At 45.0% G+C, this 54436-nt stretch carries 41 protein-coding genes; 17 read left to right on the top strand and 24 right to left on the bottom strand.

Features of this window, described 5'->3' with window-relative positions:
• Positions 1–164: 164 nt before the first annotated feature.
• Positions 165–398 (bottom strand): hypothetical protein, encoded by a 234-nt coding sequence (locus QT984_RS23940; RefSeq protein ID WP_333053920.1) that lies wholly within the window; start codon positions 396–398, stop codon positions 165–167.
• 221 nt (positions 399–619) lie between these two features.
• Between QT984_RS23940 and QT984_RS23935 the strand changes: the two genes are divergently transcribed.
• Positions 620–841, top strand: coding sequence for a helix-turn-helix transcriptional regulator (locus QT984_RS23935; protein WP_333262932.1), 222 nt, complete (start codon positions 620–622; stop codon positions 839–841).
• 63 nt (positions 842–904) lie between these two features.
• Here QT984_RS23935 and lipB read toward each other — a convergent pair whose 3' ends face one another.
• On the bottom strand, positions 905–1588 hold the full coding sequence (gene lipB, locus QT984_RS23930) for a lipoyl(octanoyl) transferase LipB (protein WP_333262935.1): 684 nt from the start codon (positions 1586–1588) through the stop codon (positions 905–907).
• Positions 1589–1740: 152 nt separating this feature from the next.
• Here lipB and hpf point away from each other — a divergent pair, with 152 nt between their 5' ends.
• Both hpf and QT984_RS23920 read left to right on the top strand, forming a co-directional pair.
• Complete coding sequence (hpf, locus tag QT984_RS23925) at positions 1741–2394, top strand: ribosome hibernation-promoting factor, HPF/YfiA family (protein WP_333053915.1); 654 nt, start codon at positions 1741–1743, stop codon at positions 2392–2394.
• A gap of 445 nt (positions 2395–2839) precedes the next feature.
• On the top strand, positions 2840–3280 hold the full coding sequence (locus QT984_RS23920; RefSeq protein ID WP_333210898.1) for a hypothetical protein: 441 nt from the start codon (positions 2840–2842) through the stop codon (positions 3278–3280).
• A gap of 322 nt (positions 3281–3602) precedes the next feature.
• Here QT984_RS23920 and QT984_RS23915 read toward each other — a convergent pair whose 3' ends face one another.
• A complete protein-coding gene (locus QT984_RS23915; protein WP_333053911.1) occupies positions 3603–4061 on the bottom strand; it encodes a peroxiredoxin in 459 nt (152 codons plus the stop codon).
• 361 nt (positions 4062–4422) lie between these two features.
• Positions 4423–5319 (bottom strand): metal ABC transporter permease, encoded by an 897-nt coding sequence (locus QT984_RS23910; protein ID WP_333275202.1) that lies wholly within the window; start codon positions 5317–5319, stop codon positions 4423–4425.
• 133 nt (positions 5320–5452) lie between these two features.
• Between QT984_RS23910 and QT984_RS23905 the strand changes: the two genes are divergently transcribed.
• Entirely contained in the window at positions 5453–5698 is a 246-nt protein-coding gene (locus QT984_RS23905) for a hypothetical protein (protein WP_333210891.1), read from the top strand.
• A gap of 28 nt (positions 5699–5726) precedes the next feature.
• Here QT984_RS23905 and QT984_RS23900 read toward each other — a convergent pair whose 3' ends face one another.
• The gene (locus tag QT984_RS23900) at positions 5727–6536 is read right to left on the bottom strand and encodes a metal ABC transporter ATP-binding protein (RefSeq protein ID WP_333210889.1); all 810 of its coding nucleotides are present in this window, start codon (positions 6534–6536) and stop codon (positions 5727–5729) included.
• Between the two features lie 102 nt (positions 6537–6638).
• Here QT984_RS23900 and QT984_RS23895 point away from each other — a divergent pair, with 102 nt between their 5' ends.
• Positions 6639–8006, top strand: a complete 1368-nt coding sequence (locus QT984_RS23895) for a metal ABC transporter substrate-binding protein (RefSeq protein ID WP_445243064.1) — start codon at positions 6639–6641, stop codon at positions 8004–8006.
• A gap of 220 nt (positions 8007–8226) precedes the next feature.
• On the opposite strand, the gene QT984_RS23890 is transcribed toward QT984_RS23895, so the two are convergent.
• Genes QT984_RS23890 through QT984_RS23880 form a run of 3 tightly spaced genes read right to left on the bottom strand, consistent with a single transcriptional unit; the run spans position 8227 to position 15197 of the window.
• Positions 8227–11889: a helicase-related protein gene (locus tag QT984_RS23890; RefSeq protein ID WP_333375119.1), complete on the bottom strand. Its 3663-nt coding sequence runs from the start codon at positions 11887–11889 to the stop codon at positions 8227–8229.
• On the bottom strand, positions 11879–14914 hold the full coding sequence (locus tag QT984_RS23885) for a hypothetical protein (protein WP_333262945.1): 3036 nt from the start codon (positions 14912–14914) through the stop codon (positions 11879–11881). The genes QT984_RS23890 and QT984_RS23885 overlap by 11 nt, the downstream gene beginning before the upstream one ends.
• Positions 14915–14927: 13 nt before the next feature.
• Positions 14928–15197, bottom strand: a complete 270-nt coding sequence (locus QT984_RS23880; protein ID WP_333210883.1) for a YciI family protein — start codon at positions 15195–15197, stop codon at positions 14928–14930.
• Between the two features lie 164 nt (positions 15198–15361).
• Between QT984_RS23880 and QT984_RS23875 the strand changes: the two genes are divergently transcribed.
• A complete protein-coding gene (locus QT984_RS23875; protein ID WP_333053900.1) occupies positions 15362–15931 on the top strand; it encodes a Uma2 family endonuclease in 570 nt (189 codons plus the stop codon).
• A 156-nt stretch (positions 15932–16087) separates the two neighbouring features.
• Here the strand turns inward: QT984_RS23875 and pheT are convergent, their stop codons facing one another.
• Positions 16088–18532: a phenylalanine--tRNA ligase subunit beta gene (pheT, locus tag QT984_RS23870; RefSeq protein WP_333375117.1), complete on the bottom strand. Its 2445-nt coding sequence runs from the start codon at positions 18530–18532 to the stop codon at positions 16088–16090.
• A 533-nt stretch (positions 18533–19065) separates the two neighbouring features.
• Here pheT and QT984_RS23865 point away from each other — a divergent pair.
• The 4 genes from QT984_RS23865 (at position 19066) to QT984_RS23850 (ending at position 26707) form a co-directional block, all read left to right on the top strand.
• Entirely contained in the window at positions 19066–20697 is a 1632-nt protein-coding gene (locus QT984_RS23865) for a serine/threonine-protein kinase (RefSeq protein ID WP_333053896.1), read from the top strand.
• A gap of 187 nt (positions 20698–20884) precedes the next feature.
• Positions 20885–24058 carry an MASE1 domain-containing protein gene (locus QT984_RS23860; RefSeq protein WP_333053895.1) on the top strand — a complete coding sequence of 1058 codons (3174 nt, stop codon included), beginning with the start codon at positions 20885–20887 and terminating at the stop codon, positions 24056–24058.
• Positions 24059–24085: 27 nt separating this feature from the next.
• Positions 24086–25894: a PAS domain-containing sensor histidine kinase gene (locus QT984_RS23855; RefSeq protein WP_333053894.1), complete on the top strand. Its 1809-nt coding sequence runs from the start codon at positions 24086–24088 to the stop codon at positions 25892–25894.
• Between the two features lie 315 nt (positions 25895–26209).
• On the top strand, positions 26210–26707 hold the full coding sequence (locus tag QT984_RS23850) for a hypothetical protein (RefSeq protein WP_333232756.1): 498 nt from the start codon (positions 26210–26212) through the stop codon (positions 26705–26707).
• Between the two features lie 176 nt (positions 26708–26883).
• Here the strand turns inward: QT984_RS23850 and QT984_RS23845 are convergent, their stop codons facing one another.
• Positions 26884–27030: a hypothetical protein gene (locus QT984_RS23845; protein WP_333053892.1), complete on the bottom strand. Its 147-nt coding sequence runs from the start codon at positions 27028–27030 to the stop codon at positions 26884–26886.
• Positions 27031–27482: 452 nt separating this feature from the next.
• Between QT984_RS23845 and QT984_RS23840 the strand changes: the two genes are divergently transcribed.
• The gene (locus QT984_RS23840) at positions 27483–28706 is read left to right on the top strand and encodes a tetratricopeptide repeat protein (RefSeq protein WP_333053891.1); all 1224 of its coding nucleotides are present in this window, start codon (positions 27483–27485) and stop codon (positions 28704–28706) included.
• A 242-nt stretch (positions 28707–28948) separates the two neighbouring features.
• On the opposite strand, the gene QT984_RS23835 is transcribed toward QT984_RS23840, so the two are convergent.
• Positions 28949–34537, bottom strand: a complete 5589-nt coding sequence (locus QT984_RS23835) for a protein kinase domain-containing protein (protein ID WP_333375114.1) — start codon at positions 34535–34537, stop codon at positions 28949–28951.
• Between the two features lie 531 nt (positions 34538–35068).
• On the opposite strand from QT984_RS23835, the gene QT984_RS23830 reads away from it, so the two are divergent.
• Positions 35069–35401, top strand: a complete 333-nt coding sequence (locus tag QT984_RS23830) for a hypothetical protein (protein ID WP_333053888.1) — start codon at positions 35069–35071, stop codon at positions 35399–35401.
• Between the two features lie 345 nt (positions 35402–35746).
• Here QT984_RS23830 and QT984_RS23825 read toward each other — a convergent pair whose 3' ends face one another.
• Complete coding sequence (locus QT984_RS23825; protein ID WP_333375112.1) at positions 35747–35941, bottom strand: hypothetical protein; 195 nt, start codon at positions 35939–35941, stop codon at positions 35747–35749.
• Positions 35942–36367: 426 nt separating this feature from the next.
• On the opposite strand from QT984_RS23825, the gene QT984_RS23820 reads away from it, so the two are divergent.
• Positions 36368–38611, top strand: coding sequence for a TOMM precursor leader peptide-binding protein (locus QT984_RS23820; RefSeq protein WP_333262959.1), 2244 nt, complete (start codon positions 36368–36370; stop codon positions 38609–38611).
• Positions 38612–38619: 8 nt separating this feature from the next.
• Entirely contained in the window at positions 38620–40026 is a 1407-nt protein-coding gene (locus QT984_RS23815) for a SagB family peptide dehydrogenase (RefSeq protein WP_333053886.1), read from the top strand.
• Positions 40027–40301: 275 nt separating this feature from the next.
• On the opposite strand, the gene QT984_RS23810 is transcribed toward QT984_RS23815, so the two are convergent.
• From QT984_RS23810 to QT984_RS23795, 4 genes are all read right to left on the bottom strand, one after another.
• Positions 40302–40760: an FAD-dependent oxidoreductase gene (locus QT984_RS23810; RefSeq protein ID WP_333053885.1), complete on the bottom strand. Its 459-nt coding sequence runs from the start codon at positions 40758–40760 to the stop codon at positions 40302–40304.
• A gap of 111 nt (positions 40761–40871) precedes the next feature.
• Positions 40872–41099 carry a hypothetical protein gene (locus tag QT984_RS23805; RefSeq protein ID WP_333232772.1) on the bottom strand — a complete coding sequence of 76 codons (228 nt, stop codon included), beginning with the start codon at positions 41097–41099 and terminating at the stop codon, positions 40872–40874.
• Between the two features lie 109 nt (positions 41100–41208).
• Positions 41209–42291 (bottom strand): HNH endonuclease, encoded by a 1083-nt coding sequence (locus tag QT984_RS23800; protein ID WP_333262964.1) that lies wholly within the window; start codon positions 42289–42291, stop codon positions 41209–41211.
• Between the two features lie 436 nt (positions 42292–42727).
• Positions 42728–43600 carry an S-methyl-5'-thioadenosine phosphorylase gene (locus QT984_RS23795; RefSeq protein WP_333053880.1) on the bottom strand — a complete coding sequence of 291 codons (873 nt, stop codon included), beginning with the start codon at positions 43598–43600 and terminating at the stop codon, positions 42728–42730.
• Positions 43601–43809: 209 nt separating this feature from the next.
• On the opposite strand from QT984_RS23795, the gene QT984_RS23790 reads away from it, so the two are divergent.
• Positions 43810–44016 (top strand): hypothetical protein, encoded by a 207-nt coding sequence (locus QT984_RS23790; protein ID WP_333053879.1) that lies wholly within the window; start codon positions 43810–43812, stop codon positions 44014–44016.
• A 144-nt stretch (positions 44017–44160) separates the two neighbouring features.
• Here the strand turns inward: QT984_RS23790 and QT984_RS23785 are convergent, their stop codons facing one another.
• The 4 genes from QT984_RS23785 to QT984_RS23770 all read right to left on the bottom strand — a co-directional run bounded on the left by QT984_RS23785 (position 44161) and on the right by QT984_RS23770 (position 47504).
• Positions 44161–45000: a Tab2/Atab2 family RNA-binding protein gene (locus QT984_RS23785; protein WP_333053877.1), complete on the bottom strand. Its 840-nt coding sequence runs from the start codon at positions 44998–45000 to the stop codon at positions 44161–44163.
• A 411-nt stretch (positions 45001–45411) separates the two neighbouring features.
• Positions 45412–46617 (bottom strand): adenylate/guanylate cyclase domain-containing protein, encoded by a 1206-nt coding sequence (locus tag QT984_RS23780; protein WP_333375109.1) that lies wholly within the window; start codon positions 46615–46617, stop codon positions 45412–45414.
• 21 nt (positions 46618–46638) lie between these two features.
• Complete coding sequence (locus QT984_RS23775) at positions 46639–47181, bottom strand: peroxidase-related enzyme (protein ID WP_333263997.1); 543 nt, start codon at positions 47179–47181, stop codon at positions 46639–46641.
• Positions 47182–47258: 77 nt separating this feature from the next.
• Positions 47259–47504 (bottom strand): hypothetical protein, encoded by a 246-nt coding sequence (locus QT984_RS23770; protein WP_333264001.1) that lies wholly within the window; start codon positions 47502–47504, stop codon positions 47259–47261.
• A 170-nt stretch (positions 47505–47674) separates the two neighbouring features.
• Here QT984_RS23770 and QT984_RS23765 point away from each other — a divergent pair, with 170 nt between their 5' ends.
• Positions 47675–47863 (top strand): hypothetical protein, encoded by a 189-nt coding sequence (locus QT984_RS23765; protein WP_333272771.1) that lies wholly within the window; start codon positions 47675–47677, stop codon positions 47861–47863.
• Positions 47864–47890: 27 nt separating this feature from the next.
• Positions 47891–49195: a valine--pyruvate transaminase gene (locus QT984_RS23760; RefSeq protein ID WP_333264007.1), complete on the top strand. Its 1305-nt coding sequence runs from the start codon at positions 47891–47893 to the stop codon at positions 49193–49195.
• Between the two features lie 243 nt (positions 49196–49438).
• Here QT984_RS23760 and QT984_RS23755 read toward each other — a convergent pair whose 3' ends face one another.
• The 4 genes from QT984_RS23755 to QT984_RS29870 form a co-directional block, all read right to left on the bottom strand.
• Positions 49439–51613: a caspase family protein gene (locus tag QT984_RS23755; RefSeq protein WP_333233032.1), complete on the bottom strand. Its 2175-nt coding sequence runs from the start codon at positions 51611–51613 to the stop codon at positions 49439–49441.
• A 207-nt stretch (positions 51614–51820) separates the two neighbouring features.
• Positions 51821–53002 (bottom strand): sulfate adenylyltransferase, encoded by a 1182-nt coding sequence (sat, locus tag QT984_RS23750; protein ID WP_333375107.1) that lies wholly within the window; start codon positions 53000–53002, stop codon positions 51821–51823.
• Between the two features lie 163 nt (positions 53003–53165).
• The gene (locus QT984_RS23745; RefSeq protein WP_333210284.1) at positions 53166–53936 is read right to left on the bottom strand and encodes a DUF6745 domain-containing protein; all 771 of its coding nucleotides are present in this window, start codon (positions 53934–53936) and stop codon (positions 53166–53168) included.
• A gap of 40 nt (positions 53937–53976) precedes the next feature.
• A complete protein-coding gene (locus tag QT984_RS29870; RefSeq protein ID WP_445305861.1) occupies positions 53977–54177 on the bottom strand; it encodes a hypothetical protein in 201 nt (66 codons plus the stop codon).
• Positions 54178–54436: the final 259 nt, after the last annotated feature.

Genomic DNA, 54436 nt, shown 5'->3' with positions numbered 1-54436 from the left:
CGTCCCGCCCGTCCTTTTTGGACGGGCGGGACGCCCATCCCACAAACTTGTGGAAGTTATTTAATTATCATTCCTAAGTGATTGGGTCGAGAATTAAGCCTGATGTTTTTGATAATTTAAGAGCGATCGCACTTGGCTCAATAAAGGGCGATCGCCCTGAAAAATTATTCTTTCCAGTAACGGGTTAAAATCCGCATTACTTCGCCTGCGATCGGGGACGGTAAAGGCGGGCTCCATTCACCAACTTCTGCAAAACCCAAAACGTGCAGCAGATTGATGAGGCTTTCGACTCCTTTGGGAATCCCGCAAATCAACAATCGGATCGGTTGCTTGCCGGTGGGTGCGTCGGGAATTTCTTCGCGCAGGAGTTCGGGAACTGACTTTGGCTGTGATATCATGAGTTTTAACTACACAATAGTCGGATAGCTATCGCCCTTGAGTTTTCGAGGCCAAGGGGCGATAGCTTTTCCGTTTGGACATCCTCAGCATAGTTCATTCGCTGCTGCAAGTCAAGCGATACGACTAAAAATATTGCCGATACGGCAACACACGTGTTAGTGAAGGTTGCAGGATGCTAACATCACCTTGCAAAGTCCTGGCTAGTAGTTGAGCACCCGCAGTGATCCGTTGGAAATTGGCAGTTGTAATGGCCGATCGCAATATCAGCAATAAAGAATTGGCGGCTAGAGTTGGGATGCACCCAACATCTGTTTCTAAAATCAAAACCCGCCGCCGGCTGACAAGAATTGATGAAACAACTCTTGATGCTCTGTGCAAAGCACTAAACTGCCAACCGGGCGATTTAATGGTGTATGAGGAAGACCAGCCCGATCGCACTTAAAAAACCGACTGCGATAGTTAGTAGTGTTGACAGCGACGCACCCTACACATTCGTGAAGCGAAGCTATCCCGTAGGGAATCGCACAATTTCCACTGCAAAAACGCGAGCAAACTCAGCGACAAGGATCGATCGCACTCGATCGACCTCAATTCCGGGGATAAACTGCTCTAAACTGCCAACAGGTCGATCGGGAATCCCGCAAGGTACAATTTGCCCAAAGCCTGCGAGATCGGGACAAACATTTAAAGCAAAACCGTGCATCGTAATCCAGCGGCTGACTTTAATGCCGATCGCACCTACCTTGCACCCATCCACCCAAACCCCAGTCATACCGGGAACCCGCGAACCCTTCAACCCCAAAACTTCCAGCACCCCCAGCAGCACTTCCTCCAACTGCCGCAAATACCAGTGCAAATCAGGCTGGTGACGGCGCAAATTTAAAATCGGATAGCCCACCAATTGGCCCGGACAGTGGTAAGTCACCTCGCCGCCCCGCTCAACTCGGTGCAGTTCCGCCCCAGTTTGGCTTGGGTCAAATTTCAGAAATTCCAGCTTTGCTCCCATTCCCAAAGTGTAAACCGGCGGATGTTCCAGCAAAATCAGGACATCTGGCAAATCTGGCTTGTCGCGGCGTTCTTGCACCAGTTTTTGCTGGATTTCCCAAGCTTGGGAGTAGGGAACTTGTCCCCAATCGAGGAGTAAGCAGGGTTGTGCATTTAACTGTTGAGGGATGAGAGGAGAAATCATGCAAAAAAGTCAATAGTGTTATTACGGAATATTGGCGCAGTTTAAATCAAGAATTGTCAACATATAATAAAAGATTTGGAAGATAAGTGTTTTCGAGAATACATAGTGCTACTGTATAAAATATACCGAAGTTACAGAAGGGAGGGAGCTCTATGAAGCTTGTTATCCAGGGTAAAAATATAGAAATCACCGATGCGATTCGCGAGTACGTCAATCAAAAGGTGGAAAAGGCAGTTAGCCATTTTCAAAATTTGACTACAGAAGTGGACATACATCTATCGGTGGCTCGTAATCCCAGGATCAATCCTAAGCAGACTGCTGAGGTGACAATTTATGCTAACGGCAGCGTTATTCGGGCTGAAGAAAGCACGGAAAGCCTGTATGCCAGCATAGATTTGGTTGCCGACAAGATAGCTCGTCAACTGCGGAAATTTAAGGAAAAACGCCACGACAACAAAATCCAGAGTAGTGTTAAAACGGTTACGGCAGTTGAAGAACATCCTGTAGTAGCGGATCTAATTGGCGATCGAACTCCCGAACTTCCTGCTGAGGTGGTACGGACTAAGTATTTTGCTATGCCTCCAATGACTGTGCAACAAGCTTTGGAACAATTGCAGATTATCGATCACGATTTCTATATGTTCCGTAATGCGGAAACAGACGAAATTAACGTACTCTACGAACGCAAGACTCACGGTGGCTATGGAGTTATCCAACCCCGGCACAGCAACGGTAACGGTAATAGCAAAAATGGCAAAACTGCCGAAAGCGCTACATCTGAAAAATCGAGTGTTGCAAAAAGCTAGATAATTGCTGAGTGCTAATTGTTAATGGCTGCAAGTCGTTAGCAAAAAAGGACTAAAGTCCTTACTACGAACCACGAGTTTTTAGTAAGGACTTTAGTCCTTTCTTGGTTTTTTAGAGAATCATGACTGAGGTGCTGACTACGAACAAGTGGTAAAATCTGTCTTTACCAGCTAGCTGTATCTCGCGACTAAATCTTTCGCTGCTTGTCGGTGTTTTTCTACCAAACTCGGCGGGGAAAGCACTTGGGGGCTATCCATATATCTTTGCACCCACAGACTGAATTCGTTCTCTGAGCGATCGGGCAAATCTATCTGATAATTAACATACAGCAGCTTGCCAAAACTGTCCCTGGGCCGTTCCTTAATTTTTTGTCGCGGGTGTCGCAGATATCCCTCTAGACTCCTTGCGCTGTCTGGGGTGTAGAATGGAGGTGAAACTAATTGAATGGAATGTATGCGGAAGTTAGTTTTCTCAGATACAGAAATGTTTTATCGTGAGCTAAAGACAGCCTTGGAGCAAAGTGAGCAAGTTGAAGTTATTACAGACTACGAGCGATATTCAGACCTTCCAGAGAAGTTAAAAACCATTTTTGAGTTACACAAGAACAAATCGGGAGAGTGGGTAAATATAGCTACAGGCGCATTCATCCCTTCTTCTGCTGGAGTTACTACAATTAACTACTCTGCCCTCTATATTTTTGCTGGTGCTGGTGCAGGTGCTATTCTTGGATTTATAGTTGGTGGCCCTGTTGGAGCAGCAGTTGGCGCTGGTATCGGAGCCTTAGCTGGAACTGTTGCTGTTGCGACATCAAGCGGAAGGCATCATGTAGATATAGAAATTGAGGCGAATGGTAAACTCCGGCTTAAGATTAGCCCAATCGATTGAACAACGTGACACTCCCCACTCGCTGGGGAAACTAATTGAATGGAAAGTTTGTTAACTCTGGGGTCAAGTTTGATAATCTGTGTTGGTGCTCCCCACTGGCTGGGGAAACTAATTGAATGGAAACTGACCTGCATCGGCGCAATGGTCGCACCAAATTTGTTGGCCCAACTCCCCACTCGCTGGCGAAACTAATTGAATGGAAACGCGCGGCCTGCACTGCGATTTTCGCGCCAATATCGAAGAAACCGGGTTTTTTAGCTAATCTGCTAGATAGCAAATCATTTTCGTAAAAAAACCCGGTTTCTGGCCACCCGCGCGCCACCTAACTTTTAATAGCTTCCAAAGTTTTGAGTGCTTCTGCAACGTGTGCTTTGAAGTCTAACATCGAGTCAAAAATATGCTTGACAATGCCTTCTTTGTCAATGACATAAGTTACTCTACCGGGCATAATCCACAGGGTAGCTGGAACTCCATATAATTGCCGAACTTTGTTGCCAGTATCGCTCAGCAGTGTAAAGGGTAGCTGATATTTGGTGGCAAATTGCTGGTGCGATTGTTGGGTATCTTCGCTAATTCCTATGACTTCTGCGCCTGCGTCTTTGAAGACTTCGTAGCTATCTCGAAAAGCGCAAGCTTGAGTCGTGCATCCGGGTGTGTCGTCTTTGGGGTAAAAGTAGACTATGACGTTTTTTTTACCTTTAAAATCTTTGAGGCTGACTGATGTGCCAGTTTGAGATGGTAAGGTAAAATCGGGTGCGGTGTCTCCTACTTTGACGCTCATGTTTTTTTAACTTAGTAGATCTGTTTGCGTGAAATTTTAACTTTTGTTATTGTACTGTTTTTTTGAGCAATAGTTCGCAGTTGCGATCGCCCGATTCGGGAGTATCTGAGATGTTGCACCATTCTCAATAAGCTTTTTATGAACAGGCTTTTCGGCCTGTTCCACAAGAAAATTCACTCTTTGTGGAACAGGCCGGAAAGCCTGTTAAGGGCCTGTTCCACAAGAAAATTCACTCTTTGTGGAACAGGCCGGAAAGCCTGTTAAGGGCCTGTTATACAAGAAAATTCACTCTTTGTGGAACAGGCCGGAAAGCCTGTTAAGCGAGAATTGTGCAAGATGTGAGTTACTACAAAGTTATTTGTTATCTGCCTTTGGTTAAATTTTTTAATTCCCGCCATATTGGAGGAATTTGGCCGGAGTGTGTGCGGGGCTGGGTGAGGATTCCTTGAGTCGGACTGAACAGTAATGATAGCACAAATAATCCCGATGCAACTAAAACTATTGCGGGGCCGGATGGCAAGTTATAAAAGTAGCTGAGATACATTCCGCTAATGCTGGAAATAACTCCGATTATTGCGCCTAAAATCATTACTTGGTGCAGACGAGTGACTAGGAGATAGGCGGTACTTGCAGGTGTAATTAATAGGGACAAGACTAGCACGACGCCAACGGCTTTGAGGCTGGCAACTATTGTGAGGGCGATGAGTACCATCAGTCCGAAGTTGAGCAGGTTTACTGGTAAACCTGTTGCTTGCGCTCCTAATGGATCGAATGTGTAAAATAGCAGTTCTTTGTAAAAGAATACTACAACTAATAAGACTACGGCGACTATGACGGCTGTGTCGATCGCATCTTGGGCGGTAACGCCCAGGATGTTGCCGAAAAGAAAGTGGTTGAGGTCGATTTTGTTGTCTTTTTGGACGATCGTAATTAGGGTGATGCCGAGGGCGAAGAATGCCGAAAATACGATGCCCATTGCGGCGTCTTCTTTTATTGTCGATCGAGCTTTGATCCAAGCTATGATTACTGTACTCAAAACTCCGGCAATGAAAGCGCCGACAAAGATATTTGCTCCGAGGATAAATGCGATCGCCAATCCGGGCAAAACCGAGTGGCTGATGGCGTCTCCGAGCAAGGCCAGCCGCTGTACCATTAGGTAGCTGCCGACGATCGCGCAGACGATGCCGACTAGAATGGCAATTACGAGCGATCGCTGCATGAATCCGTACTGTAACGGCTCAATTAAGGTTTGTATCATAAAATTATAAAATCACAGTTAATTAATGACTAAAAACCAAACTAACCCGGTTTGATCTGAGATGTTGCACCATTCTCAATAAGCTTTTTAGGAACAGGCTTTTCGGCCTGTTCCACAAAGAGTGAATTTTCTTGTGGAACAGGCCGAAAAGCCTGTTCTTGAGAATGATGCAAGATGTGAGTTTGATCCGAGATTTATCGTTGCCCAATTCAAGATTATCAAAAAAACCTGGTTCAAGAGTGTAAATCCTAGATTAATGACCAATAATTTCAAAGGTGGTACCCGCCACGTGATTTATCCGTGGAATCCCAAATCGAAAATCGAAAATCCTCAAGCCCCCGCATTTATCCGCGGGGTCAATCTAAAATCTAAAATCTAAAATCTAAAATCGATTGAGGGCTGGCTAATTAAGCTGCTTGTCCGGCAAAGAACATTACTTGTCCGCCGTAGGCGCGGTAAAGGTTTTCTTTTGTTAGGACTTCTTGGCGGGAACCAGCGGCAATCAATTCTGTATTGAGCAAAATTAAATCGTCAAAATTGGTGATTGATTCGCCTAAGTCGTGGTTGACTACTAAGACTATTTTTCCGGCATTTGCTAGCTCGTGGAAGATGTCAAAAATAATATTTTGAGTTTTTTGGTCAACGCCGACAAACGGCTCATCAAAGCAGAAAATAGCGGCTTCTTGGGCTAATGCTCTCGCTAGAAATACTCGCTGTTGCTGTCCGCCAGAAAGTTGTCCGATCGGTCTGTCTTTGTAAGCACTCATGCCTACTCTTTCTAAGGCATCGGCAGCGGTGCGGCGGCTAGCTGCCGAGAAGCGGCGAAACCATCCGGCTTTTCTGACTCTTCCCATCATCACGACATCCCAAACGGTGGCGGGATAGTTCCAGTCAATTTGCGATCGCTGGGGCACGTAGGCTACTGTTTCGAGTCGATCGGCGATCGCTTCTTCGCCCCAGGTAACAGTGCCGCGATCGGCGGGAATTAAGCCCAACATTGCTTTGATTAGGGTGCTTTTGCCGGCACCGTTGGGGCCAATAATACCCGTCAGCCTTCCCGGTTTGACGGAAAGATTGATATCTCTGAGTGCCTCTACCGTGCGGTAGTTTACTGCTAAGTGCTTAACAGCGATAATTTCAGTGTCCGTAGCGCTGTCTTTGAGGTGGCAAACCATTTTAGACCAAGGATTCTCGTTGGGCAAGGCGGCGGTATTCATGGCGGTGAGTCTATCTCCTTTTTATTAAGTTTACTGTAAAAATGAAAAGAATATGAAATCATCGGTAAATAGGAATAATCTGGAACGCACGAGAGGTAGATAATGGGACAGTGCAAGCTCGAAACCCCTCAAACCATAGGTTTGGCGGCGAAAATCTCAAGTCGGTTAAAACTGATATCTTCCACCCTTCTCAAGAACGGGCAAGATGCCCGTTCCACAAAGAGTGAGTTTTCTGGTGGGGTGGGCATCCTGCCCGTCAAGAACGGGCAAGATGCCCGTTCCACAAAGAGTGAGTTTTCTTGTGGGGTGGGCATCCTGCCCGCCCAGAACGGGCAAGATGCCCGTTCCACAAAGAGTGAGTTTTCCTGTGGAACAGGCATCTTGCCTGTTCCTAAACAAGTTATTGAGAATGGTGCAAGATGTGAGTTAAAACCGACGGCGATTGTGAAGCAATCCGATAAAGGGGAGTTTAGCCGTGAGTCGGGGATTGAAACCGCCGCCCCTGGATGGGACAAGTCCAAGGCATTTTGGATTAGAACTATTGCTTGCGGCATTTTGACTGTGGGTTTATTTAGTTGCGCTCAAACCCAGGGCGATCGCCTCTCTCCACAGGCAGATGCTAAACCCAAGGTAGTTGCTACCAGCACAATTATTGAGGATTTGACCGATCGAGTAGCGGGCGACGAAATTCAGCTAACAGGAATTTTGCAGCCGGGAACCGATCCTCACGTTTACGAACCGGTGCCAAAAGATTCTCAAGCTTTAGAACAAGCTAACTTAATTTTGTATAACGGTTACAATTTGGAACCGGGATTAATTAGGATGATGAATGCCGCCGGAATTAAGGCGAGGAAATTAGCAGTGGGGGAAGTTGTCAAGCCTTTGCTACTGAATAAAGAAGGTAATACCGTACCCGATCCGCACGTTTGGGGAAATGTGGAAAATGCCGTTCAAATGGTGGAAGCGATTCGGGATGCGCTAATCGAACTGTCGCCGGAAGATCGGGAGAAGTTTACGCAGAATGCTGTGAAACTTACTGAAGAGTTAAAACGCTTGGATAGTTGGATAGAACAACAGATTAAAACTATTCCCGAAAATCAGCGCAAATTAGTCACAAGTCACGATGCTTTTCAATATTACAGCCGCGCCTACGGATTGGGAGAGGCTAACAGTTTGATCGGGATTAGTACCGAGGAACAGCCGAGCGCTCAAACGGTGCAAAAGTTAGTAGAATCGGTGAAAGCTGCGGGAGTTCCTGCTATTTTTGCCGAAACTACAATTAACCCGCAACTGATTAGAACAGTGGCGGAGGAAGCGGGGGTGAAATTGGCGGCGCAGCAACTTTATTCGGATTCGATTGGAACCCCCGGAAGCGAGGGTGATTCTTATGTGAAAATGATGTCGGCTAATACTCGCGCCATCGTCGAAGCTTTGGGGGGGAAATACACGCCGTTTGAAGTTAGCAAGTAGCAAGTAGGGTGCGTCAATCGATTTTAGATTTTAGATTTTAGATTTTAGATTGAAGCCTTGACCCCACGGATAAATTGGGGGGCGTGTTTATCGGATACAGGTTTTCTATTTCTGGACGGATGAATCCGGGGGCTTGTATCCTGATGCTTTCGGTCATCCTTGATTCCCAATCTAAAATCTAAAATCTAAAATCTAAAATAGTCTGACGCACCTACAAGTTTCAGTTTACCTGCTTCGACAAAATTAAATTGAGCACGTTCAATTCGTTGGAACTTAAAAGATATTTATCTGTAAAAATCTTTTCTCGACTTTGCTCTAAACTGTAGCTTCTAAACACGATAAATGGGAAATCTCGATACTTGTGTCCGATCGGCATTACACTGTCTATAGGGTAGATCGATCGCACATAAGCCGACAAAATATCCCGAAACCGCCTGTCTTCCGGTTCTTCCAGTTGGCTGTCAGCAAAATACTCCTGCATTTCCTCCCCGCTGACAAAAGCAAACAGCGGTATGGCATAATAGCGATCGAACTGCTGACTCTGCTCTTCAAAATACTGAGTTTTCTCGACTTCGCTGTTGAGAAATTGCAAAAGCTCGATCGCACCTCCTCTAATGGCCGATCGTACATTCTCCGGGGACGAATCGCTATCCCTAATTCGATACATTTTGTCCAGCAACTTCTTCTCTAGACATTCCTTAATTTCTCGATGAAGCCGAATCTGGTACGTTTCTACCAAATTTTGCTTAGCTAGAGGTACGAGCAACAAACTACCGCAAACATGACCGAGTTCTAAATTATCATAGCTCAACAAACCATCAAGAGGATTGCACTTTTCCAAAAACTTACGATTAAAATCGTCCCGCATTTCCAGATAAAAATCGCTCTTTTGACGAGAATTATCAGAATTTTTCAAAACATAATCCCCGCGACTCAAAAGCTGTTCCAGGCTCGTATAAACCTCCTTAAACAACATATTGCCTCGCTGGCTCTCGCTCTTTAATGTCTTAATTAGAGAAGCCATTTTGCTGCTAAAAGTATCCCCAACTGCGGAAACCGACTTACCGCCGATGGGAATCATCAAAAACTTTTCCCTACCTAAATAACCGTATCCCGAAATTCGCGTCATCACCGCCGTCTTCAGAATTAGCAATAAATTCAACAAACTCAATTTGCTTTCTTGCAGGGAAAGTTCCGCATCATCAGCGTAATAAACTGCGGTATCAGATAGGTAAAAAACTAATTCTTTGTCTTCACCATCAAGGGTTTTACCGTTGTCATATTCTCCGCGTCCCCGATAAATCACCTGTATGATTTCCATCAGATTTTTCTCAATTTGGAAGCGGGGAATATCCACTAAAATATGCTTAGTTTTTGGGAAAGAAAGTCCGCGACTTCCCGATGCAGTCATAAAGATTACTTTAGCTGTATTTTTGTATTTATGTATTTTTTCTTTCTCCTCTTCCGAGATATTCGCGTGAATTTCCAGATAATCGGTAAACTGCTCAAACTTTTCGCGACTAGCTTTAATTTTTTCAATTAATTCGGCTAATCTTTGCTTGTTTTGAATATATACTATAATTTGTTCCACACCGGGGATTGCTAATCGCTGATTGATATCCTCAATTATTTCAGATTGTACCCGCTTTACTAAATTACTATTTTGTTTTAGAGGCGCATCTTCACTGTATTTAACAGTTTCGACAAATACCTTATAAGTTATCTCTAAACTGCGCGCAGGGTAGGAATTCGCATTAATCACCTTTGCAGCTAGATTGTTAAATTTAAAAGGAATAACTTGTAAAGGTTGAATTTCTTCCGAATCTTTCGCTAACTTTTTAAAATAGATTTTGTCCGGTTCCGGTGACGTGTTATCAAGGTGCTGTTTAATCACATCGCAGTCCACAATCGAAGCATCTGCGACAATAATTTTAGTATTAAAACCATGTTCCAGCTTGTGTAACTCATGTTTTTTGACAATCTTAGCAATTCCGGCTAAAAACTCAACCCCACCATCATCTCCCGTAATTTCATCTATCATAATGAAAATATGTTTGATGCGGCTGGAGATTTCTTGCATTTTCCCCGCTATAACTTTTTTGGCGACTTTATTGTAAGTATCTTGAAAAATTTTATCTAAATGCTCTAGGGTATTTTGTCGGTTTTCTTTCATCTTCACCGATTGAATAGAAACGGTAGCTACGATATTATTAGATACCTGGCAATTTATCAGCGCGTATATACCTTCGCAAATGCTCTTAAGCACTCCATTTCCTTTGGGATTAATGGGTTTAATTACTGTTTCTCCCTTTTTTTCAAGTTCTGATTGATGATATTCCTTCCTCTGAATTTCTGAATTATCCTTGAGGTAGCGAACAGTTTTTTTGGTGAAATCTTTGCGATAGCTATTCGATGCGTACTTGACGGTACAGTGTCCTGAATTACTTTTGATGATATCGGCGTTAGTGTTGATACAAAATAATCGATCGTCGCACAGCAAACCAGTATTTTTATCTTTGAATTTTTCGATAATATCCAAGTTTACTTGCTTGCGGGGACTGACGTACAGAAATAAGAAACCGTCGTCGATATGGCTGCTTAGGAAATTGGCGATCGCAGTTGTTTTCCCAATTCCCGGATTCCCCGTCAAAAAGATATAACTTTCATCAGATTGAAGCGCTTTCACAATCAATTGAGCATGAGCATTTCTCAGATGTAATCCGCGATCGATTTGCAAATCATTTGCCAGTTTATCTGATATAATATCTATGGAATTAGCAAAATTATCAATCCGCTCTGTATGAGGTACAGGTTCAGTGACATTTTTACCAATTCCTAACAGAGCATCAACAAAATTTTTGCCTTCTTTAAAACTGCGAGCCGCGTTTAGTTGAACAACATCCAAAACTTCGCTGCGAGCATCGCTAATCTCTTTACCTTTCGCTTCATTCTGGTAAATTTGGGCACAAGTTGCTAATAACTTAATTTTGTCCTTGCGTAGGGAAATAGCGCTAATATTGCGATCGCTATAACCGACAACATTCAACAAAACCTCAGCATCATGAGGAATAATACCAGTTGTTTGCAGAAAACCGTAGAAGCTGTGAGCGTAGCTACCCGCCTGAATCAACTTAGCGCTTTCCTTATCCTTATACTTAAAAGCCGTAAAATAGCGTTTTAAATCCTCGGAGAAATCAACACCTAAAGTGCTAGTATCGATTCGCAGATTAGAAAAAACACTTTTCGATCGCAAATAGCTAATTTCTCTGAGCAAAGACTTCCGCATCACCTCTATTTCGTTCAGATTCTCGACTTTTTCCGAAGTCAACGGGGGAGTAAACACAGATAAATCAACGCACAGAATTCTAAAATCCTTACCATTCTGTAACAAAATCAGGGTATCAGCTTGCAAAAACTCGCCTTTTTCCTTGTAGCGACGGATGTAGGAGTTAATCTCATCGCCTGATAAATTGGGTTTCGCAGTTTTTAACTGAGATAATACCTCTTTAAATCCTGCTTTTGCATCCTTATTATAAGTTCTGATACTGTTAGCATCGCTAAAACTGCACTGACAGTACAAAATATTCACCAACTTTAAATTCCAGCCAGTAGATTTGATGTACTCCCGGAAAAAATTTAACCCACCCAAAAAGCCTTTTTGAACAAAAAATAAGCTCCATTTTTCAACAATTTTACCATCCAAACTACCGAGCAAATTAGCTTCTCTGGTAATTTCCGCCATCATCTTTGGCAATTTGAGTTTATGCAAATCTAGACGATAGGAATCACCAAAATTATGAGCTATATTTTCCCGCTGAATATATGCCAGAATCCCGATATTAAATCCCACCTCAAACAGCCGCCCAAAATCTTCACCAATCATGATTAATACCTCCCTCACCGACATTCAATACTTCTCTTACCTTATTCAAAAATGCCAGGGAATTAAAATCTGTGCTACCGCCAGCATGACTAAATATAGACAAAGCACCAACCGATTCATCGCCAATAATTCGCTCGTAGGGGTCAAGTTTTAAACTAATATTGTGACGAGCTTCATACCGAGAAAAGTGGAATATTGTTAGATAATGTAGCAAAGTATTTTTGATTGCACCATCATAAATCAAACCTTCACGAATATCTTGATCGTCTAGGATACCTTGATAGATATTCAACAGAGTCGAGTAAGAAATCACACCGTTATAAAAGTTTTTTTCCTCCCTGACTCTAATTCCGTTAAACAAGTTGAAAAACATCACAGCTTGCTGACTGGTATCTGCAAACAAGCTTTCAAGCTCCATTGCATCCTGAATATAAAAGGATTTTCCCTTATCGCCGAGGAAACTGCGGACATAGTATTTGTCAAAGAATATCGGATAAATTTTGATATCTCGGCGCTCTCCTTTCAAAGTTCGGAGCAATTTTTTTGACATGAAAGACAATTCCTCATCTTCCTCAGTCTTGGTAATATGCAACCTACTCATGTAAGGTGCTTGGGAAATATATGCGAAATTTCGATATCCTTGCTGATAAAGCTGGCTCATGACATCTTCAAGGATTAACGGCTCAGAATAAAGACGACTGACACTGTAATTTTCGGAAAGTGTTTTCAGCATTTCAACTTGAATTGTGCTATCGTCTAGGCGATTGATACCGACAACTTCTCCGATTAAACTAGCTTGTCTTTGGAAGCGGTTTTGATTACCTTTTTTCGCATCACTATCTCGACTGGAAACAACAATAATTGCTAACTTGTCTAACTCGGAAGCTAGCTGAACATTGTCGTCGAAGCGAAACTTTTTAGGAAGGATTGAATACAGGGAACTCAAGCCGTTACGAATTGTGAAACCATTGGGCGTTTTTCTAATCCGAAATCCTTGAGAAGTTGAGCGTTGTTTTTGACTCAAAACATGAGACAACGTTTTGGAAAGATTGGCCATAAATTTTTCTGACGGCGAAGGGTTTTTGTCGTCGCCTTCGTGAAGTCTCACCATCGGAATAAATAAGTTGCCCGCAGTATTTTCAAGCAATATCCTCAGACAGATATAGGACAGCAGCAGCATGGTAAACTTATATACAAAAATCGCGGCAGGTTGTAAACCTTTATCACCGCTGTCTAGTCGTCTGTTGTTATACCGGAATAACAGCAACTTATACTGCTTGAAAAAATTGTTATATGCACTCATCCGACTTTCGGGAACTGAAGCTACAGGCAAAACATCGACATCTTGGATATTGTATTCCATGCTGAAATTTTGGCGTTCATCAGTAGGAAAATAGCGGACATCTTCTATGGTGATATTGACTGGTAGCTGACAAATAGATCTTTCATCGACACTAGGATCTTTGACGGTAATATAATGGAGCGTTTGCTTGTAATTTCGCTCCATAATTTCATTAAAAAATTTACCAGTAGTCAAAATATTGTCAATATCCTCTACCAGACCAATTTTGAGGTTTACGTGTCGCGTTTCTGTTCGGGTTGGTAAAATTGTTTGACGCTCCAGAAAGCCTTTTAGCATTCTTCTCAGATGCGTAATTTTGTGCTTTATATTAAACTGATTAAATCCTTTAATAAAGTTGCGAAATAGCTCTCTTTTTGCCTCATCATCAGAACCTTGTAGGACTGGCAATACTCTTTGCTCAAATATGGCGATCGGCTGATAATTGAACTCAGATTCAGGATCGTAATCTTTTGCTAGTGGATTGCTGCGGGAAGCAAACACAAAATAGTATAGTAATGCTATTTTAAACACCTTGCGGACGAAGGTTTCGCTATTAACATCTTCGGCAAATTCTGCTTGATGTTCTTCACTGTCTGGATTTAGCAGATTTAGATAATATTCAAATACATCTTTTCCACCGCGCGCTTGAACTGAGTTATCAAATTTGACTTTGAGTCCAAAAATAAACTTACGTTCGTTACGAGCATTGTCGGTACTTTCTCCCAAATAACCTTCTACAATGGCAATAATTGGCAGAAAATCTAAGGCTTCCGCTCTCGCAAATATCTCTCTGTAATTAACTCTAATACCAGCATAATTAACCTCGTGATCGCCATCAGATTTACTTGGATCGTTGATATAATCTTCTATCAATCTGAGGCGACGAATCAAGTCTTGTAAGTAGATGATTCCTACAGTATCTGTACTGCTATCGCGAATGTGTTCTAGCAGATAGTCCAAATAAATAATCTTAGCTTCTTTGTTAATTTTCCCCAAAGTTTCTTTATCTACCAGTCGGATTAATTTGTGAAAATCCGAGTCAGGATTTTTAACCATCTCATCAAGACGGTGGTTAAGGTCTTCTTTCTCACTGCTAGTCTCGGCATTTTCATTGATATAGTTTTGCAAACCCTGCTTGAGTTCTTGTTCAAAAATATCAGTATTTCGGACGGCAACGGTCAATTTATGCAATTTTAAAGCTGCATGGCTTCCAGTACCTCGGCTTTCCAAAGTTAGCCTTTCTTTTTGTAAAGAAGTGTGGCGGGTGCCAAAATCGTATTTAAAGCCTAACTCTTGGCCGTTTCCGCGAAAATAGGGTGAGTCTAAGGGACTAATCAAACTAGCGACAAACCTTTCAATCGAGGTATTTTGAGGCAGTTTAGATTCTAATTGCTGCCGCAAACACTGTTGAATCTGTCTAACTTGACTGCCAAAACGCTCCTCAATTTCCGGCGGTAAGTTAACAGTGGCAGAATCTGCTTGGGGTTCAAAAGAACCCAAGGGTTGCCGCACTTGCTTGTTGGAAACATCCGCAGCAATGGTGTCAATATCAATTAGCAAGCGGCGGCTGTCTTCTGATACGCTAAACGGGTTTTTAGTCTGCAATGTTTCTAAAATCTTGTCCAGCAAATCGCCATAGTCTACTGGCACTAAATCGCTGGCATCCAATCTTAAGATGTTCACCCTGTTAACTCCTTTAAAAAGCTTGAATCCACTCTTTCACATCGTACTCAGTCCAAACCCCATTTACCCAATAAGGATCGGCTTCCACCAATTCTCGCACGGCCGCCTCATCTTCTGCTTCGTAAATTGCAAAAACTTTTGTTAAATCTTTTGTAGGCCCGATCGTACTTAACACGCCCGATTCCTTCTGCTTAGCCAATCCGGCTAAATGAGCGTCTCGAAACGGAGCGCGTTTTTCGAGAACGTCTTCGCAGTAACTTCCCCACATCACATATTTGGTCATATTTTTTAGCCTTAGATGAATTTGTTTAAAAGTTATTGTACAATAATAGTAGCAGGATTTGACGAGTTTTTATAGGGTAAAATTGATTAACCGCAGAGGGCGCAGAGGTCGCTGAGGAAGAGAGGGGAAGAAGAGAGAGGTTTGTTAGAGAGAAGGAGGTTACTATGACTTTATTAGACATTCGTCTGCTGACAGTTCATGAATATGACCGGATGACGGAAATTGGTATTTTTGACGAAGATGAACGGGTGGAATTACTAGCAGGACAGATAGTAAAGATGGCAGCAAAGGGAACAGCTCACGGTGCGGCGATTGCGCGCACGAAGATATTATTGGATAACCGTTTAGGAGAACAGATTTTTGTGCGGCTGCAAGACCCGGTTCGGATGAATAATTACTCGCAACCTGAACCGGATATTTCTGTAGTTATACCAGATCCACTTTACTATGAAGACCACCATCCAATTCCTTCAGAAATTTATCTGATTATTGAAGTTGCGGATACTACGCTGAGAACGGATTGCGGGATTAAAGCGAAAATTTATGCTGAGTCGGGAATTACTGATTATTGGGTTTTGGATGTGAATAATCGGCAACTCCACGTTTTTCGAGAACCGAGTCAGGATGGTTATCAAAGTCGGGTGATTCTTGCGGATGGTGATAGTATTTCTCTTTTGCGGTTTCCTGATAGTTCTTTTTTTGTGCGGGAGATGTTGCGGCCGTTAAGTTATTAACTTGTTCAACAAATTTAGGACTCGCTTGGCCACAGAAACCGGGTTTCTCTGTTAATAGTTGGTTGATGGCGGTACATCTTGGAAGAAACCCGGTTTCTTAGTCTTTGCGTGTAAGAAATCGAGAGAGGGCAGGCACTTTTAGCACCGCCCCTACAATTAGCTTCTCAAACTAACGCCGAATTTCTCAACTAAAACATCGCGCACTTTTTGTTGGGCCGGTTCGACATCGGTTTCGCTCAAAGTTCGATCGCCCGCGCGGTAAATTAACCGAAAAGCCAAACTGCGCTGTCCCGCCGGTACGTTGTCGCCCCGATATTCGTCGAACAATTCCACTGAATCCAGCAAACTACCCGCCGCCTTTTTCATCGCACTCTGCATCTCAACAACCGGAACTTCAATCGGTGCGAAAAACGCAATGTCTCTGTCAGAAGCGGGGAAACTCGAATAATTCGCGAATTTGCGAGTTAAGTTGTGCGATCGCCCTAATTCACCCAACAGCACCGCTAAATCTAATTGAAACACGTAAACCTGCTCAGGCAAATCCTTTTCCTGCTGCAATTGCGGGTGCAACTGTCCAAAAACCCCTAAATGTTTCCCGTTTAACGATAACGCAGCCGTGCGGCCAGGATGCAAGCGTGTATTAGAGGAATCGCTTTGATATTCCACCGACAAACCCAACTCTTGAAATGCGCTTTCCAAAATACCTTTTGCCTCAAACCAAGTCAAAGGTCGATCGCGCCCTCCCTGCTGCCATTTCCACACAGTCGGATCGCCGCCGATAATCCCCGCAACTGCATCGGCTTCCTTCATTGCATCCCCATCTTTCCAGAAAATGCGGCCGACTTCAAAACCGTTTAGTGCGCCATTTCCCTGTTCCAAATTGTACTGGAAAGCATCAATCAAACCCGACAGCATTTCTGTCCGCAAAGCCGAATACTCCACAAACAGCGGATTCGCCAGCACCACCTGATTGTCTCCCTCTGTTTTCACCAAAGAATAGTGCATCAACTCCGTCAAACCGGCCGCCCGAAAAGCAGATCGCACATTCCGAATTGCCGCGTATTCCGGTGACAGATAACCGGGTTCCGTTTTGCTGGGCAAAGTATCGCAGAAATTGTCATAACCGTGGAGTCTGGCAACTTCTTCAATTAAGTCAATTTCCCTTTCTAAATCGCGGTAACGGTAAGGAGGAACAGTTATCCCAAACACCCGTTCTTTTTCCGTTGGAACAACTTCGCATCCCAAGGCTGTCAGAATATTTTTTACCTCTTCCGGTTCCAGATATTTAGAACCGCCCGTTTGTCCTCTTTTCAACTGCCCCAAAACCAGATTTACTCGGTCTAAACGCAATTCGAGCGATCGCGAAAAACTCAAATCCTCGCCCGAACTCGCCGTTTTCTGCACCGTCGCAGTGCCTCCAGCCAACTCCAAAATTAGGGCAACAGCGCGGTTGCAGGCCGTCGTCAAGGCCGCCTGATTCACCCCCCGTTCGTAGCGGATCGAAGCCTCGCTCCGCAGGCCTTGAGCGCGCGCAGAACGGCGAATCGTTGCCTGGTCAAAAATCGCGGCTTCCAAAACTAAATTTTGCGTTCCTTCGTGAACTTCCGTATCTTCGCCACCCATTACCCCAGCTAAGGCAACAGGTTTGTCGCTAGCCGTAATTAACAGATTTTGAGCTTGCAAATTGCGGTTTTGTCCGTCCAAAGTTTTGAAGGATTCCCCTGATGAAGCAAAGCGGACGCCGATGCTGATATCTTGAGTACCCGTGAAAGATTGTAGGCGATCGCGATCGAAAGCGTGCAGCGGTTGTCCCCATTCCAGCAAAATGTAATTAGTTACGTCAACTACATTATTAATTGGCCGCACTCCCGCCGCCTGCAACCGCTGCTGCAACCAAGCTGGAGAAGCAGCAATTTTCACACCTTCAATTGCCGTGCCGATGTAAATCGGGCATCCTTGCGGTTCGGATATTTCTACTGCCAAACCAGGAGTTTCTTTGCCCTCAATCGCCACACCATTCGCTTCGGGAATTCTCAAACTCGCCCCAGTCAGCGCCGCCACTTCCCGCGCTACACCCACCATGCTCAAAGCGTCAGCCCGGTTGGCCGTTGCTGTCAAGTCTAAAATCACGTCATCTAAACCCAAAAGCGGGCGAATATCGCTGCCCAATTCGGGATTTTCTAACTCAAAAATGTGAATCCCGGCTGACTCTTTAGATAGTCCCAATTCTGCCAGGGAACAAATCATTCCTTCGGAAGGAACGCCCCGCAATTTAGCAGGTTTAATCTTTAAATCAATAGTCGATAAATAAGTGCCGACAACAGCGACAGGCACGTAAATGTCTGCTCTAGCGTTGGGTGCGCCGCAAACAATATTCAAAGCTTCACCAGAGCCGACATCCACTTGACAAACTCTCAATTTGTCTGCATTCGGATGCTGTTCGCAGGCGATGATTTTGCCCAAAACTACACCGCTTGCCCACGGGCGGCGGTCTTCGATATCTTCGACTTCAAACCCGGCCATTGTCAGGGTTTCGGCTAATTCTTCCGGGGATATCGACACATCCACCAATTCCCGCAGCCAGTTTAGAGAAATACGCATAATTTAGTCAGTAGTTAGTTGTCAGCGATCGGTAGTTATTAGTCATTAGTCTGCGCCGGCAGGCTTCGACTGTGCAGTCACAGAATTGATTCGGCAAAGCCTTTACTACCATAATAATTTAAATTTGTCAATAGTTTTGCGGTATACATAAGCAAAAACGAGCGATCGGCCCAAAGGTAGATGTCTACTGGGGGATGAGTAGCATTCTCATTCCGAGAATGAGGTATGCTAGATACATCTAACAAGGCAAAAAGCACTTAAGTTTAGAAAGACTTTACACAAAAAAGCACAACTTTAGCAAGTCTTTAAACTATCTTCAAGGATAATCAACCGAAAAAACTCACTGCAGCGAGATAATCAAAATAGGGAAAAGATATCGGCATAAAAGACTTAGGTGCAATTCCAATTCGCAATCGAAGGCACGGCTTGCCGAAACCTGATAGATTAGTATGTCTACCAGAAGCAGGAACAGGCTATTTGTGCAGTCGAGCGGCGCTGACAAGATCAGAACAACATAGGCAAACTCAATCAATATGAGCTACTGCGTAAATCCGGGCTGTCCCCATCCTCAAAACCCTGCTGACTCTATTCTTCAGTGTCAGACTTGCGGCGCGCGGTTATTGCTGCGCGCTCGCTACCGAGTTATTGAACCGTTAGGACAAGGAGGTTTTGGAGCTACTTTTCTGGCAAAAGACATCTCTTTGCCCGGTCAACCGAGTTGTGTAGTCAAGCAACTGCGACCCAGTAGTTCGTCGCCGCGAGTTTTAGAAATGGCGCGGGAATTATTCAAGCGAGAGGCAAAAACCCTCGGCCAACTGGGCGACCACCCGCAAGTACCGAGGCTGCTAGACTATTTTGAAACCGAACAGCAATTTTACTTAGTTCAAGAGTATGTTAGAGGCTCGACTTTGAAACAAGAAGTCAAGCACTCAGGCCGTTTCAACGAATCTGACGTTAAAAATTTTCTATTAGAAATTCTGCCAGTAGTGCAATATATCCACAGCCAAGGAGTAATTCACCGAGACATCAAACCCGCAAATATTATTCGCCGAGTTCAAGACGGGCACTTAGTTCTGATTGATTTCGGAGCGGTAAAAGACCAAGTTAGCCAAACAATATTATTAGACCCCGCCGACCAAAGCGCCAACACGAAATTTTCAGTCGGCACATTTAGTTTTGCTCCGCCGGAACAAATGGCGCTGCGGCCGATATTTGCCAGCGACATCTACGCGGTGGGGATGACTTGCTTGTACTTGTTGACAGGAAAGTCGCCCAAGGATTTAGATTTTGATGGAGTAACCGGCGAAATTGTTTGGCAGCCCCACGTTCAGGTCAGCGCATATTTTGCGCGGATTCTCGAAAAAATGCTAAAGCCGATGGTTGGCCACCGCTTCCAATCGGCAGCAGATGTCCTCAGAGCTCTCTCTGGCGAATTTGAAGACCCAAGTCTTGTCGATGGCTTGGCAACTCAATTCAACGGCTCTTCTCGTACTGTTGAAGAACCGACAATATTTAATGACGAGGGTTCTTCGTGGTCACCGCCGAGGAGTAAAATTAATCAAGATTTACGATCGAACCACACCCGCGCTGGTAGAACTTCCTTGGGCCAATCTGGGAACACGGGGATGCAGCCCAGAGTTTCCCGGACTCTGGCTGAGTCCGGCAGAACTTTCGGAACGGTTGGACATTCTAGCGACAATTTAGCAGCGTCAAAGGTATCGAAAGTTGCTCCTAAGTGGGACACCAACAGCTTGCGAGCGGCATATTTTAAAGGCAAGCGCGATTTTGCTGACTGCGAACTGTCTGGCCTGCAACTGCAAAAATTGCAGTTAGCGGGAAGTAATTTTTATCAGGCTAGGTTGGTGAAGGCAAATTTGCAAGCAGCGGATTTGTCGGGGGCGAATTTGGGTCACGCCCGGTTAATTCAGGCGAATTTGCGAGATGCTAATTTGACTGAGGCTTATTGCAGCACTGCCAATTTTGAAGGGGCGGATTTCCGAGGTGCTGACTTGACGGGGGCTTATTTGACTAAGGCGAATTTGCGGGGAGCAAATTTGTGCGGGGCGAATCTTACCAACGCTACAGTTTCTGACGAACAACTGGCAATGGCAAAGACCAATTGGCTTACTGTTAAGCCGGATGGTAAGCGGACTTTTGGATTTTAAGCAGTCATTTGTCAGTAGTCAGTAGGCAGTAGGCTGTAGGCAGTTGTCATAAGTTAACAGTCAACAGTCAACAGTCAACAGTCAACAGTCAACTCCCCCAGTCAGGTGAGTCGTCAGGAGGAAGTTCGATCGCCGATCGGCCGCCTAAATTAAAAACTAGGAATGGAGGATTCGATCGCACCTAAACATGAAACTGCTCAACCGCCGCACTCGAACGCTTCTGTACACCGGCATCCTGGCGCTGGCCTACTTTGTTACCGGAAAACTCGCAGCGTCGATGCTGGGACTGGTGAAAGCCGAAGCCTCCCCCGTGTGGCCGCCCGCCGGTATTGCTCTAGCGGCACTGCTACTGCAAGGGCGACGGATGTGGCCGGGAATTGTCCTCGGTTCAGTGCTGTTAAACTCTACCGGCGGTGTACCGTCGGCTGTCATTGCCACATCGGCCTTTAGCGTCACCCTGCAAGCGCTGGCTGGAGAGGCTTTGCTGACTTGGAGCGGATTTTCTACTAAACTCGATCGACTGCGAGATGTTCTGGCTTTAGTAGCGGGGGCTGTCATCGGGTCTACTTTACTAGGCTCTATCCTCGGCAACTTGGGTACGTGCATTTTTGGTTGGGCTCAGTGGAGCAATTTCTCTCGCAACTGGTGGACTACGTGGCTGGGAGACGGTATGGGAATTTTGATTGTGACGCCTGTGCTCCTGACTTTGAACCACGCGGTTAACAGTTTTAAATTTCCACTCAAACTGAGATGTTTCATTATTCTCAATTACTTGTTTAGGAACAGGCAAGATGCCTGTTCCACAAGAGATGAATTTTCTTGTGGAACAGGCATCTTGCCTGTCCTTGATAATGGTGTAAAATGTGAGATAAAACCTGGGATTATTTCAAGTTTAAAAACATTTTTTAACTGGGACAGTTACCCATCACAAGTTACAAATTATTCCAGGAGATTTTCGGCAAAGTCAAACCGCTATAATCTTCTATTTTTAATTGTTAATTATTCCGAAATCGCGCTCTGGCTGACTCTCTTGCTGAGCGTGAGCTGGCTGTTTTTTTGCTCAAAAACACAAGCGGCTATCGCTCTGTATCCGCTGGAGTATCTGCCTTTTCCTCTGATAGTTTGGGCCGCTCTGCGGTTTCAACCGGCAGGAGCGATTTTTGCTTATTCGATCGTCTCTTACATCGCGATTTGGGGAGCAGTACAGGGAGGCGGCCCGTTTTTGGCCAAAAGCGATAATCTCAAACAGGCGGTTTTATTTTTACAAGCTTTTACCGGTACGATCGCCCTTGTGGCTCTGATGTTGGCCGCCGCCGTAGCAGAACGCCAGCAAGCGCTCTTTGAGGTGCGCCGCACGGCGGCCCGGCTGCGCGATCGCGAAGCTAGTTTAGCCAACGCTCAGCGCATCGCTCAGTTGGGAAATTGGGATTTAAATTGCGCCGCCCTCACAGCAACTTACAACTGCCAAGAATCCGCAGAACATCATATATCCCATATCGAATTGCGGTGGTCAAACGAACTTTACCGCCTCTTGGGTTTTGCTCCTGGAACTGTCAAACCGACACCATCCGTTTTTTTGCAAGCTGTACATCCAGAAGACAGAGAATTGGTGGCGCGATCGCAGCGCCAAGCTATGTTGGAACGCCAAGCCTATTGCATTAACTACCGAATTGTGCTGCCAGATGGCTCCGAACGCACTGTCTGCGAACAGTCGGCAATTGAGTCAGGGGCGATCGCCGCCACAGTCCAAGACGTTACCGAACGCCACCGCGCGGAAACCGCTTTGCGGGCGTCCTCCGATCGCGATCGCTTGCTCTCAGAAATCGCCCTGCGAATTCGCAACTCCCTCGACCTCGAAGAAATTCTCAATACTACTGTTGCCGAAGTCCGGCAATTTTTCAAGGCAGACCGCGCTTTCATCGGTATTGTGGACACGGACGGGGTAAATCTTCCTAGCCCGGTGTACGGTAAGGTTGTGGCTGAGTCTGTGGGAGGCCAATGCCGTTCTCTTTTGGGGTGGGTACTCGCTGACGAGAATCAGCTCGAAAACCAGAAAACTTTTTATGCTAACAACCGCGTCCGAGCTATCTCCGATACTGCTAGCGTTCAACAGAGCGTTCCAATTGCCCAATTGTACAGCGATTATCAAATTAGAGCGACGTTAAATGTGCCGATCTTCCTGGGGGATGAATTGTTCGGGATCTTGGCCGTCAACCAGTGTTCCGGGCCCCGCCAGTGGCAGGAATTTGAAATTGATTTGTTGGAAAAACTCGCTACCCAAGTGGCGATCGCCCTACAGCAAGCCCAACTTTTGCAGCAGGTAAAAGCTCTCAATGCCAACTTGGAATCTCAAGTGGAGGAACGCACCCGCCAACTACAGCAAAAAATGCACGAGTTGCAAGAAAGCAACCGCCTGAAAGACCTATTTTTGCACGCAGTTTCTCACAATCTCCGCACTCCTGTTATGGGAATGTTAATACTGCTGAAAAATTTGCTCAACAAATCGCCCTCTGACTCTCTACAAGATGTTCCGGTTTCTCGATCGATTTTGCAGCGCATCGTTCAGGCCAGCGAACACCAGTTGACTATGGTTAATACCCTGCTCGACGCTCACGCTAGCGAGGTGAAAGGGATTGTTCTCCATACTGTACCGCTGCATTTGCCGTCTTTAGCTTCAGCCATTGTTGCCGATTTAGAACCGATGCTGGCCAAAAATCAAGCAACTTTGACGTTTGAAATTCCGGCGGATTTGCCACAAGTCAATGCCGATCGCCAACACTTGCAGCGGGTGCTAGAAAATCTGTTGACTAATGCTATTAAACACAATCCTCCGGGAGTCAATATAACTTTTAAAGCCGAGGTAATTGAAGTTGAAACAGCGCTAAGTTATGAAGAAAATTCCCAGGCTTTAACATCTCCAACTACTCAGATTGCCCGCTGTATCGCTAACCGGATACCTGCTGCGGGCGATCGTCCTAGGATGGGCGAAACCACCCAGAAAAATCAGGAAACCCTGGCCAAATTCAACCTCGACGGCAGTTGCAAAATGCCCCGCTATCAGGGCCAAATTGGCAATATCGGCAGCAAATTGCCGGGTGTCACCGTAAAAATGGTTCGCTGTACTGTAACAGATAATGGAGTGGGAATCAGCGCCAAACAGCGGGAATCTTTGTTTGAACTTTACGTTCAAGACCCTAATAGCCGACAATTAACAGGGTTGGGTTTGGGATTGTACCTCTCCAAGCAAATTATCAAAGCTCACGGCGGCTCGATCGGCGTCGAAAGCACTCCCGGCGGTGGTTCGACTTTCTGGTTTTCGCTACCTGTTGTCAACTCGGACGATCGATCTTTGTCAATCTAAAATCTCAAATCTAAAATCTAAAATGATATGAAGTCTTTGGGCAAGGCAAAATCAGTTCAGGCATTAACAGTTTACGAGGTGTGGCGCGATCGCTTCCTCCGAGATCGGCTGCGCCCTGCTGTCGGAATTGCCATCTTTTTTGCCTTCACAATAACGGTCTATTTTGTGGGCGAAAGATTCTTAGCTCGCCAGGAGTTTGAAAGTGTTTATTTGTACACTAGCGCTGCTGTAGAATTGGGTTTGTTGACCTGTTTTGTATTGCAAAAAACCTCCTTTGGACAGCGCTATCCCGGTTTGCTATTTTTGGGTTTTTCGTGGTCGCTGACGGTGGTTGTACAGATTGGGCTAGCTGTCGCACAAGTCGGGGACTTACCAATTTTTACCTGGAGTTTAGCGTTTCTGATCCAAGCTACGCTGATGCCCGTCCGCTGGCGCCTCCACCTAATTTCTCAACTCGGCGTTTTGTTTTGCCACGTCGGGATAAATTTGGTTTTAAATCTAAGTTTTGCTAAGTATACTGCTTTTAAGTTGACCGGGTTGTACTTGTATTTGTTTTGGTTTTGTTTGATTTGCGATTTGTCGGTTTATTGGTACGAATGTCTGCAACGGAAAGAGTTTAGTACCAGGCGTGAGTTGGAATCTGCTTACCAGCAGTTGGAGGCGGCGGAGGCGAAGTACCGCAGCATTTTTGAGAATGCGGGCGAGGGGATTTTTCAAAGCACTCCCGATGGTCGTTATATTACTGCCAATCCAGCTTTGGCGCGGATTTACGGCTGCGATTCCCCGGAAGAAGTGACGACAAAGTTTACTGATATTGAGCGGCAGTTGTACGTCGATCCGGCTCGCAGAAATGAGTTTTTGCGATCGATCGAGGAAAGCGGCACAGTATCGGATTTTGAATCTAAAATTTACCGCTGTGACGGCAGTATTGTCTGGATTTCCGAGAAGGCGCGGGCGGTACGAGACAGCAGCGGCGCCCTGCTTTATTATGAGGGTTTAATTGAGGATATCACGCAGCGCAAACAAGCACAAGAATCGCTACGGCTGTTTATCCACGCTCTTTCTCACGACTTGCGAAACCCGGTAGCGGGAATGTTAATGGTACTGAAAAATTGGCAAACGAAAACCGGGGATTCGATCGCAATTCCCCGTTCTATTTTGGAGCGGATGATTCAAGGTAGCGAGCAGCAATTGCGCTTGATAAATTCGCTGTTGGAAGTTCACGCCGGGGAATTGCGCGGTTTGGTTTTGCACTGCGAATCGGTTGACTTGAAAGCGATAGTTGAAGCTGCTGCGACAGATTTGGAACCTTTAATGAATGAGGGTAAAGCTACTTTTAAAAATTTATTGCCGGATGATTTGCCAGCCGTGAATGCGGACAAAACTCAGTTGTGGCGTGTGTTCTCTAATTTAATAGCTAATGCTTTGAAACACAATTTTCCGGGACTGAATTTAACTGTTTCTGCTCAAGTAATTAATGGGGAAAAATTAACTATAAATCAAAGCACAGCAAAACAAAACATCGACAAATTACCGATTACTAATCCACAATCCCCCATTACCAATTCCCAATCCCCAATCCCCAATCCCGGAAGTAGGATGATTTACTGTACCGTGAAAGATGACGGGGCGGGAATATTGCCGGAACAGTGCGAACATCTTTTTGACCTTTACGTTAGGGGCGATCGATCCCGACACTCCGTTGGTTTGGGTTTGGGTCTATATCTTTGTCGGCAAATTATTGGTGCTCACGGCGGCCAAATAGGGGTAATTAGCACTCCCGGTGCTGGGGCAAGTTTTTGGTTTACTTTGCCCCTGGCTGAGAATTTTAGGTAATTTTTTGGTATTTTAAATTACATTTAATCTAGCAATTGTGCCAAATATTTAGAACGTTATTAATTGCTGAAACCATTGCCAAATATGCTTCTTCGTTCTGCAGTGGCTATACTTGTGTTGTGCCGTCGCAGGTTCTTTTTGAGTGCTTCAAGCCAAATCTATCGCTCGGAATATTTCGCTCGGACTATTGATATTAATTTAAAACCGTGGTATAGTGACCCAAATGTTTTTAAAGGAAAAAATAAATTTCCGATCTTCACATTTTCTTTAGAAACATCATTTAATCTAGAAAATCTCTAAAACTAGATAAAAAATATGCAATTTATGTTTGTCGAGCAAAGCTCAGAAAATACAGCTAAGTACGACTCAGCTAAGTACGACTCAGCTAAATATAACGAGCGGTCGTTCTCAACTTTAATTCGGACTCTCCGTCTTTCCCAAGGTTACTTTTCTTTCGTTTTAGTCAACTGCAACTCGCTGGCTTTGCGGCAGCAAATAGTCGATCGGCTGCAAGTAAATTGTCCCGTGAAACCGCGACAACTGTTTTTGCCCAAATCGGCGACAACTCTCTACACGACAATCGCAGCAGAAATAGATGGCGAAAAGCCTCCAGCTTTAATGCTCCTCGGTTTGGAATCAGTGGAGCCGATCGATCGATTGCTCGTTTCTACCAACCTATTATGCAGCGAATTCAGCAAAAAATTTTCCTTTCCCCTCGTCTTTTGGGTGACGGATGAGATCCTGAGAAAAATCATTCGCACCGCCCCGGATTTATACAATCGAATGACGACAATTAGATTTATCAGTAATTAGTAATCAGCCCATCGATTTTAGATTTTAGATTTTAGATTTTAGATTTTAGATTTTTAACAGTCAACAGCCCATCGATTTTAGATTTTAGATTTTAGATTTTAGATTTTAGATTTTAGATTTTTAACAGTCAACAGTCAACAGTCAACAGTCAAAAGCCAACTGTCAACTCTCAACAGTCAACTGTTAAATTCCGCTTCCCAAATCAGGACTAATTCTCGCGCCGCCGCAGTTCCCTCAGCAGGAAAACTTGCCAAAAAGTCTTTATCAGCCCCCACGTCGTAAGGCCCTTCCTTAAACTCCAAAATCACAGTATCCTGTGTCAAAGCTACTAACGTTTGACACTCTCCGGGCTAAAGCCACGGAGATTCTTAAGACTTAAGTCTTAAACGCGCTGTCAAATCGCATCTACACGCTCGAAACAACTACTTGGACGAGAAGTATTGCTGTTGCGCTTACTTTTGTTTTTAGATCGCTTTCTGATTCCATCAATAATCCAGTTAGGTACGCTCAACGACTCACTATTACGTGTTTGGACAGGCTCGGCATTGCCGAGTAGCGATCCAACCCAGGAGTTTCACCTTATGAAATCGTTTCAACACGTAGATGGTTGTTCTTACTTGCCTGTCTAAATTATAAACTTTAGCTGAGGATTTATTAGATATTTTAACAAAGTTTTATAATTAAAGCCGTCAAGCTTATGACGGGGCTTCAAACCCAATTTTTTGGTGAACAAATGGGCTAGTCTGGGATCATCGTTATCAGCATCTCTTGACACATGGAAATCGCAACTCAGGTGCGTATCACTAAGGCAATGCGTTTGTCAAGTATCTTTAGAAAAAGTATTAGCCCGATCGCCCTTTTGACTATTCTAGTCTGCGCCAATACCGTTTTTGCATCTGAACCGACGGCGGCACTGTTGGTTCAGCAGCAATTCTCACAGCAGCAACTTAAAGAAGAAATTCGCGATCGAGTTCAAGAAGAAGTTGACATTGCCTTCGGGCGCACGGCGGTACTGCTTAACGGGCTGGTAATTGCCCTAACTTTGTTTCCGGCAGCAGCCGGAGTCGGGGTTTGGTTTCTGTTGAGCAAATTGTCCAAGCAGACAACAATTGCCCGCCAAGAAATTGAAAGTCTCCATTACGATACAATCTCTCAATTAAAACTATTAATTTCCGACGCTGAAACTATCTTAGGCGAAATTCAACACCAAAATCACTCGGCAGAGGCAGAAACAGACCTTTTATTCCCCGATGCCCAAATTCAAGAATTTGCTCCGGTTAACTATGGCAATTACCAACAGCTATTGACGGCCGCCGACTATGCTAAACAGGGAGATGCTTGTTTCTTTGAAAACCGTTATCAAGATGCGATCGCAGCTTACGATCGGGCCCTGCAAATTCAGCCGGATTTAGCCGATACTTGGAATAACCGAGGAGTAGTGCTCACAAGAATGCAGCGGTATCCAGAGGCGATCGCCTCCTACGAACAAGCTACTACAATTCGCCCCAATTATCCCGACGCTTGGAACAATCGAGGCGTGGTATTGTTGGAGTTGCAGAAGTACCAGGAGGCGATCGGCTGTTACGAACAGGCAATTCAAGCCAAACCCGATTATGCCGATGCTTGGAACAACCGAGGCGTTGCGTTTTCCAAAATGCAGGAGTACGAACAAGCAGTAATTTCTTACAATCAAGCCCTACAAATTAAAAATGATTATACTGACGCTTGGAACAATCGAGGCGTTGCACTCTCCAAATTGCAAAAATACGAAGCTGCGATCGCATCCTACGACAATGCGGCTAAAATCCGGCCTGACTTTTACAGAATTTGGTACAACAAAGCCCGATGTTATGCACTACAAGGTAAAATTGAATTAGCCATTGAAAATTTAAAGCGCGCCCTCAATCTCAATCCCAATGTGTGTAAAGAGTTGGCAAAAAGTGAAGCTGATTTGGAGAAGATTCGCGAACACGACGCATTCAAGCAGTTGATTAATTGATCGGAACTAAGTAGATGAGTGGGAAAATACATACAGCCTATTCCAGGTTTATGGAATGTAGGGACAAAGGTTTTCGCCGTTTCCCTACGGAGATATGACGCTAGGCGGGGGTACTTCATAAGCGTGGAATCTGCTGTAATACCAATTTTAAAAAAGAATGCAACAGTATTCTTCTTCCCCCCGCAATGCAGCGGGGGGCTAGGGGGGGTCGAAGAGTGTTGCACGATTTTAGAGAATTAGTATTACTTCTGTTTGATTACTACCAAAGTAATGTCATCAAATACTTTTTGCTCCCCGATGTATCGTCGCACGTCGTCAATAACCGCTTGCTTGATTTCTGCTGCTGACAGTTCCCTGTTAAGGACAACAACTTCAATCAATGGCTCGATACCGTATTGATTTTTCTTCATATCAAAAGCTTCGGTAATTCCATCTGTGTAGAGTATGACAACATCCCCCGAATTCAACTGTATTTCAGTAGAAGCAATGAAATCGGCAATATCTGCTTCCAAGGCGATGGGAAACCCTAACTCGATGGTATCAATCCGCTCTACTTCGCCGCCGTCACGAACGACAATCACCTCTTCGTGCTGTCCGCTCAAATGCAGGGTGTTGTCCCGATATTCTAGCAAAGAAAGGCTCATATTTTTACCGGAATCCATGCGCTCTACGTTATCAAAAAGCGTTTGGTTGACTGTCTGTAATAATTTAACGGGGTCGGTTTCCTTGTGAACCAGCAAAGTGCGAATTGCTGTTTGCGCCATAATCATTAACACGCCGCTTTCTAAACCGTGTCCTGTCACGTCGCCGATCCCAATGGTGGCTTTACCGCCGTGATTTAGTACGTCGTAGTAGTCGCCACCAACTTCATCAGCCGGTTCCATGAATGCAGCAATTTCTAGCCCTGCAATTGACTCTAATTCCTGCTGTTGAGGCAAAATCATTTGTTGCAGGCGGCGGGTTACGTCTAGTTCGGCACTCATGCGAAGGTTTTCTACTTTTAGCCGTTGGTTCAAAACCAATATTTCTTTATTAGCTTGGGCTAATTGTGCGGTGCGTTCTTCTACTTTTTGTTCTAGGGTTTGATAAAGTTGGGCATTTTCTAAGGCGATAGATGCCTGGGAAGATAGGAGTTTTAAAACTTCTATTCGCGCTGGGGTAAATACTTTTTCTGCTAGGTTGTTTTCTAAGTAAACTACGCCCATGAAGCGACCTTGATTGATGATGGGAGTACAGAGTATGGATTTGGTTTGATGGGCAACAATATAGGGGTCTGCGGCAAACATTGCCTCGGTGGTAGCATTGTTTAAGACGGCAGGTTTTTTGGTTCTTTCAACATAGTTGATGACGCTCATGGGGAGGATTTCGGGGAGGGGCAGATGGGGGATTTGTGAGAGGGTGATGTTGTCGCCTTCGACTTGTCCGACGGCTTCTACGGTGAATGTGTTTGAGTGTTTGAGCAGCAAATATCCGGTTTGTGCGCCGGCATTTTCTATGGCGATTTTGATTAGTTTTGCTAGCAATTCACTGAGGACTATTTCACTGGAGATGGCTTGGGCGGCTTTGAAGACGGAGGCTAAGTCAAATCCTTCTGAATTGCCGCTGCTGGTGATGATGGTGGCTAAGGTGAGGCTGGTTTCTGGGGGTTTTTGAGCGTTGATTTTGGCGAAGAATTGCGGATATCGGGTTTCTAAGTCTTTGACTTTGGCTTTGGCTCCCCAGCGGATGTAGCAGTAGTATGCTTCTAGTAGGAAGAAGCGGGCCATGTTTTCTTGGCCGCGAGTTAGGTGAAATTCGCCGGTGAGTTCGTTGGCGAGGGCTTCTTCTTGGGTGTATTGCTGTTCTCTGGCTCCGGTGATGGCCGCATCGTAGAGGGTGAGGGCTGCGGGGTAGTCTCCTAAAATTCGGGCTTTTTCGGCTTCTACTAGCTCGTATTTGTGTTGGTAGTTGGCGGGGCAATTGTTAGCCCAATATCTCATTGTTTGTTGATTGGTGGCTACTTGTTCGAGATATTCTGTCTGTTCGGTTTCGCTGACGTGGGGATATTGAGCGAGGAGGCTGAGGGAGTAGTAAAAGTTGAGTTGTGCTGTAGCCATCAGACTGCCAGCAGGTGCTTTATATTTATCTGATTCTCGAGCATTCTCAACTGCCGCTTCTGGTTCTTTAAATAAATATGAAAGGAGGGTTTTAAAATAGTATAAAAAAAATAAGTTAAAATAGTTATTCATTTGTAATGCAGCTTTAATAAAAACTTTTTCATTATATTCATCACCAGTTAACTCAGTTGGTCGGTTTGAGTGACCCAGCAAATTCAAAATAAACTGCCGAATCCTATTTAAACCTTCAATAGAATAATCTTGTTTAAGATTTTGAATCAAATAAAGATATTCTCGACTTTCAGCTTCTAGAGATTCTAAGTCGCCTCCCAAATACAATTTATGCTCGTGATAGCTCAAAATTGCATAGCCGGCATACTCTAAATTTCCGGTTTCTAACCCACTATTAAAAGCCTCTTGCAAATAGTCTATGGTTTCCCTAACATGGTTTTTCCAGTGTTTAATAAATGCGTTAAAGCACTGTAGAACAATTGCTTTTATTTTTTGGGCATTAAATTGGTCCAGCAATCTTAAAGATAACTGACCAAATCTATATCCTGAGTCAATATCTCCAAAAGCACTCAAAAACATACCATAATTAACGTAAACGCTAGCAGCTAAAGGAGGATTGCCGTAATTTAAACAGATATCTACCATTGCAGATAAAAGCCGATATCCTAATGCAGGATTCGTCATATAAGAAGCAGGATTAACTTTTAAAAGAATCAAAATTGTGGCAAACTGATAAGGATCGGTCATTTCGGGAAGGTCTGCTAAATCCTCAATTTGTTTGTTTTCTTCTGCCAGTTTTCTTAAAATTGCCTGAATCAAAATTCCGGGAGATTCCGACATTTGAGACAGCGATACTCCCAATTTTTCCAGAACTTCCAGTCCTGTCTCTATTGCTTCTGAAAACCTATATTGAGAAATATAAGACTGAATTTTTACTTCGTAAACTTTCACCCTATCTAAAAGCGTTTTTGCTTCTTGTAACACAATTTCTAAAAGCTGCTCTGCCTGTTCAAAATTGGCGTTTAAATATTCAGATTCTACGGTTTCCACATAAATAGGCAGCGTTAAGTCATAATCACTCTGCCAACTATCGGCAGCCAGCAGTCCCAAACTGATATTAAAATAATTAACCGCCGCTTCAAAAGCTGCGGATGCTTTAGCTTTTTGACCTGCAATCAAGTTAAGTTCTGCTAACAGGTTTTTGTCTGACTGGGTAGCTAGTAGCGGTAATTCTTCTGTGGTTGTCTCTATGCCAAAATTCAATTGATTAACCAGGGCAAAAATATTGTTTTTGCGTTCTTCTGCTGTGGTATTTTGCAGCAGCAATTGACCGATTTGGAAGTGAGTTGATTTTTTATCGGTTTCGGGAATCAGAGAATAGGCAGATTGCTGCACTCTGTCGTGCAAAAATTTGTAATCTACTTTCACATCTTGCAGTCGCACTGATTCAGATTCCGACTCGACAAATACCAACGGAATTTTGTAGGCTTCCGACAGGGGCAAAATCAAACCCGCCTGAAGCGCTGGCCACAACTGCGCCCCCGTTACTAATTCTGATGCTTCGTTGACAATGGCTAAAACATCTAAGTTGAAAGTGTTGCCAACGCAAGCGGCAAGTTTTAAGGCTTTCTGAGTAACCTCTGGTAGCTTTTGAATGTTTCTAGCAATGAGTTCGACCACATTTAAATCGGTAATGCCAATGGCTTGGATTGCCTCGATATCCCATTGCCATTTATCGCTGCTGGCTTCATAATGCAGCAGGTTTTCCAAGGCGAGGGTTTTCAGCAGTTGGGTTAAAAAGAAGGGGTTGCCTTGGGTTTTGCTAAATAGGAGTTGTGAAAAGGATTGAATGCGTCTTGTGGCTGCCGATTCATTGAGAGTATCGGCAATCAGTTGGCTAACATGATTGATGGCTAAAGGTTGGACGGTGATGTTGTTGAGATTTGCCCCGGATTCGCGGATTTTTTCTAAGGTTTGAATTAAAGGGTGAGTGGGGTTGACTTCGTTATCGCGATATGCTCCAATAATTAACAAAAATTGGCTGTCAGAGTCACTCATCAGCAGTTGCATCAGTTTCAGGGAGGCTGCATCTGCCCACTGTAAGTCATCTAAAAACAGGACAACGGGGTGTTGGGGCTGACAAAAGACTTTGAGGAATTGTTGAAAAACTCGATTGAAGCGGTTTTGTGATTCTGTTGGCCCTAATTGTGGCACTTCTGGCTGCGAACCGATAATAAATTCTACTTCGGGGATGACATCAATAATGACTTGGGCGTTGGGGGTGAGGGCATCTAAGAGTTGATGTTTCCAACTGGCAATTTGTCCGGCATTTTCTGTGAGTAATTGGTTAATTAAGGCTTGAAAAGCGGTGATGATGGCTGAGTAGGGAATGTTGCGGTTAAATTGGTCGAATTTGCCGGAAATGAAGTAACCGCGTTGGCGGACTATGGGTTTGTGGACTTCGTTGACAATGGCGGTTTTGCCTATGCCGGAATAGCCGGAAACTAGGATCATTTCGCTGCTGGAAGGGGAAGGGGAAGGGGAAGGGGAAGGGGTAAGAGTTGATTCCTCGGTTTGATCCCCCCCGGCCCCCCTTGATAAGGGGGGAGTAAGAGTGGAGGAGGATTCTGCTTCTGAAGCATGGTTTTGAACCCCCCCGGCCCCCCTTGCTAAGGGGGGGGTAAGAGGTGTTGGGGTAAGAGGGGATTCTGCTGGTTCTAAAGCCCCCTTAGTAAGGGGGTTGGGGGTTAGAGATGTCGGGGTAAGAGTCGAGTGGCTAATTCTTTCAAAGGCGGCTAGTAATTCTATTACTTCCTGTTCGCGGCCGTAAAGTTTTTGTGGAATCAGGAGTTGGCTACCTTTGTCGCGGGTGGCAATGGCAAAAGGTGCTATTGTTCCCGTAGCAAGCAACTGATTTAAACAACTTTCTAAGTCAAATTTTAATCCCGCTGCGCTTTGATATCTCTCTTCTGCGGTTTTGGCTAAGAGTTTCATGACGATATCAGAAATAACTTGGGGAATTTCTCTAATTTCACAAAGTGGTAAAGGCTGTTTAGCTAAGTGACAATGTATTAATTCCATCGGCTCGACCGTGGCAAAAGGTAACTGACCCGCCAGCAGTTCGTATAAAGTCACTCCTAAAGAATAATAGTCGGTTCGGTAATCTACGGAGCGGTTCATTCGCCCCGTTTGTTCTGGGGAGAGATAGGCGAGAGTACCCGCTAGTTCCGAGGGGTTGCTAACAGATTGATTTTCTTGTTGCAGGCGGGAGGATATGCTAAAGTCAGTGAGTTTGACTTCGCCTGTGGTAGAGTTAATAATAATATTAGCCGGTTTAATATCTTTGTGAATAATCGAATGGCGGTGCAAATAATCTAAGGCATCTATTAAGACACTGGCAATTCTCAGAACTTCTGTTAAAGGGAAGGTTTGGTTAGTAAGTAACTGGTCGAGAGAGGAGCCGCCAAAATCTTCTAAGATTAGGGCAAAGCTATTGCGATAGTTTTCTAGGCTATAGACTTTGGTGATACTAGAACTGTCTAGGGGTTGGGCAATTTTGTATTCATTTCTGAGGCGGGTGACTTCTTCCAGAGTTGGGTACTCGGATTTGAGAAGTTTGACGATAACGGGTTGCTGGTCTGCTTCGCGGTAGCCTCGATAAACCAGACTTTTTACGCCGCTGTGAAGTTCTTGTACAATGCGATATCCGTTAAGTCCGAGCATAGTCCGTGCGCTATTTGGTATTGTACTTGTTAGTGATATTAACCTATCGGGAGTGAAAACCACTGTATCATCAAGAAAATCCGTAAAAATTCACATTTTGCACCACGATAAAAAAGCTGTAGGGGCTGGTTCGCCAACAATATATAACGATAACCAACAATCTAAATAAACCCGCCCAACCCCACCAATCGCCCACATCAACCAGAAATTTGCATCGAATATTACTATGTGGATGATGATTGTTCGTTGGGTGGGGCGGGTTTTCGAGATTGTTTGTTTTTGGCGATTATGGTTGGCGAACCCGCCCCTACAGCATTTAGGATGATACAATTCCCAGTCAAAGGCAAATGATATTATTTCTCTTTCTCAAAAAAGGGCGATCGCCAGTTTTCTCGACTCTGAAGCCTTGGGCTTTGCCGACAGTAAGCCAGGGCGCGGTGAGTAGTTGTGGATCGAAACTGTAGAGAACGCATCTGCTATACAATAACAGCAAAATCTATATTTCCCGCAAAAGGGAGCTAGGAGAAAATTATGGCTTTTCCCCAGGATTGGAGAAGTTGGGAAACACAAATAGCCCGACTGATTGGTCAAGCATGGTTGGACGAAGCTTTATATAATCGGCTACTCAACGAGCCCGCAGCCACGCTGCGAGACAATGGGTTAATTTTGGAAGATTTCGTAGAAGTCCAAGTAAATCAGGCTCCCGATGCAGTTCCCGTCCTTCGAGGTACTGAAGGGGAGACAGTGATTTACGAAATGCCCCTGCCTCCCAAACCCGATAATCTGACAGACGCAGAGATTAGCCGTTGGCTTGAGGGACGGTCTGAAAGATTCCCAGGCGGAATTATTCGGCTCAGTTGCTAAAGTCCCTTTAGCTTCCCCCAAGCTGCATCGGTAGCTTGCCAGTTTTTTAGCCCCGCTTGTTACTCGCAGCGGGGCCGCTTCAGAAGAGTTGGTGTTTCCGCAGTTGACAAGCGGATGAGGCTGTTGTACTGTATCGGCATTAATTGCCAGAACAAGATTAGGTTGATCTAACAGAGGAATATAATTATGTCAGTTTTGCAACAAGATTTGACGGCGAGCGAACAGGAAATGTCAAAGGCGATCGCCCTGGCTTGGTTAAGTAGAACTCTCTAGTCACAGCGGGGTCTCTCGATGAGAATTAGCTTTTCGGGCGATCGACTATATTTTATGTATAAGTTTAATTTTTTAAGATATGGAAACCGTAGGTATCGATAAAGATTGAGTGAGGAGGCGATCGTACAAATTGTTGATAAAACGAACGAATTGTGGTTTTCTGTTGCTAGTATTTGGGAAATAGGTATCAAAGTTGCGATCGAGATACAGCATATTCCATGTATATATGGTACACACAATCTTGTCGTAGGTAAGGTGCGTCGCCACCAGTCAATCTACAAGTTCCATTTAACTTCTCACAGCGACGCACCCTACAGAAACTTAAGCTTTTAGTCCGGCAGTCCTCTCGCTCACCCGGCAGTCCGCCAGGGGTTGAAACCCCTGTCTCATAGCGAAAGTCCTCTGAAAGAGGACTGAAGAACTGATTAGATCGGGTTCGGGTAACTGCTGATAATATTATGTCCGGTCGATCGCTAGTAATACAAACCTAACTTATTGTAATTGTGCGATCGGACATGATATTAGTCCTCTTTGAGAGGACTTTCGCTATGAGGCAGGGGTTAAAACCCCTGCCGGACTGTCGGTTGTATGTTAAGATCATTTGTTAATAATTATCAAGTATCTCAGCGAACTCGCCCCGGCTTTGATATTATCCTAAAATCTATTCAAAAATTATATTAAACACCATTCAGGATGCTCTACCAACCAAAGTTTAAAAATTGCTTCACCGTCGAAATCATCAAATCGGTAGGAGTATTCCTGATCTCCGAGTCAGATTCCTTCGTCCTCTCAGGCCACCTTTACGAACTATTAACCCCCTTAATCGACGGCCACAATACCTCCGATGAAATCGTCGCCAAACTGCGAAATCAAGCCTCACCCGCAGAAATTTACTATACCCTAGCCCTGCTAGAAAAACAAGGCCACCTCATCGAAAACGACACATCCCTCCCCGAAGAAACCGCCGCCTTTTACACTCTCTTAAACATCTCCCCCCAGCAAGCCGCATCCCGCTTGCAATCCCTGAAAGTTGCCGTCATTTCCTACAGCCAAATCCCAGCAGAAACTTGCATTAGCGCCCTAGAAACCCTCGGTATTCAAGTCTCAACCACCGCAGATATCACCCTAATCATAGCCGACGATTACCTGCAACCAGAACTGGGAGAATTCAACCAAAAATCCCTTCAAACAGGCCAACCTTGGCTACTCGTCAAACCTACAAGTTCCACAATTGCGATCGGCCCGATTTTCCACCCCGAAACCACCGCCTGCTGGGAATGTCTCGCCCAACGCCTGAGAGCAAATCGCCCCACCCAAAGCTTCATCCAGCGTCAAAATAACTACTCAAAACCCTTATTAAATCCCCCATCTTACCTACCTTCCACCTTACAAATGGGTTTAAATTTAGCCGCCACAGAACTAGCAAAATGGATTGTCCAAGGCGAAAATAAAAATTTAGAAAATACAATAATTACCTTTGACACCAAAACCCTCAAAACCACCAATCACACCATAACTAAACGCCCCCAATGCCCCGAATGCGGTCTACTTCCGCCCCAAGAAATCCAGCCCTTTGTCCTCCAAAGCCAGAAAAAAACCTTTACCGCCGATGGCGGACATCGCGGCTTTTCCCCAACCGAAACCCTGCAAAAATTTGACAGCCAAATCAGTCCCATAACCGGAGTTGTGCGCGGTTTACTCAAAGTTCCCCAAACAGCCAATGCTTTAACACCGAACTACTTAGCCGGCCACAATTTCGCTACGATGTTCGATGACTTGTACTTCCTCAAAGAAAACTTACGGGGCAGAAGTGCCGGCAAAGGCAAAACCGACGAACAAGCCAAAGCCAGCGCCTTGGGAGAAGCCATTGAGAGATATTCCGGCGTATTTCAAGGCGACGAAATTCGACAAAAAGGCAGCTATCAAACAATGGGAGAAACCGCAATTCACCCCAATGATTGCATGGGTTTTAGTGAAGTACAATATAGCACTCGCCACGACTGGAATAGAACCTGTAAAAGCTTCTTTCAAAGAGTCCCCGAACCCTTCGATGCCGGCAGAGAAATTGACTGGACACCAATTTGGTCATTAACTCATCAACGAGTCAAATATTTACCCACAGCTTACTGTTATTACGGCTATCCCAAACCCGAAAAACCCGACTGTTGGGCGGACTCCAACGGTGCCGCCGCCGGCAATACCAAAGAAGAGGCAATTTTGCAAGGGTTTATGGAATTAGTGGAGCGAGATAGCGTTGCTTTGTGGTGGTACAATCGGGTTAAAGTCCCCGCTGTTGATTTAGATAGCTTTCACGATTCCTACATTCAAGAACTCAGAAACTATTATCAAAGTATAGACCGCACTCTGTGGGTTTTAGACCTCACCAACGATTTTAACATCCCCGTTTTTGCCGCCCTTTCTCACCGCATCGACAGAGAAATCGAAGATATTATTTTTGGTTTTGGCGCACATTTTGACCCCCAAATTGCCCTGTCTCGCGCCTTAACAGAAGTCAATCAATCTTTACCCGCAGTATTAACTTTTAACAGCGATGGTAGCACAAATTACGGAGTTTCCGACGGCCTCACCGTTGAGTGGTACAAAACCGCCACCCTAGAAAATAAATCTTATTTAACGCCCGATACTTCCCAACCTTTAAAATTACTATCTGACTATCCCCACTTAGCCAGCGATGATTTAAAAGCAGACGTTGAAAAGTGCGTAAAAATAGCTGAAACATTAGGCTTAGAAACCTTTGTTTTAGATCAAACCAGGCCCGACATTGGCTTAAATGTCGTCAAAGTTATAGTACCAGGAATGCGGCACTTTTGGAAACGCTTAGCAGCAGGGCGACTTTATGACATTCCCGTGAAATTAGGCTGGCTAGATGCACCCATCCCCGAACACCAAATCAACCCATTCCCGATATTCTTTTAAGCTTAATTATGAGTGAAACCATCCCCCAAATCATCCTAACTTTTAAGCCAGAAATTTCTATAATTGAGGATGCCGAAAAAGGCTTAATTTTAAAAGCCCCCTACATCGACTTTAACCTCAACAAACTCTCTCCCGGAATTGTCGCCGCGATTAAAGTTATTTCTACCGCAGGCGCAACCGAAACAGCCCTAACTCAACTGGTAGTTTCTACCGATGGCAGTTCCGCCCTCGCTAAATTCTACTACTACCTAGAACAATTTGTCATCCTGGGTTTAGTTTACCATACCTTAGAAATAGACGGCAGTGCGATCGCTACAGCCGTCCCCATAGCCACACCCTATAAATGGCAATTATCAGACACAATTATTGATAATAACTATCAACTTTCACGCTTTGCCTATTGCCACTCAGAAAAATCACATCTTGTGGTAGAATCGCCCCTTTCCAAAGCGAAAATTATCCTCGAAGATTGGCGCAGTGCAGCTTTAATCAACGAAGTCTCGCAACCTAAAGCCATCTCGGATTTAACCAAAATTCCGGGGATTTCTGAACCCACTGCCCGATTATTTATCAGCTTTTTGTTAGCGACTGAAGTGCTATCATCTGTTAACAAGAATAGCAGCTTAGAACAAAGTGAAACTCTAACTCAATGGGAATTTCACGATTTATTATTTCACTCCCGCAGTCGCGGCGGCCGCCATTCTAATCTCATTGGCAAAACCTTTCGATTTTTAGGAGAAATCGAACCCACACCCGTACTCAAAGCCAAACCTTCCAACGAGATTATCAATCTTTATAAACCTGACATCGACAGTTTGAAACAAACAGATACACCGTTTACAGCAATTTTAGAATCAAGAAAGACAATCCGGCAACATGGAGAAAAACCGATTACTGTTGAACAATTAGGAGAATTCCTCTATCGTTCCGCGAGATTGCGCGAGATTGTCCCCAGAGATAACATGGATTGCAGCAATAGACCTTATCCAACCGGAGGCGCTTGCTACGATTTAGAGATTTATACTGCTATCAATTCCTGTGAAAATATTGAGGCTGGCTTGTATTATTATGCACCCGAAGAACACCAACTTTGTAAAATTTCTGGGAAAACAAAGCAGGTAGAAGCATTGCTAAAAAGTGCAGGATTGTCAGTACAGATAGAGGTAGAACCACAGATTTTAATTCTGCTATCCTCTCGGTTTTCGAGAGTAACTTGGGGCTATGAATCAATGGCCTATAGTCTAATATTAAAGCACGTTGGGATTTTGTATCAAACGATGTATTTAGTGGCAACAGCAATGAATCTGGCGCCGTCGGGAGTGGGCGGGGGAAATTCCGAGTTATTTGCAGCAGCGGCAGGATGCGATTATTTTGCCGAATCTTCGGTGGGAGAGTTTATTTTGGGGAGTCGGTGATTAGTTTCCGTTGGTGTCAACTTAAGCTGTCAGTCCGCCCAGTTCTTTCGTCCGCCCGTCAGTCCGCCAGGGAATGAATTCCCTGTCTAATAGCGAAAGTCCTCTCAAAGAGGACTAATAGACATCTCCAAAAAAGCGAGTTTTGAACAGGCAAGATGCCTGTTTCACAAGAAATATAGTCGAGGTAGAATGAGTTTTTCAGTCCTGTTCAGAGGACTTTAGCTATTAGCCAGGGACTTAAGTCCCTGGCGGTCTGGGAAACAGTAAAATGAATTTTACGACCCCAAATCATAATTGGGTGGCAACCATTCAGGCCGACTAAACTTAAAGTTTTCTTCTAACATTAATTCTGCACTATTTAGCGCTCCTTGCACCCATCCTTGCATATTTGAATAGGCTTCGCCGCAGACATAAACATTAGCAGCATGAATCGGATGCCGCATCTGTTTCATCACTTCCCAGGGCTGACAGCGGGGGTTCCAAGAGTGCCATCCTCCCCCGTAGGGATCTTTTTGCCAGTCGATATAAAGGGCGGTATAAGGTTCTGGAATATCTGCTAAATTGTGTAGGGCTTTGAGTTGTTGCTGGGCCGTCCGTACCATATCCTGAGAAGGAACTAAGGGGTCTGTGGTAATAGAACCATCACTTTTCAGAAAAGCTCTCAATTCCAGTTTTTCGCCTCGTTCTCCGCGAAAAGCTGGACGTTTTTCTGGGTTATCTGGATTATAGGCCATCGTTCGCCAAAAACCCGCAGCAATATTATCAGGAAACAGACTTAATAATAGGGAGTTGTGATTGTTTGGATCGCCCCCTTGGGCGCTTTCTGTACCGAAGTAGTAACACTTTTACATCGGCAAATCTGTAGCCGAAGTACCACCATGAATATCTAGTTCGTGCCACCAAGGAGTATGATAGCCGAGGAAAAGTTTGTAAGCGGGATCGCCGCTAACAGTTTGGATATTTTCCTGAAAAGTTGAATTGCTAAATAGGAAATTCTGCTGGTTTTCTACGGCCAACAGTTCTAGCGATCGCTTCGGCATTGCTAAAATCCGATGTTCGCGAACACGAGGCATTCAAGCAGTTGATAAGTTAATAGCTGTAATTCTAGGCTGCGTGACCACAAATTATTTCAAATTTATCACTGATGACTAATAAAAGTCACGCGCCGAAAAATTACGCTATCTACATTCGATCTATCAATTCATCAGAAGTCACACAAAGTCTTGTGCTGTCTCGATTACTTTTGCCAATATTACACTTTTTGCAAAGAGTTTGTAGATTACTCATATCGTTAGAACCACCTTTTGAACGGGGGATAATGTGGTCAACTTCCAATAAAACTCCATCTTCCCGTGCCGATCTACCACAGCTAAGACATTTCCATTTATCTCTAGCAAGTACAGCCCACCATTTACCTGCTCTCACAAAAGAATAACTGTCTAGTTCAGGCATTTTTGAAGAATCGAAATCTTCTTCCTCGCTTTCTTCTGTTTCTATGTCATTTTCGGTATTTTTAAAAGCGAGATAAAATTCTTTGAATTGCTCAAGCCTATTTTCAAGCTGAGGTTCTCGTCCTTCACCAATAAAAATAAATGATTCTGCTAAAGCATATAAGAGGATGAATGCAATAATTAGTTCAGACAATCCTCGCCCTGGACTGACAGGAAAGTAGTATTTTGGTGATATCAACCTTATAGCTTCTGACCCTACTTCTTCAGGCACAATTGCCTGATGAAGAGGCAGAACTTCAAATTCAGGATTATACGTCGTATGTGAAATACGTGCTACCGATAATAGTGGCATTAAAACCTCGCTATACTTAGCGACGAGTTGGGAAATTCTTGCCACGTAAGCATCATCTACGCCTTGACGAAATGGCATTAGCTCAGCATGAATTGTTCCACTAGGAAATACCTTAAACGTCAGATAAGTGGGATGATGAAAGAATGGCTGTCCATTTCTCTTGAGAATTTTGAGCGGTTTGTCACCCCGTTTTGCAATAATTCCAATATGAACAAAGCCATAGTCTTTGTTCTCCTTTGCTTTATCTCGATGACTTGGAGAGTAGGCAAAAGTCATTCTCTCGTATGGATTCACATCGTAGACTTGCGCCACAACATCAAGGGTATAACGCAGTAACTTTTCTAGCCGAGGGAAGAAATAATTTTGCAGTGTTGAAAGCCTGGTTTTAGTGTCAGGGATATTGAAAATTTGAGTATCCCTCTCTACAAAAATTACTTCATTAATATTGTGACTATCTGGCACGTTTTTGACTCCATGTATTTCACGAGCTATTCAATCACACCGATCGATATCTGGCTAGTTTGCTGTATTCCTAACTTGTGGTGTGAAATCCAATGTGACTTTTCCTTCGTACCTAAAATTGATAGAGATTGCTGTTTTATTAGACTAAGCAAGCCAAATATTTATTATAGCGAAATTTTTCGTATAGTCAACTCCTAAGTCACAAAAAGCCGAAACTTAGAATTAGATTTACAAGTTGATACAGTACGGCCCAAAAGAAGTCGTTCTATGCCAACTGTTCTCACACGAGAGGAAGTTATAGCAATTATTCATCATTTATCGGGGTCATTAACTGCTCGTAAAATTACTTTCACGATTAGATAGTTGACATGACCCCGACGGATAGTATGCGCTAGCTCAAGATTGTGGCATTTACTGGCGCGAAACGGATGACTAATTACAAATACTTCTGCAACAACAAACCCATTTTCTCCTTAGTTGAGGCCGGCACTTGATCCAGCCGAGTCAGAATTGCATATTTCAACGCAGAATGTGCATCAGAAACAGGTGGATTTTCTGTTAGTCTACGGACTGTTTCTTGAATGACTTTTTGAGCATTCTCTGCATTTCGGTGCAAATTTGCTATTACCATTTCTACTGTTACGCTGTCGTGTTCGGTATGCCAGCAGTCGTAGTCTGTGACTAATGCTAAAGTTGCGTAGGCAATTTCAGCTTCTCTAGCTAATTTTGCTTCCGGCAAATTTGTCATCCCAATGACTGTGGCATCCCAACTGCGGTAAAGGTTTGATTCTGCTTTTGTGGAAAATGCGGGGCCTTCCATGCAGACGTAAGTGCCGCCCCGGTGGAGGTTAACGTCGGGGAGGTTCAAGGATTCGATCGCACTTGCTAACACTTTAGCCAATTCGCCGCAAACCGGATCGCCGAATGTGATGTGACCGACTATTCCTTCTCCAAAAAAGGTAGAAACTCGATTTTTTGTGCGATCGATAAACTGATCCGGCACTACCATATCTAAAGGTTTCGCCTCTGTTTTCAGGGAACCAACCGCCGACGCTGAGATTAAATACTCAACTCCCAAACTCTTCATTGCATAAATATTTGCGCGATACGGCACTTCTGATGGCAAAAAAGTGTGGTTGCGGCCGTGTCTAGCCAAAAATGCTACCGGCGTACCGTCCAATGTTCCCACAATTGCGGCATCCGATGGCGATCCAAAAGGTGTATCAATTTTCACCTCTTCAATATCCTTGAGGGCCTCCATTTTATACAAACCGCTGCCGCCGATAATTCCGATTTTTGCTTGTGCCATTTTTACCCTCTGCTTGAGTTTTACCACAGTGATTCTATCGGGCCAGAGTTAAGTTGACGTAAAGATAATTAAAGATTTCGTGACAAAAGTCACCCTGCATACACTATTTTGTCACTAAAATTATGTGATCTTAATCACTAAGTAGCTTCACAAAATCTTTAAAAATAAAGATACACAGTTCTGTTATCAACTTTTAGCGTGTGAAGACCATGACAGTCAGCTCTGCTAACCTCCCCAAAATCTCGATCGAGGCGATCGTCGATCGCATCTTTGCTTTCCGTCAAATTACCCCCCTTGACAGACGGCTGCTGAAATCAGCAATGCTAGCCCAGAAAGGTCTGAACGAAAAAGACCAGTGTCACATCAACCGAGTTTGTCAGGGCATCCAAAACGGCTTGATTTTAGTTGTAGAATAAATTTGCAGCACTATCTCTTGCGAGCTCAACAAGCTGTTTGAAAATTTGTGTCTGAGTCTGTATCTGCTAAAACTGCGTTCGAGCGCTGTTTTACTATTTTTCGGCGAGCGATTTATCAACATCACAAATAATATTATTTACATCTTATCGATCGAGATTCAACAGCCAAAAGCCTGTATAAGTCATGCCACTATCATCGGGCTGGACTAACAAAAAATGTAATCCTTTACTTAATTGCTTGCGCTGTTGGTAAATTTGGGCCGCGGCTTTCACCTCGCTATCTTCAAAAGTAGCCACAACCCACCTATCTACTAACCCAGCTTCCAATATCAATCCGTCTGGTTCTCCAGCAATATAATTCAAAGCAAAAGGTTTGGCATCTTGAAGCCATCTAGCCAAGCGCATAGACTGGCGTCCACCGTCAATAACAACTCCCGGTACGGGTACTGTTGAGGCCAAGCCCAAATTCAGCGGTAACAGTAATTCTGGCATTTCCAAAATTGGCAAGGGACGCCCTTGGAAAGCATCTTCAATGTCGCCGGCGGGTAGGGAAGCAAAACGCCAGCCATCGCCCCAGAGGTTTTCGGGTAAGGGTACGGGCGGCGGCGAGTCAAGGGCGATCGCACTGTAAGTTTCACCTGTATAATTAGGCATACTCAAATATTCTTTTGCGCGTTGTTGCAGCAGCAATTTGAGAGCAGCAGTGCGGCGAGTCGCTTCCACCTTGACACCCAAAACTTTGCCCGCAGCCTCAATTAAGCCCAGAGACTGAGGCCTAAATACTTGAATTAAATCTGGCAAATTCTGGGTTTGAGCTTGCTGCTGCAACTGCGAGGCTAGCCAATTAGAATTTGCGTCCCCCTGGCTGCAAACAGCGCTAAATTGAAAACTGCCTTCCGATTCGCAAATTAAGAGTTCCCACAGTGGTTTACCAGTTTCGTCTTGGAGAGGGCGGCGGTAAAAATCGGCTTGCCAAATACGCATAAATAATTAAAATTCAAAATCTACAACTCGATCATTTTAATATAGCTTGGGGACAATCCGATACAATACCGAAATCTGAAAAAAAACTTCTAGCTATATATTCTCAGTTCATAGTTGAGTTTTATTTCTACTAACACCAGTTAAAAATAATGCAACTGTAGGTCCGCGATCCCAACCGTGACAGTCATCAGTCATCCCCTATTTTCTCATCTAAAATCTAAAATCTAAAATGGTATAAAGGCTCCCTTAGCCATTTTCCATTAGGATCGCGAATTAAATAACTTATAATTTTAATTGTTATTGTGGGATGGGCGTCCCGCCCGTCATGAGTGGACGGGCGGGACGCCCATCCCACTTTCAAGAGTGGAAGTTATTTAATTCTCATTCCTTAGCAATTACCCCTTCCCAAATTTATTTAAGATAGCGAACCAAATACATATCCAACTCCCCTTTATTTTTAGCATAAATTTTGCCTCGGTATTCGCATTCAAAAAAATCTCTAACTAATTCAAACGTGTCGTGAGAGATATTGATATTTCCAGGGACACCGGAAGATTCCATCCGAGATGCAGTATTAACTGTATCTCCCCAGACATCATAGGAAAACTTTTTATTGCCAATTACCCCAGCCAGTATTGGGCCTGAATGAATGCCAATGCGGATATCCCAATAAGCAATGTTTTGTTGAGATTTCTGTATTTTTCGCAAATCCATGAACTGTCGAATTTCTAGGGCAGCAAGTACAGCGTCAAAAGCGTGTGTTGGGCGAGGCGTAGGAATTCCGGCCGCGCACATATAGCTGTCACCAATAGTCTTCAGTTTTTCCATAGAGTATTTATCCATCACGCGATCGAAATAAGAAAAACAATAGTCTAGTTCGTCAACTAATTCTCGCGGCGTCATTTTTTCAGATAACTGAGTAAAGCCTTTAAAGTCAGTAAATAAAACCGATACGTTATCATAATAAAGTGGTTCCACTTTGCCGTTATTTTTGAGTTCCTCAGCAATCTCAACCGGGAGCACATTCAACAGTAGCCGATCGGATTTGTGCTTTTCGGCATCGAGTTCGGAATACAGCCTATTTATTTCTTTAAAACGTTCAGCATTGCGGATGGCTGAGGATAGTTGCAAAGCCAAAAGATAGCCAATTCGCAAGTCTTCTTGAGTGTAAGCTCGCGGCTTGGTTGTGGCAAAATTAATGGTTCCTAAAACCTTACCTTCGCTTTCCAAAGGAAGGATTATTTGCGAAGCGTAGGGGGATAAAATAGCAGTAGCACCCGCTTCTTGAATTAATTGAGGTTGACGTGTGTTGAAGGCCTTGTGAATAGGGCCGCCCTCTGGGAGGGCTGCAATATCTACAGGAATATGCGGGCCAAATAAAGTCATGCAAGCATTAGTGCTGTGCAGGCAAACGCTACAGTGTTCAAAGTCGAGCAACCATTTGGCTTGCTTGCCTACTACCCGCAAAATCTGGCCCAGATCGAGGGTGCGGTTAATGGCTGTGGCAACTTCGTTAACGGCGGAAATGCGGATGGAAAGGGCTTGAGCTTCTGCTAACAAACGGCGGGCTGTCAACAGAAGTTCTTCTCGATCTTGATCTTCTAGCCGATCGCCCATAATAGGGGTATACAATGTAGATTACAAAGCATCTATTTCCAGGGCTATTGCATCCGTATATCGGTTGACAAAGCTAAACAAGTCTGCTGTCGCAATAATCTCAAATATTTCAGAATCATCTAGCCCTAAATCCCGCAGGTTTTGGTAATCAGTTTCTGTCACTTCCAGGGGTTTTGTAGCAGCGAGCAAGCCAAAGGTAATTACGGCTTTATCACGTTTTGGCAAAGGGCAATTGGCAAAGTCAGAAACTAGGGTTCGCAGTAGTTCTTCGCTCATCCCCAAGGCTGACAATCCGTGCAGGTGAACTTGGAGAGCGTACTCGCTATTATTTGATTGGGAAATAGCGACGCCGACCATTTCTTTAAGCGTGCGGGGTAAGTCTCCTTGCAGAATGGTTCCCCGGAATTTTTTCCAATTTGCTTCTAATATGTCAGGGTTGATTGCCATTGACTTGAACAGGTTGGGGACGATGCCAAACCCCAATTCTGTCAAGATTTCTTCGTACACTGCTTTGGCTTTAGGATCTGTAAGTTGCTCGTATTCTATAAGTGGAAAGTGTGTCATTTTTTTGTTGAATTTTACGGCAATTAACTGGGTGATAATTTACGTTTTTGTTATGTAATGCTACTCAAAGGTCGATCTTACGACAGATATTGGCTTGAGTCGGATTGATAATAAAATGCACCGCTGTCAAAAAACCGCGAATCATGAAAATGAGCTAGCAACAAATCGGATTTTTGAGGCTGGATTAAACCTGTAATTATAGCAGTAACAGGCTCCCATAAAATTCTGTTGCGATCGGGTTTTACGACTAATTTTAGATGTTTCCAATGGTTGTTGTCAAGGATCGGCAATTCATCGGGCGCGACGGCGTGAAATCTTACCACAACTCTTGAATTAGAGATGGCTGTTCGGTTCGCTAATTTTTAGGTAAAAAACACTGTTCGATCTCACATCTTGCACCATTGTCAAGAACAGGCTTTTCGGCCTGTTCCACAAAGAGTGAATTTTCTTGTGGAACAGGCCGAAAAGCCTGTTCCTAAAAAGCTTATTGAGAATGGTGCAACATCTCAGTTCGATCGAACTCCACAAATGGCCGCAATCTTATACTCCGGCGCGCACAGGGGAAGAAATAAAACGCTGTGCGATCGACTTTATTGAATTAATCAGACGCTCGATCGACAACCCATGCCCCAGATCAGCTAGGCTAACGCCGGCGACTGGAGTTATCATGGGTAAACTGTAAACTTCTATCATTGTCGCTGCATTTGCTATGAACCCTGCCCTGACTCAATTTGGCGCTCAGATGTCCCACCTCACGGGAGTTCGGGCAATTATGAAAGATATTATTGAAACACTCCGAGCCGGCAGCGGGCAGGAGTTTATCAATTTGAGCGCCGGAAATCCGGTGATTTTGCCGGAAGTCGAGCAGTTGTGGCGCGACTGCACTGCGGAACTTTTGGCGAGCCCGGAATACGGCGAGGTGGTTTGTCGCTACGGTTCCAGTCAAGGTTATCAGCCCTTTATCAATGCGGTGTTGGCGGATTTTAATCAGCGTTACGGACTGAATTTGACCGATCGCAATATCCTAATTACTCCCGGAAGTCAATCGATTTACTTCTACGCAGCCAACGCTTTCGGCGGCTACACCGCACCCCCCCCATCCCCCCCTTACCAAGGGGGGGCTAGGGGGGGTAGCCTTAAAAATATCGTGCTACCGCTGAGCCCAGACTACACCGGTTACGGCGGCGTGAGCTTGATTCCCGAAGCGGTAGTCGCCTGCAAACCTACCCTCGATATTGATGCGGCCGCCCACAGGTTCAAGTACCGCCCGGATTTCAGCCAATTGTCGATCGACCAAACCACCGGTTGCGTCATTTTTTCCCGTCCCTGCAACCCCACCGGCAACGTTCTCAGCGACGACGAAGTGAAGAAAATTGCCGATTTAGCGGCCGCTTTTGACGCGCCGGTGTTCGTTGATTCCGCCTACGGCCCTCCGTTCCCGTCCTTGAATTTTACCGAAATGACGCCGATTTTTGGCGGCAATATCGTGCACTGTATGAGTTTGTCGAAAGCCGGATTGCCGGGTGAAAGAATCGGAATTGCGATCGGCGATGAAAAAATCATTCAAATATTAGAATGTTTTCAGACCAATATGTGCATTCATTCGCCGAGATACGGACAGGCGATCGCAACTCGTGCTATTGCTTCCGGCGCTCTTGCCGATATTTCCATCAACGTAATTCGCCCGTACTATCAAAGCAAATTTGCGATCGTAGAAAGCACTCTAGAACAAGCAATGCCGAAAGATTTACCGTGGTTTTTGCACCGAGGCGAAGGAGCAATTTTCGCATGGTTGTGGCTGAAAGATTTGCCAATGACTGATTGGGAACTGTATCAAGAGTTGAAGAAAGTCGGCGTAATTGTGGTGCCAGGAAGTTCTTTTTTCCCCGGTTTGCGGGAAGATTGGCAGCACAAACATGAGTGTATACGCATCAGTTTGACTGCAACAAATGATGAGATTGAAACTGCCATGAAACGCTTGGCTCAAATGGTAGAAAAGCTTTATCAGTCTTGATTTCTGATACCAAATCCGGCGAAATCCACCCCCTTTATGATGCGGCGGTTGAAACCGCTGTCGAGAGTCAAACAAAGTCCGAGTCCGATCGAGTGACCGCGATTAAAAGGGCGGGTTTTTGAGATTGTCAATTATTGACAGATATTTTTCGTGAACCCGCCTCTACCGTATTAGGGGTAATCGACCGGACATAATATCAAAAGCGATTTCAATCGCCGACTCTGATCGAGGAGTTTTTAACAATTAAACTACCCGATAAACAAAACTCAGAGTTGCCCAAACATTCACATCCAAAGCCAAATCATCCGTCGATAGCCCCACTTTCTGTACCCCCGGAATGCTAGCGGCGTGCAAATCTTCGAGTACCGCCCGCGCCACATTTAAAGGATTCAACAGCACTCGAATTGGCTGGGCATCCCTCGTTTGCTGGATCTCGGCTTCTATTGCAGCTAGAGTTCGATCGAAGGTAGTCTCACTAAATATAATCACGATTTCCGCAAGTCCGATCGGCGCAGATACCGGCCACCCGATCGTCCCAGCCGCCGGCACGGTCAAATTCTCCCCCGGAGCGATCGGCCGCGACATTCCCCCCACAGCGTCTTTGCCCTCAGCGCCCAGCACAGACAGCCGTCCCCCGCTGTCCGAGCCAAACACCGCAAAGTAAACCGGGCGATCGCTGTCGTTATACAATCTGCACTGAATTCGGCTGCTGTTGCTCACACTTAATATATGATCGCGGGCGGATTTCTCACTTTCTCCGCTCAGCGGTTCCAGCCGATAATCACCGCCGGCCCGCACCGGCTCTCGCTGCGCCACAGCCCGCGCTTGCGGTGCGGTAGTTGCCAGAACCGCCCGCACCTTCAGGCGCGAAGACCCCTCATTGGCTGTCAGCCGCAGCAACTTCCCAGCGTGCAGCGCTTTCAACTGCGGAGTCAAGCGCTGCACCGCCACCTTAACTGCTTCTCCCCCGTCGCCCTCAGTATCGGGAATCAGCGTTTGAGCCAAAGAAAACAAACCGTAACGGCTGGGATACAAAGCAGGCTCGTGAGCCGAAGAAGTTTCGGCTAAAGTCGTTTCCGGGACTCTGCCGAACCGACAGTCAGCCAATTGCTCGCTGGCTACCGCCGAAACTTGCGGCACAGTCGCAAAGGCGCTGGTAGCGTCCACCCGCTCGATGCGTTCCAAACCCGAGTCCAAAGCTACTGTCAAACCGATGTTTCGCGGCAAAACCCGAATTTCTTCCCTCACCACTTCGCCGACTGTTAATTGGCCGTCTGTTTGAGCAGACCCATCTAAAACTTGGGCTTTAGCAGAGAGGCCCGTGCGTCCCCGCAGCAACAGCCTCGCGCCCTCGGAAGAATCCACAGCAAACACAGAACCCCCGGAGCACTCCAAAACCGAGGGCGACAACCCCCCCAGCCACAACTGCACAGTTTTGCCCCCCTCTTCCACCGCCGTCACAGCGCCGTCAGATGCAGGGGAATTGAAGATTAAATTTGAAAAATTCACCGCCGGCGCGATTGTTAAATCGTGATTGAGAATTTGCGGTTGCTGCGATAACCCCGCCAGCTTGCTGTAAACATTGCCCGCAGCGCGACTGAAACTGACGCTGAAGCTGCTAGCGGGAGTTGCCCACCACAAAGTTTGGGTGAGGGCGTAGGTAAACAAACCTGCGGTAAATCCGTCCCACTCTTGTTCGGCGGCGAGTTGGGAATTCGCGCCTGCGGCAACTACGGCGGCGGCAGGACGAAGATTTTTGCGGGTTCGGAGGCCTTGGGCAAACGTTAATTCTGCGAGGCGAGGCTGGCCGATGGTGGGGCGGGGGCGGGAGCGAATGCGAAAGTTACCGTTTTTGGAGAAACCCGGATAGGGGTAGCTGGTGTCGAGGATGGCGATCGCATTTTCTGTCGCGAGCGATCGCATCAACAGCAACAGCGTTTCCTCTAAAATATCGTTCACCGCCCGGTTGGCTAACAACGGCAAAACATCATCCGCCGGCACCAAACTGTTTTGGATTTTTCCGGGAGACTCGCCCAAACTGACTCGGCTACCGCAGCCACTAAAGTGAAAAACTACCACGTCACCGGGTTTTGCTTGTTGAGTCAAGTGAGTCACAAAAGCCGTCTCGATATTCTCCCTCGTAGCTTGAGCGTCAGTCAAAGTCAAAATGTCCGACGGCACAAACCCAAACCGATATATCAGCAGTTCCCGCTGCATTTCCACATCCGTGACGCAGCCGTGCAGGGGCGAGTCTGGATATTTGTCAACGCCCACCAACAAAGCCAATTTCCTGGCTGTCGGTTGCGCTAAGGCTTGGAGGTAGCCATCGCCCAACTGCAGCCACAGGGCCTCGCTGATTCCGATGGCGGCCAGCACCCGGCCAGCTTGCTGCAAAAATTCCCGCCGCTTGAGTCCCATTTTTAAATAGCTTTGAATTTTAAGTTGTGACTTTTTAGTTAAATTCCCCGCAATAATTTTAGGGAATTTAATTAAGTTGTGAGTGTTTAGTATTAAGATAAGTTTTAAGTTTTAAGTTTTGAGCTTTAAGTTTAAAATTATAAAATTTTAACTCAAAACTCAAAATTCAAAACTCTTCAGAATGTCGCCCCCACCAAAGTTCAAGATTTAAATCTCGTAACTAAAAATATTCATTGCCTTGGCTAATTCAGCAGCGACTTCCGGCCGGGAAAACTGGGGCGGCGGCAATTTTCCAGCGCGCAGCATTTCCCGAACTTTGGTTCCCGACAAATGCACCCGTTGTTCGGGAGTGCTGGGGCTTGTTTTAGTTGTAGCCATTTGTTCCGTCAGTGTGCAATAGAAAGCGTGCTCGAATTTCATCGGCACAATTCCCAATTCTCCCGGCTCAAATTCGTCAAAAATATATTGGGCATCATAAGTCCCGTAATAATCGCCAACTCCAGCGTGATCGCGCCCCACGATAAAGTGAGTGCAGCCGTAGTTTTTGCGGATTAAAGCATGAAAAATTGCTTCTCGCGGCCCGGCGTAGCGCATCGCCGCCGGATTAATTGCCAAAATTACGCGATCTTTTGGATAGTATTTTTCTAGCAGAATTTCGTAGCAGCGCATCCGCACATCAGCCGGGATGTCGTCTTCTTTTGTCGTCCCGACTAGCGGGTGCAAGAACAAGCCGTCTACTGTTTCTAAGGCGCATTTTTGAATGTATTCGTGGGCCCGGTGGATGGGGTTTCGGGTTTGGAAACCGACTATGGTTTTCCATCCTTTTTCTGTGAACAGCATTCTCGATTTCGCCGGGTCAATTTGGTATTGGGGGAAGCGAACATCTAGTTCGCGTTCCAGCAGCCAAATGTCGCCTGCGAGGTTAACGGGCCCGGATTGGTCTACTACTTGGACACCTGGGTGTTTGATGTCGTCGGTGCGGTAGACGTTGATGGCTTCTTCTTCTTTACTGTAGTGATATTTTTCTGCAAGTTCCAAGATGCCGACAAACTCGCCCGCCTGGGTGTCGAGGCGCACTAAAGTTCCTGCTTTCAGGGGGGCGGCGACTTCTTCTGTTACCGAGAGGGTGATGGGAACCGACCACGGAAGGCCGTTGGAGAGGCGCATTTGTTTAACGACCGATCGATAATCAGCTTCGTTCATGAACCCTTTGAGGGGACTCAGGGCGCCGATAGCGATCATTTGCAGGTCGGAGATCGATCGATCCGACAACTGGACTCGCGGCAGGGACTCTGCTTTGTCGAAAAATTCTTGTCTTTGGTCTAGTGTGGCAATGCGGTTGACCAGGGTGCCGCCGTGAGGGGCAATGCGGTCTGAATGCTGGCTCATGTCGATTTGAAGTTGTGGGTTTTAGCTGCCAGAGTACATAGTATCAAGCGGTGGCTGCAATTCTACATTTTTTAATTGTTCTGGACTTGTGCACAACGCTGCTTTTGTGGCGCTGTAATTCTTTAACTGTAAACTCGCGCACTCAAAACTCTAAACTTTCGCCTCAAGTCTGGACTTGAAATTCTTCGGGATCTATTCCCCAATTTACCCAGCTAATCGCTTCTTTAGCGGAGCACACTTTTGGCGGCACTCGCAAAGCGTGAAGGTGTCCCGTACTCGGACAAGTCATCTTTAACAAATAAATTGGCTCTATGTCAATATTATTCTCAATTTTCAACAAAGTATATTCTTGGTAGGGGTAGCCCCCCGTGGCTACCCACTTATCCAATTCAGTTGCTTGCAATTCTTGACAAATTTTCGGATAGCCGATCGCCTGAATCAAAACTCGCCGCACTTCGGCATTCTGTTCTTTTAACAGCCATGAAGCTTGCCAAGATTGGGGCGGAATTTGACCGATTATTTCCGGCAGTCGGACGCCACGATAAGAGTATAGACTGAACTTGTCAGCAAATTCAACCGCTGGTTGACATAAAGCGTGGAGCAAATATTCGTTGTCAAAATGAAGTTGGATCGAGCGATCGCACACAAAGCACATTTTCTCAAACGGGTAAATCCAGCCGCAGTTTTCCATCTGAAATCTCCCGCCCAACTTCCTTGCTAATTTGACGTAAACTTCGTCTTTAACATGAAGGTGCAGTTGATTCATCAGTTGAGCGTACAGCGGATTATAGAGTTGGCTGTAAATCTTATTTTCTAATTTCCTGTCCAGTTGACTTCTTAATATATCGTACAATTCATTATGAATTTTGTTTCTGATTTCGCTGGCCATTCCCAGACCAGAATCGCGTATCCTTAGCGGTTCAACTGCTTGCAAAGCTATGTAAGGGCTGTCAATCGATTTTAGATTTTAGATTTTAGATTTTAGATTTTAGAGGCGATTCCACGGATAAATGCGGGGGCTTGAGGATTTTCGATTTTCGATTTTGGATTGATTCCCTTGTAGGCGGTGTTGATGGCCGCTGTCGCTTGGGGCGATCGATCGGTGCGATCGAAAGTCCAATTGCTCGCCACTGCTCGCGATAAATCGGAATTAGCGCTGTTTTTTCTGGAGTCATTGCGATTATTGGTACAGCTATATTAAATGAATTCCGGTTGTATTGGAATGATTAAACCGCAGAGGGCGCAGAGAATACAGAGAAACGGAAGAGACAGGTGAATCATTCCGATGCCAACGGATTTGATATTATTTGATTTTCGGTATTTTTTTTCGATCTTGCCTCTGGTAAAAAAAGATTATTAACGGGACTTAAACATAAAATACGATAAAAATAGGTTATAATGCTTACATAGCAAGCATATAACGTTAAAAAATGA

The sequence above is a fragment of the Microcoleus sp. Z1_B2 genome, from assembly GCF_036700325.1.
Classification (GTDB): Bacteria; Cyanobacteriota; Cyanobacteriia; order Cyanobacteriales; family Microcoleaceae; genus Microcoleus.
The sequence above is the reverse complement of the archived record's forward strand: the minus strand, read 5'-3'. Positions and strand labels throughout refer to the sequence as shown.

Excerpts from the sequence above, each read along its gene's own strand:
- QT984_RS23940 (WP_333053920.1), bottom strand. The coding sequence starts at position 398 with ATGATATCACAGCCAAAGTCAGTTCCCGAACTCCTGCGCGAAGAAATT.
- lipB (WP_333262935.1), bottom strand. The coding sequence starts at position 1,588 with ATGATTTCTCCTCTCATCCCTCAACAGTTAAATGCACAACCCTGCTTA.
- hpf (WP_333053915.1), top strand. The coding sequence starts at position 1,741 with ATGAAGCTTGTTATCCAGGGTAAAAATATAGAAATCACCGATGCGATT.
- QT984_RS23920 (WP_333210898.1), top strand. The coding sequence starts at position 2,840 with ATGGAATGTATGCGGAAGTTAGTTTTCTCAGATACAGAAATGTTTTAT.
- QT984_RS23915 (WP_333053911.1), bottom strand. The coding sequence starts at position 4,061 with ATGAGCGTCAAAGTAGGAGACACCGCACCCGATTTTACCTTACCATCT.
- QT984_RS23910 (WP_333275202.1), bottom strand. The coding sequence starts at position 5,319 with ATGATACAAACCTTAATTGAGCCGTTACAGTACGGATTCATGCAGCGA.
- QT984_RS23900 (WP_333210889.1), bottom strand. The coding sequence starts at position 6,536 with ATGAATACCGCCGCCTTGCCCAACGAGAATCCTTGGTCTAAAATGGTT.
- QT984_RS23895 (WP_445243064.1), top strand. The coding sequence starts at position 6,639 with ATGGGACAGTGCAAGCTCGAAACCCCTCAAACCATAGGTTTGGCGGCG.
- QT984_RS23890 (WP_333375119.1), bottom strand. The coding sequence starts at position 11,889 with ATGATTGGTGAAGATTTTGGGCGGCTGTTTGAGGTGGGATTTAATATC.
- QT984_RS23880 (WP_333210883.1), bottom strand. The coding sequence starts at position 15,197 with ATGACCAAATATGTGATGTGGGGAAGTTACTGCGAAGACGTTCTCGAA.
- QT984_RS23875 (WP_333053900.1), top strand. The coding sequence starts at position 15,362 with ATGACTTTATTAGACATTCGTCTGCTGACAGTTCATGAATATGACCGG.
- pheT (WP_333375117.1), bottom strand. The coding sequence starts at position 18,532 with ATGCGTATTTCTCTAAACTGGCTGCGGGAATTGGTGGATGTGTCGATA.
- QT984_RS23865 (WP_333053896.1), top strand. The coding sequence starts at position 19,066 with ATGAGCTACTGCGTAAATCCGGGCTGTCCCCATCCTCAAAACCCTGCT.
- QT984_RS23860 (WP_333053895.1), top strand. The coding sequence starts at position 20,885 with ATGAAACTGCTCAACCGCCGCACTCGAACGCTTCTGTACACCGGCATC.
- QT984_RS23855 (WP_333053894.1), top strand. The coding sequence starts at position 24,086 with ATGAAGTCTTTGGGCAAGGCAAAATCAGTTCAGGCATTAACAGTTTAC.
- QT984_RS23850 (WP_333232756.1), top strand. The coding sequence starts at position 26,210 with ATGCAATTTATGTTTGTCGAGCAAAGCTCAGAAAATACAGCTAAGTAC.
- QT984_RS23840 (WP_333053891.1), top strand. The coding sequence starts at position 27,483 with ATGGAAATCGCAACTCAGGTGCGTATCACTAAGGCAATGCGTTTGTCA.
- QT984_RS23835 (WP_333375114.1), bottom strand. The coding sequence starts at position 34,537 with ATGCTCGGACTTAACGGATATCGCATTGTACAAGAACTTCACAGCGGC.
- QT984_RS23830 (WP_333053888.1), top strand. The coding sequence starts at position 35,069 with ATGGCTTTTCCCCAGGATTGGAGAAGTTGGGAAACACAAATAGCCCGA.
- QT984_RS23820 (WP_333262959.1), top strand. The coding sequence starts at position 36,368 with ATGCTCTACCAACCAAAGTTTAAAAATTGCTTCACCGTCGAAATCATC.
- QT984_RS23815 (WP_333053886.1), top strand. The coding sequence starts at position 38,620 with ATGAGTGAAACCATCCCCCAAATCATCCTAACTTTTAAGCCAGAAATT.
- QT984_RS23810 (WP_333053885.1), bottom strand. The coding sequence starts at position 40,760 with ATGGCCTATAATCCAGATAACCCAGAAAAACGTCCAGCTTTTCGCGGA.
- QT984_RS23805 (WP_333232772.1), bottom strand. The coding sequence starts at position 41,099 with ATGCCTCGTGTTCGCGAACATCGGATTTTAGCAATGCCGAAGCGATCG.
- QT984_RS23795 (WP_333053880.1), bottom strand. The coding sequence starts at position 43,600 with ATGGCACAAGCAAAAATCGGAATTATCGGCGGCAGCGGTTTGTATAAA.
- QT984_RS23790 (WP_333053879.1), top strand. The coding sequence starts at position 43,810 with ATGACAGTCAGCTCTGCTAACCTCCCCAAAATCTCGATCGAGGCGATC.
- QT984_RS23785 (WP_333053877.1), bottom strand. The coding sequence starts at position 45,000 with ATGCGTATTTGGCAAGCCGATTTTTACCGCCGCCCTCTCCAAGACGAA.
- QT984_RS23780 (WP_333375109.1), bottom strand. The coding sequence starts at position 46,617 with ATGGGCGATCGGCTAGAAGATCAAGATCGAGAAGAACTTCTGTTGACA.
- QT984_RS23775 (WP_333263997.1), bottom strand. The coding sequence starts at position 47,181 with ATGACACACTTTCCACTTATAGAATACGAGCAACTTACAGATCCTAAA.
- QT984_RS23765 (WP_333272771.1), top strand. The coding sequence starts at position 47,675 with ATGGTGCAACATCTCAGTTCGATCGAACTCCACAAATGGCCGCAATCT.
- QT984_RS23760 (WP_333264007.1), top strand. The coding sequence starts at position 47,891 with ATGAACCCTGCCCTGACTCAATTTGGCGCTCAGATGTCCCACCTCACG.
- QT984_RS23755 (WP_333233032.1), bottom strand. The coding sequence starts at position 51,613 with ATGGGACTCAAGCGGCGGGAATTTTTGCAGCAAGCTGGCCGGGTGCTG.
- sat (WP_333375107.1), bottom strand. The coding sequence starts at position 53,002 with ATGAGCCAGCATTCAGACCGCATTGCCCCTCACGGCGGCACCCTGGTC.
- QT984_RS29870 (WP_445305861.1), bottom strand. The coding sequence starts at position 54,177 with ATGACTCCAGAAAAAACAGCGCTAATTCCGATTTATCGCGAGCAGTGG.